The organism is Archangium violaceum (assembly GCF_016859125.1).
Lineage (GTDB): Bacteria > Myxococcota > Myxococcia > Myxococcales > Myxococcaceae > Archangium > Archangium violaceum_A.
Genome location: NZ_CP069338.1, coordinates 2,923,187 through 2,978,914, shown reverse-complemented (window position 1 = coordinate 2,978,914; position 55,728 = coordinate 2,923,187). Strand labels below are relative to the sequence as shown.

The 55,728-nt window shown below is 69.2% G+C and carries 50 protein-coding genes (2 of these 50 only partly in view); 33 read left to right on the top strand and 17 right to left on the bottom strand.

The genetic code is table 11. The annotated features are described in order from the left end of the window. Positions 1-1,265, top strand: the 3' portion of a protein-coding gene (locus JQX13_RS12730) for a glycoside hydrolase family 65 protein (protein WP_203409276.1). Its footprint begins 1,189 nt before the window's first position; 1,265 of the gene's 2,454 nt are visible here — the last part of the coding sequence; its start codon lies off the left edge, out of view; it ends in the stop codon at positions 1,263-1,265. 27 nt (positions 1,266-1,292) lie between these two features. Here JQX13_RS12730 and JQX13_RS12725 read toward each other — a convergent pair whose 3' ends face one another. Both JQX13_RS12725 and JQX13_RS12720 read right to left on the bottom strand, forming a co-directional pair. Continuing rightward, a complete protein-coding gene (locus JQX13_RS12725) occupies positions 1,293-2,528 on the bottom strand; it encodes a cytochrome P450 (protein WP_203409275.1) in 1,236 nt (411 codons plus the stop codon). A gap of 312 nt (positions 2,529-2,840) precedes the next feature. Continuing rightward, entirely contained in the window at positions 2,841-3,347 is a 507-nt protein-coding gene (locus JQX13_RS12720; RefSeq protein ID WP_203409274.1) for a YbaY family lipoprotein, read from the bottom strand. A 325-nt stretch (positions 3,348-3,672) separates the two neighbouring features. Between JQX13_RS12720 and JQX13_RS12715 the strand changes: the two genes are divergently transcribed. From JQX13_RS12715 to JQX13_RS12705, 3 genes are all read left to right on the top strand, one after another. Continuing rightward, complete coding sequence (locus tag JQX13_RS12715) at positions 3,673-4,836, top strand: trypsin-like serine protease (RefSeq protein WP_203409273.1); 1,164 nt, start codon at positions 3,673-3,675, stop codon at positions 4,834-4,836. Positions 4,837-5,052: 216 nt separating this feature from the next. Continuing rightward, complete coding sequence (locus JQX13_RS12710; RefSeq protein ID WP_203409272.1) at positions 5,053-5,778, top strand: DNA-methyltransferase; 726 nt, start codon at positions 5,053-5,055, stop codon at positions 5,776-5,778. Between the two features lie 23 nt (positions 5,779-5,801). Next, positions 5,802-6,257, top strand: coding sequence for a PD-(D/E)XK nuclease superfamily protein (locus JQX13_RS12705; protein ID WP_203409271.1), 456 nt, complete (start codon positions 5,802-5,804; stop codon positions 6,255-6,257). Between the two features lie 12 nt (positions 6,258-6,269). Here JQX13_RS12705 and JQX13_RS12700 read toward each other — a convergent pair whose 3' ends face one another. The 3 genes from JQX13_RS12700 to JQX13_RS12690 are packed head-to-tail and all read right to left on the bottom strand — an operon-like array spanning position 6,270 to position 8,523. Further along, the gene (locus tag JQX13_RS12700; RefSeq protein ID WP_203409270.1) at positions 6,270-6,605 is read right to left on the bottom strand and encodes a type II toxin-antitoxin system RelE/ParE family toxin; all 336 of its coding nucleotides are present in this window, start codon (positions 6,603-6,605) and stop codon (positions 6,270-6,272) included. Continuing rightward, positions 6,490-6,735, bottom strand: a complete 246-nt coding sequence (locus tag JQX13_RS12695; RefSeq protein WP_203409269.1) for a type II toxin-antitoxin system Phd/YefM family antitoxin — start codon at positions 6,733-6,735, stop codon at positions 6,490-6,492. Before JQX13_RS12695 ends, JQX13_RS12700 begins: the two co-directional genes overlap by 116 nt. Before the next feature lie 51 nt (positions 6,736-6,786). Continuing rightward, positions 6,787-8,523: an MDR family MFS transporter gene (locus JQX13_RS12690; RefSeq protein ID WP_203409268.1), complete on the bottom strand. Its 1,737-nt coding sequence runs from the start codon at positions 8,521-8,523 to the stop codon at positions 6,787-6,789. A gap of 211 nt (positions 8,524-8,734) precedes the next feature. On the opposite strand from JQX13_RS12690, the gene JQX13_RS12685 reads away from it, so the two are divergent. Both JQX13_RS12685 and JQX13_RS12680 read left to right on the top strand, forming a co-directional pair. Further along, entirely contained in the window at positions 8,735-9,709 is a 975-nt protein-coding gene (locus JQX13_RS12685) for an NADPH:quinone oxidoreductase family protein (RefSeq protein WP_203409267.1), read from the top strand. A 111-nt stretch (positions 9,710-9,820) separates the two neighbouring features. After that, a complete protein-coding gene (locus JQX13_RS12680; protein WP_203409266.1) occupies positions 9,821-11,458 on the top strand; it encodes a long-chain fatty acid--CoA ligase in 1,638 nt (545 codons plus the stop codon). 42 nt (positions 11,459-11,500) lie between these two features. Here JQX13_RS12680 and JQX13_RS12675 read toward each other — a convergent pair whose 3' ends face one another. Next, positions 11,501-12,442: a phosphotransferase gene (locus JQX13_RS12675; RefSeq protein ID WP_203409265.1), complete on the bottom strand. Its 942-nt coding sequence runs from the start codon at positions 12,440-12,442 to the stop codon at positions 11,501-11,503. Positions 12,443-12,562: 120 nt separating this feature from the next. Here JQX13_RS12675 and JQX13_RS12670 point away from each other — a divergent pair, with 120 nt between their 5' ends. Next, positions 12,563-13,729, top strand: a complete 1,167-nt coding sequence (locus JQX13_RS12670) for an alkaline phosphatase PhoX (protein WP_203409264.1) — start codon at positions 12,563-12,565, stop codon at positions 13,727-13,729. A 270-nt stretch (positions 13,730-13,999) separates the two neighbouring features. Here JQX13_RS12670 and JQX13_RS12665 read toward each other — a convergent pair whose 3' ends face one another. Then, the gene (locus JQX13_RS12665) at positions 14,000-14,956 is read right to left on the bottom strand and encodes a PLP-dependent cysteine synthase family protein (RefSeq protein WP_203409263.1); all 957 of its coding nucleotides are present in this window, start codon (positions 14,954-14,956) and stop codon (positions 14,000-14,002) included. Between the two features lie 267 nt (positions 14,957-15,223). Here JQX13_RS12665 and JQX13_RS12660 point away from each other — a divergent pair, with 267 nt between their 5' ends. Beyond that, positions 15,224-16,321 (top strand): two-component system sensor histidine kinase NtrB, encoded by a 1,098-nt coding sequence (locus JQX13_RS12660; protein ID WP_203409262.1) that lies wholly within the window; start codon positions 15,224-15,226, stop codon positions 16,319-16,321. A 24-nt stretch (positions 16,322-16,345) separates the two neighbouring features. Here JQX13_RS12660 and JQX13_RS12655 read toward each other — a convergent pair whose 3' ends face one another. After that, complete coding sequence (locus JQX13_RS12655) at positions 16,346-17,191, bottom strand: hypothetical protein (RefSeq protein ID WP_203409261.1); 846 nt, start codon at positions 17,189-17,191, stop codon at positions 16,346-16,348. A 185-nt stretch (positions 17,192-17,376) separates the two neighbouring features. Between JQX13_RS12655 and JQX13_RS12650 the strand changes: the two genes are divergently transcribed. Next, the gene (locus JQX13_RS12650) at positions 17,377-18,042 is read left to right on the top strand and encodes a hypothetical protein (protein ID WP_203409260.1); all 666 of its coding nucleotides are present in this window, start codon (positions 17,377-17,379) and stop codon (positions 18,040-18,042) included. Positions 18,043-18,051: 9 nt separating this feature from the next. On the opposite strand, the gene JQX13_RS12645 is transcribed toward JQX13_RS12650, so the two are convergent. Next, positions 18,052-18,513 (bottom strand): hypothetical protein, encoded by a 462-nt coding sequence (locus JQX13_RS12645; RefSeq protein WP_203409259.1) that lies wholly within the window; start codon positions 18,511-18,513, stop codon positions 18,052-18,054. 142 nt (positions 18,514-18,655) lie between these two features. On the opposite strand from JQX13_RS12645, the gene JQX13_RS12640 reads away from it, so the two are divergent. Both JQX13_RS12640 and JQX13_RS12635 read left to right on the top strand, forming a co-directional pair. After that, positions 18,656-20,350: a sensor histidine kinase gene (locus tag JQX13_RS12640; protein ID WP_203409258.1), complete on the top strand. Its 1,695-nt coding sequence runs from the start codon at positions 18,656-18,658 to the stop codon at positions 20,348-20,350. Positions 20,351-20,488: 138 nt separating this feature from the next. Then, positions 20,489-20,851, top strand: coding sequence for a hypothetical protein (locus tag JQX13_RS12635; RefSeq protein ID WP_203409257.1), 363 nt, complete (start codon positions 20,489-20,491; stop codon positions 20,849-20,851). A 14-nt stretch (positions 20,852-20,865) separates the two neighbouring features. Here JQX13_RS12635 and JQX13_RS12630 read toward each other — a convergent pair whose 3' ends face one another. Next, positions 20,866-21,867: a glycosyltransferase family 4 protein gene (locus tag JQX13_RS12630; protein ID WP_203409256.1), complete on the bottom strand. Its 1,002-nt coding sequence runs from the start codon at positions 21,865-21,867 to the stop codon at positions 20,866-20,868. Between the two features lie 151 nt (positions 21,868-22,018). Here JQX13_RS12630 and JQX13_RS12625 point away from each other — a divergent pair, with 151 nt between their 5' ends. The 3 genes from JQX13_RS12625 to JQX13_RS12615 all read left to right on the top strand — a co-directional run bounded on the left by JQX13_RS12625 (position 22,019) and on the right by JQX13_RS12615 (position 29,023). Further along, positions 22,019-23,338, top strand: a complete 1,320-nt coding sequence (locus JQX13_RS12625) for a DUF763 domain-containing protein (protein WP_203409255.1) — start codon at positions 22,019-22,021, stop codon at positions 23,336-23,338. Between the two features lie 255 nt (positions 23,339-23,593). Beyond that, a complete protein-coding gene (locus JQX13_RS12620; RefSeq protein ID WP_203409254.1) occupies positions 23,594-26,044 on the top strand; it encodes a PAS domain S-box protein in 2,451 nt (816 codons plus the stop codon). Positions 26,045-26,146: 102 nt separating this feature from the next. Then, on the top strand, positions 26,147-29,023 hold the full coding sequence (locus tag JQX13_RS12615; RefSeq protein WP_203409253.1) for a PAS domain S-box protein: 2,877 nt from the start codon (positions 26,147-26,149) through the stop codon (positions 29,021-29,023). A gap of 42 nt (positions 29,024-29,065) precedes the next feature. On the opposite strand, the gene JQX13_RS12610 is transcribed toward JQX13_RS12615, so the two are convergent. Then, entirely contained in the window at positions 29,066-30,781 is a 1,716-nt protein-coding gene (locus JQX13_RS12610) for an NAD-dependent malic enzyme (RefSeq protein WP_203409252.1), read from the bottom strand. 202 nt (positions 30,782-30,983) lie between these two features. Here JQX13_RS12610 and JQX13_RS12605 point away from each other — a divergent pair, with 202 nt between their 5' ends. Next, positions 30,984-31,541 carry a DUF2378 family protein gene (locus tag JQX13_RS12605; protein WP_203409251.1) on the top strand — a complete coding sequence of 186 codons (558 nt, stop codon included), beginning with the start codon at positions 30,984-30,986 and terminating at the stop codon, positions 31,539-31,541. Positions 31,542-31,544: 3 nt separating this feature from the next. On the opposite strand, the gene JQX13_RS12600 is transcribed toward JQX13_RS12605, so the two are convergent. Genes JQX13_RS12600 through JQX13_RS12590 form a run of 3 tightly spaced genes read right to left on the bottom strand, consistent with a single transcriptional unit; the run spans position 31,545 to position 33,558 of the window. Further along, positions 31,545-32,252 carry a 2OG-Fe(II) oxygenase family protein gene (locus JQX13_RS12600; RefSeq protein WP_203409250.1) on the bottom strand — a complete coding sequence of 236 codons (708 nt, stop codon included), beginning with the start codon at positions 32,250-32,252 and terminating at the stop codon, positions 31,545-31,547. Positions 32,253-32,266: 14 nt separating this feature from the next. Continuing rightward, a complete protein-coding gene (locus JQX13_RS12595) occupies positions 32,267-32,728 on the bottom strand; it encodes an FKBP-type peptidyl-prolyl cis-trans isomerase (RefSeq protein ID WP_203409249.1) in 462 nt (153 codons plus the stop codon). A gap of 38 nt (positions 32,729-32,766) precedes the next feature. Next, positions 32,767-33,558 (bottom strand): hypothetical protein, encoded by a 792-nt coding sequence (locus JQX13_RS12590; protein WP_203409248.1) that lies wholly within the window; start codon positions 33,556-33,558, stop codon positions 32,767-32,769. Between the two features lie 175 nt (positions 33,559-33,733). Here JQX13_RS12590 and JQX13_RS12585 point away from each other — a divergent pair, with 175 nt between their 5' ends. The 3 genes from JQX13_RS12585 to JQX13_RS12575 all read left to right on the top strand — a co-directional run bounded on the left by JQX13_RS12585 (position 33,734) and on the right by JQX13_RS12575 (position 36,902). Further along, positions 33,734-34,987, top strand: coding sequence for a phospholipase D-like domain-containing protein (locus JQX13_RS12585; RefSeq protein ID WP_203409247.1), 1,254 nt, complete (start codon positions 33,734-33,736; stop codon positions 34,985-34,987). Positions 34,988-35,058: 71 nt separating this feature from the next. After that, positions 35,059-35,931: an energy transducer TonB gene (locus tag JQX13_RS12580; RefSeq protein ID WP_203409246.1), complete on the top strand. Its 873-nt coding sequence runs from the start codon at positions 35,059-35,061 to the stop codon at positions 35,929-35,931. A 137-nt stretch (positions 35,932-36,068) separates the two neighbouring features. Then, on the top strand, positions 36,069-36,902 hold the full coding sequence (locus JQX13_RS12575) for a sterol desaturase family protein (protein WP_203409245.1): 834 nt from the start codon (positions 36,069-36,071) through the stop codon (positions 36,900-36,902). Here the strand turns inward: JQX13_RS12575 and JQX13_RS12570 are convergent. Continuing rightward, positions 36,821-37,078 carry a hypothetical protein gene (locus tag JQX13_RS12570; RefSeq protein ID WP_203409244.1) on the bottom strand — a complete coding sequence of 86 codons (258 nt, stop codon included), beginning with the start codon at positions 37,076-37,078 and terminating at the stop codon, positions 36,821-36,823. The two genes, JQX13_RS12575 and JQX13_RS12570, sit on opposite strands and share 82 nt — an antisense overlap. Positions 37,079-37,348: 270 nt before the next feature. Here JQX13_RS12570 and JQX13_RS12565 point away from each other — a divergent pair, with 270 nt between their 5' ends. From JQX13_RS12565 to JQX13_RS12520, 10 genes are all read left to right on the top strand, one after another. Further along, positions 37,349-39,301, top strand: coding sequence for an alkaline phosphatase PhoX (locus JQX13_RS12565; RefSeq protein WP_203409243.1), 1,953 nt, complete (start codon positions 37,349-37,351; stop codon positions 39,299-39,301). A 90-nt stretch (positions 39,302-39,391) separates the two neighbouring features. After that, the gene (locus tag JQX13_RS12560) at positions 39,392-41,158 is read left to right on the top strand and encodes a hypothetical protein (RefSeq protein WP_203409242.1); all 1,767 of its coding nucleotides are present in this window, start codon (positions 39,392-39,394) and stop codon (positions 41,156-41,158) included. A 143-nt stretch (positions 41,159-41,301) separates the two neighbouring features. Continuing rightward, the gene (locus tag JQX13_RS12555) at positions 41,302-42,039 is read left to right on the top strand and encodes a dienelactone hydrolase family protein (protein ID WP_203409241.1); all 738 of its coding nucleotides are present in this window, start codon (positions 41,302-41,304) and stop codon (positions 42,037-42,039) included. A gap of 245 nt (positions 42,040-42,284) precedes the next feature. Beyond that, positions 42,285-43,454, top strand: coding sequence for a polysaccharide deacetylase family protein (locus tag JQX13_RS12550; RefSeq protein WP_203409240.1), 1,170 nt, complete (start codon positions 42,285-42,287; stop codon positions 43,452-43,454). Next, positions 43,442-44,578 carry an aminotransferase class V-fold PLP-dependent enzyme gene (locus tag JQX13_RS12545; protein ID WP_203409239.1) on the top strand — a complete coding sequence of 379 codons (1,137 nt, stop codon included), beginning with the start codon at positions 43,442-43,444 and terminating at the stop codon, positions 44,576-44,578. Before JQX13_RS12550 ends, JQX13_RS12545 begins: the two co-directional genes overlap by 13 nt. Further along, positions 44,575-45,735 carry a GNAT family N-acetyltransferase gene (locus tag JQX13_RS12540; protein ID WP_203409238.1) on the top strand — a complete coding sequence of 387 codons (1,161 nt, stop codon included), beginning with the start codon at positions 44,575-44,577 and terminating at the stop codon, positions 45,733-45,735. Before JQX13_RS12545 ends, JQX13_RS12540 begins: the two co-directional genes overlap by 4 nt. 41 nt (positions 45,736-45,776) lie before the next feature. After that, positions 45,777-46,547 (top strand): hypothetical protein, encoded by a 771-nt coding sequence (locus tag JQX13_RS12535; protein WP_203409237.1) that lies wholly within the window; start codon positions 45,777-45,779, stop codon positions 46,545-46,547. A 403-nt stretch (positions 46,548-46,950) separates the two neighbouring features. Continuing rightward, positions 46,951-48,102, top strand: coding sequence for a DUF2380 domain-containing protein (locus tag JQX13_RS12530; RefSeq protein ID WP_343211081.1), 1,152 nt, complete (start codon positions 46,951-46,953; stop codon positions 48,100-48,102). A gap of 5 nt (positions 48,103-48,107) precedes the next feature. Continuing rightward, complete coding sequence (locus tag JQX13_RS12525) at positions 48,108-48,578, top strand: NUDIX hydrolase (RefSeq protein WP_203409235.1); 471 nt, start codon at positions 48,108-48,110, stop codon at positions 48,576-48,578. A 26-nt stretch (positions 48,579-48,604) separates the two neighbouring features. Then, positions 48,605-49,012 (top strand): GrpB family protein, encoded by a 408-nt coding sequence (locus tag JQX13_RS12520; protein ID WP_203409234.1) that lies wholly within the window; start codon positions 48,605-48,607, stop codon positions 49,010-49,012. Positions 49,013-49,030: 18 nt separating this feature from the next. Here the strand turns inward: JQX13_RS12520 and JQX13_RS12515 are convergent, their stop codons facing one another. Further along, entirely contained in the window at positions 49,031-49,447 is a 417-nt protein-coding gene (locus JQX13_RS12515; RefSeq protein ID WP_203409233.1) for a hypothetical protein, read from the bottom strand. 223 nt (positions 49,448-49,670) lie between these two features. Between JQX13_RS12515 and JQX13_RS12510 the strand changes: the two genes are divergently transcribed. From JQX13_RS12510 to JQX13_RS12490, 5 genes are all read left to right on the top strand, one after another. Then, positions 49,671-50,906: an esterase/lipase family protein gene (locus JQX13_RS12510; RefSeq protein WP_203409232.1), complete on the top strand. Its 1,236-nt coding sequence runs from the start codon at positions 49,671-49,673 to the stop codon at positions 50,904-50,906. 134 nt (positions 50,907-51,040) lie between these two features. Then, positions 51,041-51,637, top strand: coding sequence for a DUF2378 family protein (locus JQX13_RS12505; RefSeq protein WP_203409231.1), 597 nt, complete (start codon positions 51,041-51,043; stop codon positions 51,635-51,637). A 152-nt stretch (positions 51,638-51,789) separates the two neighbouring features. After that, a complete protein-coding gene (locus JQX13_RS12500; protein ID WP_239014718.1) occupies positions 51,790-53,697 on the top strand; it encodes a two-component system sensor histidine kinase NtrB in 1,908 nt (635 codons plus the stop codon). After that, entirely contained in the window at positions 53,694-55,040 is a 1,347-nt protein-coding gene (locus JQX13_RS12495; RefSeq protein WP_203409230.1) for a hybrid sensor histidine kinase/response regulator, read from the top strand. Before JQX13_RS12500 ends, JQX13_RS12495 begins: the two co-directional genes overlap by 4 nt. A gap of 1 nt (position 55,041) precedes the next feature. Next, positions 55,042-55,536 carry a GNAT family N-acetyltransferase gene (locus tag JQX13_RS12490; protein WP_203409229.1) on the top strand — a complete coding sequence of 165 codons (495 nt, stop codon included), beginning with the start codon at positions 55,042-55,044 and terminating at the stop codon, positions 55,534-55,536. Between the two features lie 12 nt (positions 55,537-55,548). On the opposite strand, the gene JQX13_RS12485 is transcribed toward JQX13_RS12490, so the two are convergent. Beyond that, a protein-coding gene (locus JQX13_RS12485) for a hypothetical protein (RefSeq protein WP_203409228.1) crosses the window boundary here: on the bottom strand, positions 55,549-55,728 show its end. The gene runs 570 nt beyond the window's last position; 180 of the gene's 750 nt are visible here — the last part of the coding sequence; its start codon lies off the right edge, out of view; its stop codon occupies positions 55,549-55,551.

Genomic DNA, 55,728 nt, shown 5'->3' with positions numbered 1-55,728 from the left:
AGGGCTTCCGCGGGGCGATGTTCCCCTGGCAGAGCGGCAGCGATGGGCGCGAGGAGAGCCAGCGGCTGCACCTCAACCCCCGCTCCGGACGGTGGGTCCCGGACGTGACGTGGCTGCAAAGACATATCAACGCGGCCGTCGCCTACAACGTCTGGCAGTACTACCAGGCCACGGCGGACTCGGAGTTCATGTATTTCTACGGGGCGGAGATGTTGCTGGAGCTGGCCCGCTTCTGGGCGAGCATGGCCCGGTGGAACCCGTCGCTGCGGCGCTACGAAATCAAGGGGGTGATGGGGCCGGACGAGTACCACACGGGGTACCCGGACCGCGCCGAGCCGGGGCTGGACAACAATTCCTACACGAACCTCATGGCGGTGTGGGTGTTGTGCAAGGGGTTGGAGGTGCTGAATCTGCTGCCCGGTGAGCGCCGCGACGAGCTGCTCGAGACGCTGGCGGTGAGCCCGGCGGAGCTGGCGCACTGGGACGATATCAGCCGGAAGACGCGGCTGGTGTTCCACCAGGACGGCGTGCTGAGCCAGTTCGAGGGCTACGAGCAGCTCCAGGAGTTCGACTGGGAGGTGTACCGCAAGCGCTACGCGGACATCCACCGGTTGGATCGGATCCTCGAGGCGGAAGGGGACACGCCCAACCGCTACAAGCTGTCGAAGCAGGCGGATGTGCTGATGCTCTTCTACCTGTTCTCGGCGGAGGAGCTGCGGGATCTCTTCGAGCGGCTGGGCTACCCGTTCGACGCGGGGATGATTCCGAGGACGGTGGAGTACTACCTGCAGCGCACCTCGCACGGCTCGACGCTGAGCGGGGTGGTGCACTCGTGGGTGCTGGCGCGCAGTGACCGGCCCCGCTCGTGGAAGCTGTTCACCGAGGCGTTGAGGAGCGACATCGCGGACGTGCAGGGCGGGACGACGCCGGAGGGCATCCACCTGGGCGCCATGTCGGGGACGGTGGACCTGATGCAGCGGGCGTACACGGGCATCGAGGTGCGCGGGGACGTGCTGCACTTCAACCCGAACCTGCCCGAGGGGATGAAGCGGCTGAAGTTCTCGCTGCGCTACCGCAAGAGCCTGGTGGAGGTGGAAATCACCCAGGACAAGCTGGTGCTCAACAGCCGGTGGCGCTCCACGACACCGCTGGAGTTCGAGCTGCGGGGTGAGCGTCACCTGCTCCAGCCCTGCGAGACGCGGGAGTTCCCCCTCGCGAGGCGGGAGGTGACGACGGAGGGAACATTGGACAGTTCGGGCCCGTGAGCTCGTGCTGGCGGGCCCGCGCCCGTGTCACCACCGGACGGTGAGTGAGTCGTAGCCGCGGAACATGAGGCTGTGACACTTGAGCTGCGGCAGCTGCTTCGGATCCAGGTGCAGCTCGGGCAGACGCTCCAGCAGCACCTCGAAGGTGATCTCCAGCATGCGGCGCGCCAGACCCGCCCCCAGGCAGTGATGCGGCCCGAAGGTGAAGCTCATGTGCTTCTGGTGGTTGCTGTCGCGGGTGATGTCGAAGCGGTCCGGGTCGGGGAAGGCCTCCGGGTCGCGGTTGGCGGCGGCCAGGCCCATGAACACCACATCCCCCTTGCGAATCGTCTTCCCGCGCAGCTGGAAGGTCTCCGCGGCGATGCGGTGCATGAAGGGCACCGCGGGGTTGTAGCGCAGCATCTCCTCCACGGCCGAGCGCACCAGCGTGCGGTCCTCCTGGAGCTTGTGGAACTGGTCGCGGTGCGACAGCAGATCATGCAGGCCGTTGCTGATCTGATCCGTGGTGGTGGTGTGTCCGGCGAAGAGGATGAGGCTTGCGTTGGACACCAGCTGATCCAACGTCATCTGCCCCGCCTGCTGGGATTGGAGCATCTGGCTGAGCAGGTCCTCGCCCGGGGAGTGGCTGCGCTCCTCGATGATGCGGCGCAGGTACGCGAAGAGCTCGCGGGTCGCCGTGTTGGTGCGGCGCGCCAGGTCCACCACGTCCGTGCCGGCCGCGGGCGCGTTGAAGTCGGCGATGGGCCTGGCCCACTCCAGGAACTGCTCCCGGTCCTGCACGGGGATGCCGAGCACCTCGGCGATGACGCGCGGAGGGAGCTGGCTCGCCAGGGACTCCACCGCGTTCATGTGGCCCTGGCCCCGCACCTGCTCCACCAACTGCTCCGCGGTGCGGCGGATGGCCGGACGCCACCTGTCGAGCGCCTGGGGCGAGAAGCCCGCAGCGGCCTGCCGACGCATCTGGATGTGCTCGCGGCCGTCCCGCTGGCTCATCTGGTCGTTGAGCCCCTTCAGGAAGTCCTTGATGAGGTCGGGGCCCAGCCCCCGGAGCTGGTCCTCGTAGAACCTCACCCGGTTGGCGCTCAGGCGGGGATCCCGAAAGCAATTCACCACGTCGTCATGTCGGGTGATGAGCCAGGATTGCACCGCTTCCGACCAGTGCACCGGGTCATTGCTCCTCAGCTCCCTGTAGAGCGGTACCGGATCGAGGAGATTCTCGGGAGCGACGGGATTGAGTTGGAGCGTGCGGGCTGCGCTCGCCATAGGGGTTCCTTCCTCGGATGGATCGCCTGGGTGCACGGTTCTGACAAGATAATCGACGTTATCCGTCTTGTCCTGAGCGGAATGGGTGTTGCCGCTCGCATTTCAATGCAAGCCATTGGCCGTAGCAGTGAGAGTGAAAAGCTACCGGCAGAGACTCACTTCTTGGGTAGGGACGAGTGGGCCCAACCGTCAAATCGGGCCACTTTCGGTCAATGGAGGTGGAGTGCACGCGGACCCAGCGGGTCATGTGTCACCCTCGGACGTGTTGGCGGGTGAGCACTCCGGGCCCCGGACTCCCGAGGGCGGGGCGCATCAACCGCCCACGCGCACGCGCACCGTCACGTCCTGGCTCGAATGGCCCTGGGTGAGCACGGGGACGGGTGTGGGCGTGGTGTAGACGCGGCCGGCATCCGTGATGCGCGCTCGGACGACATAGGTGGCGCCGGGGCGGATGCGCTCGGAGGGCACCGTCACCGAGAAGCGGATGGGCACCTGCCCGGGGCTCTGGAGGGTCTGCTCTCCGACCACGGTCTCGGAGCCCTCTCCCGGCGAGGACTCCACCACCTCGACCTGGACGACGGCGTCCGGGGTGAGGGCGATACGCTCGCGATAGGTCACGCTTCCCGTGACCTGGGTCTCGGCGGGGGCCTCGGCGGGCGTTTCGGCGGGGGGGGTCGCGGGAGCCCCGGTGGGTGCCTCGGCGGGTGCCTCGGCGGGGTCCGTGGGCGTGTCCTCCTGGGCGACCCGCTGGGTCGTGGCGCACGCGGCCAGGGTGAGCGCGGTCAGGCATCCGACCAACAGGGTGAGGGGACGGGTCATGTCGTGAGCTCCTGTAGTGTTTTGTTGCAACTGGACTGCATCAGCTTCGGGGATACTGAAGATATGGGAGCGTGGCTGGCGGAGACTTGCTTGACAACCTGAAAGGGAAACGTTTATCTGTTTCCCGTTCCTGTCCGAGAGAAAGAGTTGCATGGTGGGTTGCGACTCGAGGCGGGACCCCTGAAATGGTTCGAGCAGTCACCAACCGGCGAAGGTGCCGGCGGGGTCGGCATTTCTCTCGCGAATCCGTTCGTGCTCCGCGAGGAGCACGTTTCGACCGGGCGAACCCACCCGGATGCTCACCCCCGTGAGAGGAGAGTCCCCCATGTCGCAGCGTCACTTCGTTCGGAAGTTCTTCCTTCTCGGCACCGCCAGCACGGCCCTGCTCGCTGGCTGTGGTCCCGAGGAGGCCGCCGCCCCCGAGCAGCAGCTCGGCGCGGAGACCCAGGAGATCGTCGGCGGTACCAACGCCAACATCTCCACCTATCCCTGGCAGATCTCCTTCCAGGATACGACGGGCTTCCACTTCTGTGGTGGCTCCATCCTGAACGCGAACTGGATCCTCACCGCCCAGCACTGCGTGGCCGAGTCGGCCGCCTACGCCACCAGCTCCCCGGTCACCGTGCGCATCGCCGCGGGCAGCTCCAAGCTGAGCACCATGAGCAGCTCGGGGCAGATCCGCGCGGTCGATGACATCATCCCCTTCCCGGGTTACAGCGACGCGACCCTGGGCAAGGACGTGGCGCTGCTGCACCTGTCCACGCCGCTCACCCTCAACGGCAACGTGGCGGCCATCACGCTGGCGACCTCGGCCGATGAGGCGGCGGGCCTGACGAACGCGGGCATCACCTCCACCGTGACGGGCTGGGGCTCGCTCTCCTCCGGTGGTTCGTCGCCGGACACGCTGCAGACCGTGGACGTGCCCATCGTCTCCAACGCGGACGCCACCTCGGCGTACGGGCAGACCATCACCGCGGATCAGCTCGCCGCGGGCGTCATGGGCGTGGGTGGCAAGGACTCGTGCCAGGGTGACAGCGGCGGCCCGCTCGTGGTGAGCAAGGGCAGCGGCAAGATCCTCGCGGGCGTGGTGAGTTGGGGCCAGGGGTGCGCGGAGCCCAACTACCCCGGCCTGTACGCGCGCGTCTCTTCCTTCCAGCCGTGGATCTCCTCCTTCCTGAGCAAGTCGCCCACCACGCGCTTGAGCTCGACCAGCCAGTCGGCCAGCAAGGGCGCCTGGAAGCACTACACGGTGAGCGTGCCCTCCGGCACCACGGCGCTCAACGTGCACATCTCCGGCGGCACCGGTGACGCCGACCTCTACGTCCGCCAGGGCGCCGAGCCGACGACGAGCAGCTACACCTGCCGGCCGTACGCGGGTGGCAACAACGAGTCCTGCAGCCTCCCCAGCCCGGCGGCGGGGACCTGGTACGTCTCGGTCCGCGGCTACTCCGCCTTCTCCGGCCTGACGGTGCGCGCGACCACCTACTGAGCGCGTTTCCCCGTCGTTCCAGGAGTTGAACGCCTCGAGCGGCGCTCGTTCGCCGTCCGCTCGGGGCGTTTCCCTTTTCCGGGGCCCGTATGCTCCGGGTTCGCGCACGGGGCGGCCGGGCCGCCCATCTGCTCGTTCCTGGATATCTCGTCCGACCCGCTGGGGCGGGCGGGCGCGGCGGGCGTCAGAATGCCGGGGTAGGTTGGCCACACCCTCATGCCCCGCTACCGCCTTTCGCAGAGCGATGCCGTCGAGTGGCTCCGGAGCCTTCCGGACGCCTCGGTGGATCTCATCATCACCGACCCCGCCTATGAGTCGCTCGAGAAGCACCGCGCCATCGGCACCACCACGCGCCTCAAGCACAGCAAGGCATCCAGCAACCACTGGTTCCGCATCTTCCCCAACGCGCGCTTCCCCGAGCTGTTCGAGCAGGTCTGGCGGGTGCTCAAGCGCGACTCGCACTTCTACCTCTTCTGCGACCCGGAGACGATGTTCATCGCCAAGCCGCTCGCGGAGGCGGCGGGCTTCCGATTCTGGAAGCCCATCATCTGGGACAAGCTGCACATCGGGATGGGCTACCACTACCGCTCCCGCTACGAGCTCATCCTCTTCTTCGAGAAGGGCCGGCGGCGGTTGAGCGACCTGGGCGTGGCGGACGTGCTCCCGGTGCCACGCGTCTACCGGGGTTACCCGGCGGAGAAGCCCACCGGCGTGAGCGAGGTGCTCATCCGGCAGAGCAGCGCGCCCGGAGACGTGGTGGTGGATCCCTTCCTGGGCTCGGGCTCGGTGGGCGTGGCGGCGGTGCGGCTCGGGCGCGACTTCCGGGGCACCGACATCTGTGACGAGGCGCTGGCTGTCTCCGAGGCGCGACTGCGTGAAGAGGGCGCGGTGCCCGAGGAGACGGTGGAGACGCGAGAGGTGCTCCTGGCCCGGAGCGGGTGAGCGGCCTGCCGTGGGAGGCACGGATGACTGGACACGAATACGCGGACCTGGTGGCCAGATACATCGTGAGGAACTACGCCTCGCGCGGGGTGAAGGTGTACCGCGAGGTGCATGTCGGCAAGACACTCACGGGACGGGGGCGGCGCGTCGACATCTTCGTGCTCGAGCCCGCCACGCGCACCGCGCTCGCCATCGAGTGCAAGTACCAGGGCAGCGTCGGCTCCGTGGACGAGAAGATTCCCTTCGCCCTGCAGGACCTGGAGAGCATGCGGATTCCCGTCTGCATCTCCTATGCGGGGGACGGCTTCTCGCAGGGGATCCTGCACATCCTCTCCGCGTCTCCCATCGCGGCCTACTGCCTGCCCGGCGCGAAGACGCTCACGCCCTCGAACGAGACGCGCGAGCTGGACTGTCTCCTCGCCATGACCTTCAAGTGGTGGGACGTGCTCGTGCGCGGCAAGAAGCGCGTGGCGCTGTGAGCTCTTCAGCCATCAGCTCTCGTCATCCTCTGGTACGGCGCCACCCGGTGGGAGCCGATGCCCCTCGAAGATCGTCAGCACTTCGATGTCATCCCGGACCACCCGGTGCACGATGCGATACGAGCGAAGGAGAACCTCGCGGATGTGCTCCCTGTCGACCTCGGGCACCCGGCGTCCTGCCCTGGGTATAGAGGCTGCCTCCTGCGCTCGCTGCCTCAGGCGCTCGACCCACTTAGGTGAGCCGGTCGAACTCTTCCGGCGAGAGGAGCACGGCGGCGGGGTTGCCGCTCTGGGTGATGACCACCGGCCTCCGGTGTTCCCGCAGGCGGCGGACGACCTCGGATGCACGGGCCTTGAAATCGGCGATTGGCAGGAGGTCCTCTGGGATGTGGAGCGGCCTCATGGTCACCCTGATGGTCATCCGGATGGTCCGCGGATAGACCTGAAGATGTGCTTCTTCCAGGGCCGGGATGCGCACCTTTCCACTGCTTGCGTCTTCCCGATCGCCTGACTGCCTGTCCGAGGAGGGCTACTCCGAGGGCAGGGGCGCGTTGGTGCGGCGCAGGGGCCGCTCCGGCAGGAACAGTGTCAGGAGGAAGCCCAGCACCGAGATGAGGATGGCGATGCGGTAGATGGCCGAGATGGCCTCGGTGAAGCCCTCCTTCAGCGTCCGCTCCACCTCGCCCACCGCCGAGACCGCTCGCGCCTCTTCCTCCTGGAGCCGGGAGAGCGCCTCGGTCCTCGCGGAGCCCTCGAGCCTCGCTTCCACCTCGCGCTCTCGCGCCGCGAAGTCCTTCCGCAAATCCGCTTCGAGCTGCTTCGCCGGAAAGGCCTGTCCGGCTTCCATTCCCTCGCCTCCGCTCCCTCCGGTGCCGGCGGGCTGGAGGCGCTCGCGCACCTCGGGGGGAAGCCGGGCCGTGGTGTCCCCGAGCCCGGTCATCGACGAGGCCAGGGTCGCGGCGAACACCGTGCCCAGCAGCGCCACTCCGATGGTGGACCCCATCTGCCGGAAGAAGGTGACGGCCGAGGTGGCCACGCCCACCTGCGCCGGCGGCACCGCGTTCTGGATGGCCAGCGTGTAGAGCGGCAGCGAGGGCCCCATCCCCAGGCCCACCAGCACCATCTTCACCGTGACCTCGGCCTGTGTGGACTCGGGCGTGAGGGTGAAGCCCATGATGGCGTAGCCCGCGGTGAGCAGCACCAGTGAGCCGAGCATCAGCATCCGGTAGCGGCCGATGCGCGAGACGAGCTGGCCCGCCATCACGTTGCCCGCCACCACGCCCAGGGTGAGCGGGGTGAGCGTGAGCCCCGAGCGCGTGGCGGACAGGCCCACCACGTTCACCATGAAGAGCGGCAGGAAGACGATCGCCGAGAGGAAGCCCGCCCCGAGGATGCACACGGTGGCGTTGCCCACGGCGAAGATGCGGTTGCGGAACAGGCCGAGGTCGAGCAGCGGGCTCCTGACCCGGCGCTCGAGGAGGACGAAGAGCACGAAGCCCGTGGCCGACAGCGCGAACAGTCCGAGGATGCGCGCGGAGCCCCAGGGGTAGCCGCCCCCACTCGCGGGTGCGGAGCCGCCCCGTCCGAGGCTGAGCGCGACCAGCAGTGGCACCACGGCGAGCACCAGCACGAAGGCGCCGGGCAGATCCAGCCGGGCGCGGGTCCCTCCCGTGGCCTGCCGCAGCGAGGGCATCTTGAGGAGGATGAAGACGAGCGCCACCACGCCGACCGGGAGGTTGATGAAGAAGACCCAGTGCCAGCTGAACGCGTCGGTGAGGAAGCCCCCGAGGAGCGGCCCCACCACGCTGGAGAGGGCGAAGACACCGCCGATGAGGCCCTGGTACTTGCCTCGCACGGAGGGGGGGAACAGGTCCGCCACGACGGTGAAGGCCGAGGTGAAGAGCGAGGCACTGCCCAGGCCCTGCACCACGCGGGCGAGGATGACCTGGAGGCTGGTGCGCGACAGCCCGCACAGCACGCTGCCGAGGACGAAGATGAGGATGCCGACGATGAGGATGGGCTTGCGGCCGAAGATGTCGGACAGCTTGCCATAGATGGGGAGCATCACCGTGGAGGCCACCATGTACGAGGTGGCGAGCCACGGGTAATGGGCCGCGTCGATGTGGAGGTCCGCCTGCATGGCGGGGCCCGCGGTGGCGACGATGGTCTGGTCGAGCGCCGCGAGCAGCAGGGCGAGCAGCACGCCCGTCATCGTGACGGCCTTCTGGGCCCGGGTGAGCTCGTGGGCGTGGGTGGGCGGTGCCATCCGTGCGGGTCCCCCTGTGAGCCCCTCTCCCCCGGAGAGAGGGCAGGGCAGGCCTCTTCTCTATGCACGAGGAGGCCTCCGTGACGGGTGGGACGTTGGCTGGATGACAGTGGAAGGATGCTCTGCGCAGTTCTGCGCGAACGCAGTGCCGTGTAGCGTCTTCAGTCCACACCCAGGCGCCCCGTGAGTCGGTGGGCCGAGGAGAATCACCATGCGCGCTTTGCAGCTCGAGCGGTTGGAGGGTCCCGAGGGTCTCAAGCTGGTGGACATGCCAGAGCCCGAGGCCGGAGACGCGGTGCTCATCGACGTCATGGCGGCCGGAGTCAGCTTTCCGGACCTGCTGCTGACGAAGGGGCAGTACCAGATGAAGCCGCCGCTGCCCTTCGTGCCGGGCGTGGAGGTGGCCGGCGTGGTGCGCAGCGCTCCGGAGGGCGCGGCGGTGAAGGCGGGAGACCGGGTCATGGCCTTCACCATGTTCGGGGGCTGGGCGGACGTGGTGGCGGCGCCCCCGGGGATGACGTTCCGCGTGCCCGAGGGCTGGAGCTTCGAGGCCGCCGCGGGGACGGTGATGAACTACCACACCGCGCACTTCGCGCTGCACCGCCGGGGCCAGCTCGAGGAGGGCGAGACGGTGCTGGTGCACGGCGCCGCGGGAGGCGTGGGCACGGCGACCATCCAGGTGGCGCGCGGCGCGGGCGCGCGGGTGCTCGCGGTGGTGAGCAGCGAGGAGAAGGCGGAGGTGGCTCGCAGCGCGGGCGCGGACAAGGCGTTCCTGTCCACGGGGGACTGGGTGTCGCAGGTGAAGGACGCCACCGGAGGGCGGGGCGTGGACGTGGTGATGGACCCGGTGGGCGGGGACATCTTCGACCTGAGCCTCAAGTGTCTCGCTCCCGAGGGCCGGTTGCTGGTGGTGGGCTTCGCCGGCGGGCGCATCCCCGAGGTGAAGGTGAACCGGCTGCTGCTCAAGAACGTGGACGTGGTGGGCGTGGCGTGGGGCGCGTTCGTGATGCAGGAGCCCCAGCTCACCGCGGAGATCGCCAAGGACCTGGCGGCCCTGGCCGACAAGGGCTTCGTGGAGCCGCTCGTGGGCCAGGTGTTTCCCCTGGAACAGGCCGGGCAGGCGCTGCGTGCGCTGGACTCGCGCAAGGCCACCGGCAAGGTCGTGCTGCGCGTTCGGCAGGCGTAGGCGACGTGTTGACTCGGTGCGCCATGCTCACGCATGGCCACTTCCCCTCGTGCGCTCCGGTGAGCGGACTCGCTAGCATCCTCCCCCTACACGCACCAGGGGGACGTACCGATGCTCACCGGACGCATGATGGACTTCCCGCTCACGCTCACCCACTTCCTCGAGCGGGCCCGCACCTACTTCGGCCGCTCGGAGATCGTCAGCCGTCAGCCGGACAAGTCCTACCACCGCCAGACCTACGCCGACTTCTACCGGCGCTCCTGCAAGCTCGCCCACGCCCTCACCCGGCTCGGTGTGAAGCCCGGTGACCGCGTCGCCTCGCTCTGCTGGAACCACCAACGCCACCTGGAGCTCTACTTCGCCGTCCCCTCCATGGGCGCGGTCATCCATACCCTCAACCTGCGTCTCCACGCCAACGACCTCGCCTATATCGCCCGCCACGCCGAGGATCGCATCATCGTCGTGGATCGCTCGCTCCTGCCGCTCCTCGACAAGTTCATCGCCGCCGTGCCCTCCGTCGAGCACGTCATCGTCATCCCCGATGACGGTCCCGCTCCCGAGGGCCGTCTCGATTACGAGGCGCTGCTCGCGCCCGAGCAGGACTCCTTCGCCTGGCCCGCGCTCGACGAGCGCTCCGCCGCGATGCTCTGCTACACCTCCGGCACCACCGGCAACCCCAAGGGCGTCCTCTACAGCCACCGCTCCTGCGTGCTGCATGCGCTCACCCTGTGCATGAACGACACGTTCGGCATCAGCGAGTCCGATGCCGTCCTCCCCGTGGTGCCCATGTTCCACGCCGCCGCCTGGGGTCTTCCTCACGCAGGTGTCTTCACCGGTACGAAGCTCGTCTTCCCCGGACCCCACCTCGACCCCCTGTCCCTGCTGGATCTCATGGCCGGCGAGCGCGTCACCCTCGCCGCCGGTGTCCCCACCATCTGGCTCGGCATCCTCGCCCTGCTCGACCAGGAGCCGAATCGCTGGGATTTGCGCAGCGTGCGCACCATGGCCATCGGTGGCTCCGCCGCTCCTCCCGCGATGATCGAGGGCTTCCTCCACCGTCATGGTCTCGTCGTCACGCACGCCTGGGGCATGACCGAGATGAACCCCGTCGGCACGCTCGCGCGCCCGCGCCGCCAGCACGAGCACCTGCCACAGGCCGAGCGGCTCGCCCTCCGCGCCACGCAGGGTTATGCCCTCCCGCTCGTCGAGGTGCGCCACGTGAGCGACTCGGGCCAGGTGCTCCCCTGGGATGGCGAGACCATGGGCGAATTGGAGGTGCGTGGACCCTGGGTCGCCTCCTCGTACTACGGCGGCGAGGGCGCCGACCGCTTCACCCCGGATGGTTGGTTCAAGACGGGGGATGTCGTCACGCTCGACGCCGAGGGCTATGTGCGCATCACCGACCGCTCCAAGGACGTCATCAAGTCCGGCGGCGAGTGGATCAGCTCCGTCGCCCTGGAGAACGCCCTCATGGCCCACCCCGCCGTGCTCGAGGCCGCCGTGTTCGCCGCCAAGGACCCCAAGTGGGACGAGCGTCCGCTCGCCGCCGTGGTGCTCAAGCCCGGTCAGTCCGTCACGAAGCAGGAGCTCACCGCCCACCTGGAGGCGCGCTTCGTGAAGTGGTGGCTGCCGGATGATTATGTCTTCATTCCCCAGATTCCTCGCACCTCCACCGGCAAGTTCCTCAAGACGAAATTGCGCGAGGACTACGGCGACCACCTGGTGAAGATGCAGCGCCAGGACGGTTGAGGCACGGTGGGGCACGGTGGGGGCTCGGGTTCCTCGATACCCTCACCCCGGCCCTCTCCCGGAGGGAGAGGGGGTGGCTCCGTAACGGAGCGCGTCGTGGCCTACCCTCGTGATGGCTTCGTCTCCCTCGCTCCTCCCGTACAGCACCAGCGCTACCCCGTAGTGGAAGGCCCGGAAGCGCGCCCGGTCCCATGTGGCCTCGTCGATGTCTCCGTAGGCCTCGCGGAACGCTCCTCGCGCCTCCGGCGGCAGGAAGGTGAAGGCGATCGTCAGATCGATCGCCGGATCCCCCAGGTGCATGTCTCCCCAGTCGAGCACCCCCGTCACCCTGTGGTGCTCGTCCACGAGCAGGTGCCTCGCATAGAGGTCTCCGTGCACCCAGCAGGCACGCCGCTTCCACGGTGGCGTGTCCACCAGTCGCGACATCCAGGCGCGCACCGCCGCTCCTTCCACCTCCGCGCCGTCCGCCTCCAGCTTCGCGAGTCTCTCGAGAATCATCGGCGCGCGTTTGCGCAGGTTCGCGCGGTCGAGCTCGTCTCCCGGGCCTCGCGCCAGCGTCTCGTCATCCACCGGGATGCCGTGCAGCGCCGCCAGGAACCTCCCGAGCGTCGCGGCGTTGCGCAGGCGCTCCTCGGGCGTCCACGTCACCGCGCACGCGGTGACTCCAGGCAGCAGCGCGTACCCGGCGAAGGGGTAGGGGTAGTCCTCCTCGGGACGGCCGAGCCACACCGGCTCCGGGATGCGCAGGGGGAGGTGCGCCGCCAGCTGGGGCAGGAGCCGTGACTCGTTCTCCAGCAGCCCCACGGCGACCTTCCGGCGTGGGAAGCGGAACACCCAGCGTCCGTTCACCGTGTAGGCCGCGTTGTCCCAGCCCGTCCCCAGGGGCTTCAGCCGCGCTGGCGCCAGCTGCGGAAACTGCCGCTCCACGAGCCGGGCGGCGTCCTCTCGTGTCAGGGTGATGTCCGCTTCCCATACAGGTGGCATGGCTCTTCCTTTCGGCCGTGTGTCCTCGTGACGCTCCCGTCAGCCATTGCTTGCGGAGAGTTGACCCGAGCTTCCTCCCGGCTCGTGTGAGAGTGCGCGTCCTCTTCAACGGAGGCACGTATGTCGTTCAATCGCCGCAACTTCCTGCGTCTCTCCGCCGTCAGCGGAACGGCGCTCGCCCTGGGTCCCGCCTTCTGGCGCAACGCCTATTCCGCTCCCGCTCAGCCCGGCCCCAGCCCCTACGGCGCCATCTCCGGCTCCGCCGATGCCAATGGCGTGCGGCTGCCCGCCGGCTTCTCCTCGCGCATCATCGCCCGCTCCGGCTCCAAGGTGGCCAACACCGGCTACACCTGGCACGGCGCGCCGGATGGTGGGGCCTGCTTCCCCGTCTCGGGCGGCGGGTGGATCTACACCTCCAACTCCGAGAAGTCCCTGGGCACCGGCGGCGTCTCGGCCATCAAGTTCGACGCCGGCGGCACCATCGTCGGCGCGTACCGCATCCTCTCCAACACCACCTCCAACTGCGCCGGTGGCCCCACCCCCTGGGGCACCTGGCTCTCCTGCGAGGAGTACTCCGGTGGTCGCGTCTGGGAGTGCGACCCCACGAAGGCCTCGCAGGGCGTGGTGCGCTCCGCGCTCGGCACCTTCGCCCACGAGGCCGTCGCGGTGGACTCGGATGACTACCGTCTCTACCTCACCGAGGACAGCACCAGCGGCCGCTTCTACCGCTTCACCCCGTCCTCCTATCCCTCGCTCGCCTCGGGCACGCTCGAGGCCGCCCGCGTCTCCGGCAATCCGCTGACCGGCGCCACCGTGACGTGGGTGCCCGTGTCCGCCTCCAAGCCCGCTTCCCAGCAGTCCAATGCCTCGCAGACCACCGTCTTCAACGGCGGCGAGGGCTGCTGGTACGACCGCGGCACCGTCTACTTCACCACCAAGGGCGACAACCGCGTCTGGGCCTACACCCCGGCCTCCTCGCGCCTGGAGATCATCTACGACGACAACCTCTATCCGAGCTCGCCCCTCACGGGCGTGGACAACGTGACCGTCTCCTCCTCCGGCGACATCTTCGTGGCCGAGGACGGTGGTGATCTTCAAATCTGCATCATCACCCCGAGCCGCGTGGTGGCCCCGCTCCTCCAGCTCGTGGGCCACAACCGCTCGGAGATCACCGGCCCCGCGTTCAGCCCGGATGGGAAGCGGCTGTATTTCAGCTCGCAGCGCGGCACCTCCGGCTCCAGCAGCGGCGGCATCACCTTCGAGGTGACCGGGCCGTTCCGCACGTAGGGCAGGCAGGCCTGCTCCGGGGGACTGTGGCGTATCGCCACAGCTTCCCGGAACGCCACACCCGCCTGCGTGGCGGAATGCCTCGAAAGTCCCGCGGGGCCTCTTCCTCCCGAGGCGGGCCCGGGTGGCACGCGTATCGCAATGCACCTCACCGTGTTTTCGATGAGGTCAGCAATGACGAAGCGGGTGACGGTGATCCTCCTGCCCCTGCACCGCGTGCGCGCGAGACACCGTGCGCGCACCGGAGCGGCAGGGCCGCCAGCGCCGCGCTCAGGTGCTCTTGGGTTGGAGGAGCTCGGTGGAGAAGTAGCGCTCCATCCGGTCCGGGAAGAGCGTCACCACCTGCGCCTGCGGACCCAGCCGCTTCGCCGCCTCCACCGCCGCCGCGTAGTTGAGTCCCGACGAGGGGCCCACCGGGAAGCCCCGGCGGAGGAGCGCCCGCGCGGTGCGCATCGCCACCTCGTCCGAGATGTCCAGCTCCACCAGCCCCGGCAGGTCCGCCTCGCGGTACAGCTTCGACAGGCCGTCCACCACGCCCGGCACGCGCGAGCTGAAGCTGCAGCACTCCATGTCACTGCCCAGTCCCGAGATGGGCCGCGCCACGAAGGGGCTCACCGGGCAGCCCGCCTCCGCGAAGGCCTGGTACAGCCCCACCACCGTGCCGCCCGTGCCCACCCCACTCACCACCGCGTGCACCAGGCCGCCCGGTACCTGGGAGAGGATCTCCTGCCCCGTCCACACCCGGTGCGCCTCCGCGTTGTCCGGGTTCTCGAACTGGCGCGGCGCGAAGGCCTTGCGCTCGCGGGCGATCTCCTCCGCCCGCGCGATGGCTCCCCGGATGCCCGTTTCGCGCGGCACCAGCTCCACGCTCCCGCCATAGGCGCGGATGGTGAGCACGCGCTCGCCCGTGACGCCCTCGGGCATGACCGCGGTGAACTTCAGGCCCATCTGCGCCGAGGCCAGCGCCAGCGCGATGCTCGTCGAGCCGCTGGAGGCCTCCACCACCTCGCCACCCGGGCACAGCTCTCCCAACCGCCACGCCTTCTCCAGCATGTAGCGCGCGATACGGTCCTTCGTGGAGCCGCTCGGGTTGAGGAACTCCAGCTTGCACCAGATGGTCGGGCCTTCCGCCTCCAGGCGGACGGGGACCAGCGGCGTGGGGCCGATCGCCTGGATGAAGCGGCCATCGGCTGGGAGCGGGTGACAGGGGGGGCGGTGGGTCGTCATGGCGGACTCCAGAGGTCCGCCCCCCATATCGCGAAAGCCCCCGCTCCGGGAGAGCTCCGTCCGTGGACGGGTCGAGGGCGTCAGCAAGCGGCCGACGAACCATGAAGCCGTCGAGCTGGAGGAATCGCGCGAGCCTGCCTGTCCCGGGGGGATGCAAGGAGGCACGGGGGTCCGTTCCTGTCCCTGGCCAGCGCTGTCGCCTGCTCTGGAGACTTATCTTCCTGGCAGGACAAGAAAGCCCCATCAGAAACGGGGCCCGAGGGGGGTATGCCCGAGCGAGAGCGAGACGAACGGTTCCATCTGAACCTGGAGGACATCAAGGACTACGCCATCTTCCGGGTGGATACCGAGGGCCGTATCGCCAGTTGGAACGCGGGCGCTGAGCGCATCAAGGGCTACAAGGCCGAGGAGGTTATCGGACAGCCGTTCGCCATGCTCTTCACCCAGGAGGACAGGCAGGCGGGAAAGCCTGAGTTCGAGATGCGGCAGGCCATGGAGAAGGGGGTCTACCAGGGCGAGGGCATCCGGGTGCGCAAGGGGGGCGTGCCCTTCGACGCGGAGGTGACGCTGCGAGCCCTCTCCGACAAGGGGGGCGTCCACAGGGGGTTCGTGAAAATCACCCGGGACATCAGCGCGCGCAAGCGCGTCGAGGACGAGTTGAGCAAGCGGGCGGAGTTCGAGCAGCAGCTCATCGGCATCGTCAGCCATGACCTGCGGACTCCACTCTCCGCCATCAGCCTTGCTACCGCGTTGCTGCTGCGAAGCCAGGACCTCGGCATGCATCATGTCGCAACGCTCGGTCGGATCCTCTCCTCCGCCGAGCGTGCCCAACGACTCATCGCCAGCTTGCTCGACTTCACCCAGGCGCGTGTCGGCGGGGGATTCGTCCTCCAGTACGCTCCCGTGGACCTGCGCGATTTCGCGGGCCTGGTGGTGGAGGAGATGCGGGTGGCGTATCCAGAGCGCGAGATTCAATTCGAGTTTGTCGGAGACGTGCAGGGAGAGTGGGACCCGGATCGGCTCGCCCAGCTACTCACGAACCTGCTGAACAATGCCCTGCTCCATGGCTTGGAAGACGCGCCGGTGCGGCTGAGCGTCCACGACGGGCCTCACTCCGTGGTGATCGCGGTCCACAACCGGGGGACGCCCATTCCACCCGACATGATGCCCCGCCTGTTCGAGCCCATGAAGCGCGGCGCCGGGGCGGGTCGCTCCACGAAGACCCAGGGACTCGGGCTCGGTCTCTACATCGTGCAGCAGATTGTCCTCGCCCATGGGGGCACCGTCGGAGTCGACTCCTCCGAGGCGCAGGGCACGACCTTTACGGTACGCCTGCCGCATCACCCGCCGCCTCCCAGGAAGTGACCCCGGGCACCCTGGACGGCGTCGTCAGAAGCTCAGGCCGAGGCCCGCGAACGGTCCGCCCATCATGTCCCGGTGCACCACGCCGTCCACATGGCCCCGGTCATCCAGCAGCAGCCCGCGCCAACCGGCGCGCAGCGTCAGCACGCCCAGGTGCACCGCCAGGCCCGCCTGCCCGTCCAATTGCAGGTGCGGCAATGGCACCCACTGGAGCCGGCCTTCCAGGTCCAGGGGCCCCAGCAGGCAGCGCTCGAAGGACAAGGCCATGCTCGGTCCGATGAAGGTGACGTCCGGTGCGCGCGCCGCGGCCACGCCTCCCTCCATCCGCAGCCGGCCTCGTTCGCCCACGACCGGAGCGAACGTCACGTGCGCCTCCGCCAGGTGGATGGCGTCCTGTCCTACCGTGCCGTCATCCGCGTTCAGCGTCAGCCCGGTGAAGCGGGTGGACACGCCCCAGTGCCGCTCCTCGAAGCCCAGGTTGATGCCCACCGAGTTCCCGTCCCGCAGAACGTTTCCCTCCACGCCCATCCGCACCATGATGGGATGGCTCGGCTCGTCCGGTTCCTGGGTCGCCACCGGATGCGGGCGGTAACGGCGGTAGTAGGGGACGTAGGTTCCGTCGATGGAGATCCACGCGGGGGCCGGAGCGATGACGGGCCGCCGGGGGCCCTTGTCCGGACGTCCACCTCCAGGGTTCGGAGCGTCGCCATCGTGGGAGTCCTGGCCCACCGGCGTGGCGTCATGCACCCGAGGGCGCGAGGCGCCGGAACCGCCGGAGCCTCTCGACTTGCCGAAGCGGGCCTCGGCCGGTGTGGTGCCGAGGAGACACCCCGCCGCCAGAGCGGCATGAATCATCTGCTTGCGGGTCGGCACGGGAGTCCTCCTGGGAACGCGGTTCCGGGTGAGGCCATCCAAGCACCTCGCGGACCGCGCGATCGGGGCTCCAGGCGCGGGTGCCGCATGCCCGACAGGGGGAGTGTCCATGTCGGGCACTCCACCGCCTCGAGTGTCGTCCGTCGTACGGCGGCACCCCGGGGGTGGTGGTAGCCTCCGGACTCATGCTGTTCCTCGACCTGGAAGCCTATGCTCCCCCGGACGATCGGACCGCGAGCCTGAGCTCGCTCATCGTCAATCCCGCTCGGCCAGGGCACGTGCTGCTGGGAGGGTGTTTCTTCAGCAAGCGCTTCGAGGACCCGCTCCCGGAGGCGCCGGAGCTCGAGGGGCTGTGGCTCTGGAACTTCGGCTCCGAGGCCGCCCTGCTCTCGGCCATCAAGGCGCGCTTCGAGGAGGAGTGGCGGCGGCAGCGCGAGGAGAACGTCCGGATCCTCGGCAAGCCGGCGGTGGATCTCGTCGTCTGTGGCGCGGGGATCGCCAAGTTCGATCTCCCGGCGCTCTACTGCCGCTCCCTCTTCAACGAGATCGCCAGCCCGGCCGAGCTCTTCGAGGTCTTCTTCAAGGCGCGCCCCATCGATCTCGCCAACGAGGCCAGCTTCCTGTTCCCCGAGGAGCCCGTGCTCTATCCCAAGACGACCCGGGAGATGGCCGGACGTCTGGGATTGCGCGAGCGCAAGGGCTCCAGCAGGAGCGTCTGGGATGGCTACGAGGGCCGTGATTACGGCGCCATCGAGCAGCGGACCGCGGACGAGCTGCGGCTCGTGCTCGACATCTACAAGCGCCTGCAGGGGCGCATCTCACGCCGGGAGCCCAGGCCTCGAGAGCCCTGACCGGACGGCTCAGGCGGCTTCGCGCAGCTGCTCCACGAAGCGCTGGGCGGAGGCCAGCTCGACACCATGGTAGCGGGCGAGATCCTGGGCGACCGCCTCGGATGCCTCTCCGTCGCGCAGCCGCATGCGCACGTTGTGCTCGAACGGCTCGAGGATGCGCCGGGCCTCCTCTCCCGAGGCCACCGGCTTCGGCGCGGCGCGCCGGGGCGCCGCCTTCGCCAGCTCGCCACGCGCCTGGACGTACGTGACGAGGTTCGAGGCGAGGAAATACCACGTCATGAAGAAGGAGATGGTCCCCCACCAACCGAGCGTCAGGTTGCGCAGGGTGTGGTGCCAGAAGGCCCGGCTCAGACAGCCGCGGCACAGCTCGCCCTGCGTCGTGTACTCCCGGCGCAGGAAGAGCATCCCCACGTTGTGATGGAGCTCGACATAGGCCGTCGGCTCGGACTGGTAGCAAAGGTCGCACCGCATACGGGTGGGGAGGATACCCGGAGGGCTTCCGTCCTGGCAGGCCGAAGCGGCGTGGGGCCCGTCAAAGCCCCTGCCCCTCGCGCCGGGGCGGGCGGCCGTGAGAGCATGCGCGGGTGCTGTTGGGTCGACCCGGGGCCGGGCCATGACGATTCGCGCCAAGGTGTTTCTGTTCGCATTGATGGCGGTCGTCCTCGTCTGTCTCATGGGGCTCCATCTCTTCACCGGCGCCCACCAGAGCCAGTTGATGCGCGAGCAGGTGACGACCATCCAGGAGCAGCTCGACAGCTACAACCGGTTGCACGCGCTCGCCTGGCCCTACCTGAACCAGCTGGCCCAGGCGCGGCTGACGCGGGCGGACACCGCGCTCGTGCGCAGCGAGCTGGCGCGGCGGGTGGAGCTGGAGATTGTCCGGCTCGAGGACAGCCTGTCCCGGCAGTACCGGTGGGTGGATGATCGGACCGTCGAGACCGAGCGCCTGGAATACCAGGCGCTGCGCGATGCCCTGCTGGCCTGGGCGGCGTGGGCGGAGTCGCGCGTGCGCGCCCTCCCCGAGGGCACGTCGGTGGGCTCCACGGTGGAGTGGTTGCTGTACACTCGATTCGAGCAGAGCGTGGGCCCGCTCATCGAGGACCTGCTGCGGGCGGAGCAGGGCGAGCTCCAGGGGCTGCGGAGCCGGTGGGACGAGAGCGTGAGGTTCGGCCAGCTGCTGGCGATGTTCTTCCCCCTCCTGTGCCTCGTGCTCGTGCTGGCGCTCGCCTTCGCCATCGTCACCCCCATGCAGCGCTCGCTCAAGGAGCTCTCCTCCGTGGCGGAGCGCATCGGCCGGGGCGACTTCGACATCCGCACCTCCGCCACGGGGCTCGACGAGCTGAGCATGCTGGCGCACGCCTTCGACCGCATGGCGCGTGAGCTGCGCGACCTGCTGGAGGAGAAGCAGCGGCTCATCAAGGCCGAGGCCGAGGCCTCCGAGCGTGAGGCCCTCCGCTATCAGTCCCTGCTGGAGAAGACGGTGCTCGCGCGCACCGTCGAGCTCGCGGAGACCAATGACCGCTTGAAGGACAGCCTCTATCAGCTCCAGGCCGCCCAGGAGCAGCTGCTCTTCGCGGATCGGCTCGCGTCCGTGGGAAGGCTCGCCGCGGGCGTGGGACACGAAATCAACAACCCGCTCGCCTACATCCTCAGCAACCTGCGCTACGTCCAGCAGGAGTTGGGAGACGCGAGCGGTCCCCCGTCGGAGGAGGCCCGGCAGGAGATGCTGGCGGCGCTCTCCGAGGCCAGCGAGGGCGCCGATCGCGTGCGCCTCATCGTGCAGGACCTCAAGGCGCTGTCTCGGCCGGATGACGTGGCGCTCGGCCCCGTGGACCTGGCGGCGGTGGTGCGGGGCTCGGCCAAGATGGCCCGGCACGAGCTTCGCGACCGTGCGAACCTGGTGGAGGACTGCGGCGGAGTGCCTCCGGTGAAGGCCAACGCGGCGCGCCTGGGTCAGGTGTTCCTCAACCTGTTCATCAACGCGGCGCACGCCATCGCGCCGGGCCGGGTGGACGAGAACGAGATTCGCGTGCTGGCCCGGGTCTCCGCCCCCGGCAAGGTCACCGTGGAGGTGCGCGACACCGGTTCCGGAATCCCTCCCGAGCACCTGCGGCGCATCTTCGACCCGTTCTTCACCACCAAGCCCATCGGCGTGGGGACGGGGCTGGGCCTGTCGGTGTGCCATCAGATCATCACCTCGCTCGGTGGGGACATCCGCGTGGAGAGCGAGAAGGGCCGGGGCACGAGCTTCTTCATCACCCTGCTCGTCGCCGAGGGCTCCAGCTCCTCCGAGCAGTCGGCCGCCTGACACTGGCGCGAGGCAAGGGCTTCTCGAGCGCACGATGTTCAACGCTCGGCCTGGTGAAATTTCGCACGCCCCCAGCGTCGGGAAGCGGGCATCCCCATGATGTTGGCGCAAGCCAGCCGACACATGGAGGAGGAACGAATGCCACCCCGTGGAGTGAAGAACCCGAAGCGCCAGCGCCAGTACGCGAAAATCAAACAGTCCGCGCGCAAGCGTGGGGCGAGCGAGGGGCGCGCCGAGGAGCTCGCGGCTCGTGTCGTGAACAAGCAGCGCCGGAAGGCCGGTGAGACCAGGAGCGCGTCGAAGAGCGCGTCGAAGAGCACGTCGCGCCGGGCGAAGCCGGCCCGTAGCTCGAGCGGCAGTGCGGGCAGCAAGTCCCGAGGCCGTACCTCGGCGAGTGGCCGGACGGGGCGCAAGTCGAGCAGCCCGTCGCGCTCGAAGAAGTCGGGCAGCTCGTCGCGCTCGCGCGGCAAGTCGGGCAGCTCGTCGCGCTCGAAGAAGTAGGCGCGAGGCCCGGCTCAATCCCCGAGCGCCGCCTGGTACACCCCGGCCAGCGCTCGCGCCTCGTGCGCCACGCCGAAGCGCGCGCGGGCCTCCTCGGCCGCGTTGAGCCCCACCTGCCGCACGCGCTCGGGCTCGCGGAAGAGCATCCGCAGCAGCTCTCGCAGCGTGGCCACGTCCCCGGGCTCGTACATGAAGCCCGTGCGTCCGTGCTCGATGACCGCCGGCACGTGCGGCAGCCGCGTCACCACCGGACAGCATCCGCACGCCATCGCCTCCACCAACACCATGGAGAAGGCCTCGCCGTACGAGGGGTGCACCAGGAGGCTCATCCCCTGGTACCAGGGCACCACGTTCTTGTGCTCGCCCGCCAGCACCAGCTCCCCGCCCGTGGACTCGCGCAGCTTCCCGGCCCACGCCGCGTCCTTGCCCTTCGCCAGCCCCACCAGCACCGGCTTCCACTCGGGGAACTCGGAGAGCAGCGGGCGGATGGCCTCCACGAAGTCGCCCTGGCCCTTGTTGGGGCGCACCCGGCCCACCACTCCCACGCCGTAGCGCCCGCCCAGCCCCAACGCGCTCCACGCCGCCGCCCGGTCCGCCGGAGGCACGAAGCGCTCCAGGTCCACCCCGTGCGTCACGATTCGCGAGGGAATTCCCATCCACTCGGCGCCCTGCGGGTTGAGCGTGACGAGCTGCTCGGCATGGCGCGCGATGAAGCGGGTGAACCAGCTCGGCCGGTAGGGGCCGTGGCGCGTGTACACCAGCCGCACCTGCCTCCCCAGCATCCGCAACAGGAAACCGAAGAGCAGCTCGTTGTTGCGGTGCGCGTGCCACACCACCGGCTCCTCGCGCAGGCGCCTCCACAGCTCGCCCCACGGAATCCTCGGCACGTCCGCCGCCAGGTGCTTGCCCAGTGCCCTCGTCTCCATCAGGCGCGCCAGCTCGGGGACGATGAGCTCGGTATGCGCCGTGACTCCGGTGCGGCGACGGTGGAAGTGCGGATGGACGACGAGCGGCATGGCGCCGGTGTCTCTACTCCAGATGAACCCTCCCGTCATCCGAGCCGTGTGCCCGCTCGCCCCTCGGCCAGCCCCGCGCCGACGTGGGCCCGCACGTGAAGAAGCACCCGAGTCCGGAGGTTGACTCCTGGAGGTTACCTCCGGAGTCACCATGGACCGTACGGGCAGTGCAGACCTTCCCCTCCATTCCGGCCGCGTGCCGGACTGGCTCGCCGAGCGCATGGCGCGCATGAGCCGCGTGCTGGTGGAGGCGCTCGTCCTCCACTACGGCCGTCACGAGGTGCTGCGCCGGCTCGCGCACCCCTTCTGGTTCCAGTCGCTCGGCGCCGTCATGGGCATGGACTGGCACTCCTCGGGCGTCACCACCACCGTGCTCGGCGCACTCAAGCGCGGGCTCACCCCGGGTGGCCGTCAGCTCGGACTGTACGTGGTGGGGGGCAAGGGCGTGCAGGCGCGCCGCACCCCCGACGAGCTGCGCATCATCGGCGACCGGGTGGGCATCGACGCCGACGCGCTCATCCGCGCCAGCCGTCTGGCGGCCAGGGTGGACAGCGCCGCCGTGCAGGACGGCTTCGAGCTGTATGCCCACAGCCTCATCCTCTCGGACGACAACGCGTGGGCCGTGGTGCAGCAGGGGATGAACCCGGAGGCCCGGCAGGCCCGGCGCTACCACTGGCTGTCCGAGGGGCTCGGCAGCTTCGTGGACTCGCCCCACGCCGCCATCCACGGGCCCAACCAGGGCGTCATCCTCAACCTCACGGACAAGCGCGCCGCCATGGCCCGCGCCGCGCAGGTGGAGCTCGTGTCCCAGGGGCCGGACGTGGTGCTGGGCGCGTTGCGCAAGCTGCGTCCCCAGCCCGAGCCCGTACCCTACACCCCGCCGCTGCCCCACCTGCAGATGCCCGAGCACGAGGAGGTGGCGCCCGGCGATGTGCTGCTGCGCCGGCTCCACGGCACGCTCGCCGCCGCGGCCGAGCAGGGCCCCAAGGACTTCTCCGAGCTGCTCCTCACCCCCGGCGTGGGCGCGCGCACGGTGGCGGCGCTGGCCACCGTCGCCGAGGTGCTCCATGGCTCGCCCGCGCGCTTCACGGACCCGGCGCGCTTCGCCTTCGCCCAGGGCGGCAAGGACCGGCAGCCCTTCCCGGTGCGGCTCGACGTCTACGACGAGACCCTGCGCGTGTTGCGCGCGGCGGTGGACGCGGCGAGGCTCGGCAATGACGAGAAGCTCCAGGCCCTGCGCGAGCTGGACCGGCAGGCGCGCCGGCTCGAGTCCGTGGCCACCGGCCCTTCCTTCGAGGAGCTCGTTCAGGCCGGTTGGAGGGATGCAACCGAGTTGCTGCCCACCGATGCTCCGCCTCGCAGGCCCTCGGGGCGTCCCGGCTGGCGGCGCGCGCCTCGCTCCCGGACACAGATGGAGCTGCCCGGCCTGGGAGAGGACACACCCGGAGGCTCCTCGCGGCACTCGGGGTGAGGTGTTCCTCCTCGTGCTCGCCTCCCTGGAGGGCGGGAGGGCGGCCTTGGGACGCGTAAGGTGGTCGACACCTGTTTTCCTCCAGGCCGGTGTGTTCGGGACTGGGCCGGGCGGGTCATGGCAGAAATCCATCCGCCGATGCCTGCCTCCCCCAGTTGATGAGGAGCCCCCGTTTTGTCGAGCAGCAACCACGCCTCCTCCTCGAGATGGGGGTCGCCCGCGAAGCTGGTCTCCGCCCCCCGATTGGAAGGGCGGGTGCTGGTCGTCGATGACACGGAGGCCAAGCGCTACCTCATCGCGCAGACGCTGCGCCTGGCGGGCATGGAGGTGCTGGAGGCGTCCAGCGGAGGCGAGGCGCTCGCGGCGGTGGCCACGCAGCCGGACGTGGTGGTGTTGGATGTGCGCCTGTCGGACATGAACGGCTTCGATGTCTGCCGCCGGCTCAAGCAGAATCCCGTCACCGCCGCCATTCCCGTGCTCTACATCTCCGCCCTGCTTCGGGACGAGGAGTTGGAGGAGCGGCTCTTCGTGGACGGGGCGGACGGCTACATTCCCCAGCCCATCGAGTCCAAGCACCTGGTGGCGCAGACGTGGGCCCTGGTGCGCATGCGGCGGGCGGAGCTGGCCCGTCAGCGCGAGCGCGAGGAGGCCGAGGCCGAGCGGCAGCGGCTGCAGCGCGAGCTGGAGAGGTCCCAGGCGCGGGCGCGGCGGCTCACCGAGTCCGGCATGGTGGGCATCGTCTATTGGGACCTGGATGGCACCATCCTCGATGCCAACGACACCTTCCTGTCGCTGGTGGGCTACACGCGCGAGGACCTGGCGCGGGGTCTGCTCGACTGGCGGAAGATGACGCCCCCCGAATGGGAGGCGGCGGATGCCCGGGCGTTCGGGGAGCTCCAGGCCCAGGGCGTCAGCGTGCTGTACGAGAAGCAGTACCTGCGCAAGGACGGCACGCGGGTGGATGTGATGCTGGGGGTCGCCTCGCTCGAGGGCGAGGCCGACCGGGGCGTGACGATGGTGGTGGACCTCACGGAGCGCCGCGAGGCCGAGCGCCGGCTGAAGCAGCTCATGTTGGAGCTGGAGTCCAGCCGGTCGCGGTTGCGGATGGCGCTCGATGCCGCCGAGCTCGGCACGTGGAGCTACGACATCCCCACCGGGGAGGTGCGCTGGGACGCGCGCGCCAAGGAGATGTTCGGTCTGCCGCCGCAGGCCTCCGTGCGGCCCGAGGTGTGGCGGACGGGGGTGCACCCGGAGGATTTGGAGCAGGTGACGGCGGCGGTCGAGCGCGCGCTGTCGGGCGGAAACGGGGGCTTCTTCGGGACCGAGTTCCGCGTGGTGGGGCTGCAAGACGGAATGCTGCGGTGGGTGTCCGCGCGGGGCCGGGTGCTCTTCGACGAGGCGGGGCGGGCGCTCAGCTTCTCGGGCATCTGGCTGGACATCACCGAGCGCAAGTTGAACGAGCAGCGCTCCGCGGCGCTCCAGGCCACCACGGCCGCCTTCGCCAATGCGCTCACCCCGCGGCAGGTGGCCGAGGCCCTGGTGGAGCATGGGTTGAAGTCGCTGGATGCCTACGCGGGCTCCGTCAGCCAGGTGGAGGACGGGCAGCTGCGGATGATCAGCCACTTCGGCTACCCCAGCCACATTCTCCAGAAACATGGCGACTTCCCGCTCGACATCCGCGCCCCTTCCTGCCTGGCGGCGCTCGAGGGGCGGACCGTCTGGCTCCAGGCCACCGAGTCCCTGGAGCGGGAGTGGCCCGAGTTCTTCAAGATCCTCCAGGGGAGCCGCAGCCGCACCTGGCTGAGCATTCCGCTGAAGGATGGCGAGCGGGTGGTGGGCGTGCTGGGGTTGAGCTTCTCCTCGCTGCGCCGCTTCAGTCCTCAGGACATGGCGCACCTGGAGTCGCTCTGCGCGCTGTGTGCCCAGGCCCTGGCGCGCGCCTGGCTCTACGAGGAGGAGCGTCGGGCGAAGGAGGAGGCGCGGCAGCGCGCCGAGCTGGAGCAGCAGTTCCTCGGGGTGGTGAGCCATGATCTGCGCAACCCGCTGATGGCCATCTCGCTGGGCGCTCGCACGCTGCAGCGCATGGAGAAGCCCGCGCCGGAGGCCCTGTTGCGCACGGCGGGGCGCATCGCGAACAGCGCGGACACGATGGGGCGGATGATTTCGGACCTGCTCGACTTCACGCGGGGGCGGCTGGGTGGAGGCATCCCCCTGGAGCGCGAGAGGAACGAGATGGTGCGGCTGTGCCGGGAGGTCATCGACGAGTTCTCCGTGACGCACCCGGACCGGGACATCCGCCTGGAGGGCGATGCGTTGTGCGAGGGGCAGTGGGACGGCCCGCGCATGAGGCAGGTGCTCTCCAACCTGCTGTCCAACGCGCTCAGGCACGCGAGGGAGGGGTCGGCGGTGTGCGTGAGGGTGCTCGCGCGGGAGGGGGAGGTGGAGCTATCGGTGTTCAACGAGGGCGCGCCCATTCCGGAGGAATTATTGCCAGTGCTCTTCGAGCCGTTCCGCCGGGGCATGTCGAAGTTCCGGCCGTCGGGGAGCCTGGGGCTGGGGCTGTACATCGTGCGCCAGGTGGTGGAGGGGCACGGCGGGCGGGTGGAGGTGAGCACCGGCGAGGCGGGCACCACCTTCACCGTACGGGTATCCCAGACGGCGGAGCCACCTCCCAGGCGAGGGGAAGACTCCAGGCCTGGCCCGTAAGGTGGTGGACAGCCTCGAGCGGACTCTCGGGACTCGTCGAGGTGTTCCGTGGCAGAACTTTTTCGTACACGCCTGCCCCCCAGGCGAACAGGAGTCCACATCTTGTCGAGCAGCAGTAACCCCGAGCCTTCTCCGCGGTGGGCGTCGCGAGGGGAGCAGGCCTCCACCCCCCGGATGGAAGGGCGGGTGCTGGTGGTGGATGACACGGAGGCCAAGCGGTACGTCATCGTCAAGGCGCTGCGCCGGGCGGGCATGGAAGTGCTGGAGGCGGCCAATGGCCAGGAGGCCCTGACGGCGGCGGCGCTCCGGCCGGACGTGGTGGTGCTGGACGTGCGTCTGCCGGACATGAGCGGCTTCGACGTCTGTCGCCGGCTCAAGGAGGACCCCACCACCGCCGCCATCCCCGTGCTCTATGTCTCCTCGTTGCTGCGGGACGAGGAGCTGGAGGCGCGGCTCTTCGAGGATGGGGCGGACGGCTACATCCCCCAACCCATCGAGCCCAAGCACCTGGTGGCGCAGACGTGGGCCCTGGTGCGCATGCGTCGGGGAGAGCTGGCCCGCAAGCGCGAGCACGAGGAGGCCCTGGCCGAACAGCAGCGGCTGCAGCGCGAGCTGGAGAGGTCCGAGGCGCGCGCGCGGCGGCTCACCGAGTCCGGCGTGGTGGGCACCTACTATTGGGATCTGGATGGCACCATCCTCGATGCCAACGACACCTTCCTGGAGATGGTGGGCGCCACGCGCGAGGAGCTGGAGCAGGGCCTGCTCAACTGGCGGAAGATGTCGCCCCCCGAGTGGCGGGAGCAGGACCACCGCAGCGTCCAGGCACTGCTCGAGACGGGCGTGTCCGAGCTGATGGAGAAGCAGTACCTGCGCAAGGACGGCACGCGGGTGGACGTGATTCGCGGCTCCGCGCTGTTCGAGGGCGAGTCGCGCCGGGGCGTGACGGTGGTGGTGGACATCACCGCGCGCCGGCAGGCCGAGCGCCAGCTGAATCAGCTCATGGCCGAATTGGAGTCCAAGGAGCGGCTGCTCAACGCCGTGTTGCAGCAGATGCCCACGGGCGTCCTCATCGCCGAGGCCCCCTCGGGCCGGACGCTGCTGACCAATGAGCGGCTGGTCTCCTTCGTGGGGTCGCCCGTGCGGCAGATGTCGGCGGAGTACCGCGCGCAGCGCCTCCTGCACCTGGATGGGCGGCCCTACCGGATGGAGGAGTTGCCGCTGGTGCGCTCGCTGCGCGAGGGGGAGACGGTGGCGGAGGAGCTCGCCATCCGCCACGAGGATGGCTCGACCCGGCTCACCCGGACGTGCGCCGCGCCCGTGCGCGACGCGGAGGGCACCATCGTCGCCAGCGTGCTGACGGTGGAGGACATCACCGAGCAGAAGGCCACCCAGGGGTCGCTGCGGAGGAGCGAGGAGCGGTTGCGCCTGGCGATGGAGTCCGCCGCGCTCGGAGTCTGGAGCTACACGCCGGGCACGCGGGAGCTGGAGTGGGACGCGCGTACCCGGGAGTTGTTCGGGCTGCCGCCCGATGCGCGCGTGACGTACGACAGGTGGATGGAGGGCGTGCACCCGGATGACCGCGCGCGGGTGGAGGAGCGCTTCGAGCGCGCGTTGTCCGGCCAGGACGGAGGCATCCATGAGGCCGAGTACCGGACGCTGGGGCTCCAGGACGGAGTGCTCCGGTGGGTGGCCTCGCGGGGCCGGGTGCACTCCGACGCGAATGGACGGGTCCACATGCTGGGCACCGTGCTGGACATCACCGAGCGCAAGCTGGCCGAGCAGCATGCCGCGGCCCTCCAGGCCACCACGGCCGCCTTCGCGCACGCGCTCACCCCGAAGCAGGTGGCCGATGCGCTGGTGGAGCACGGGCTGAAATCGTTGGAGGCCTGTGCGGGCTCCGTCTGCGTGAGGGTGGGCGGGGCGTTGGTCGTGCTCGGGGCGGTTGGCTACCCGGAGGAATTGCTTCGCGCGTACCAGTCCATGTCGATCACCGATCCCACCCCCCTCGCGGAGGCGGTGCGCACGGGACGCGCGGTGTGGATCGAATCCCGTGATGCCTTCGAGCGGGGCTGGCCCGACGTCGCCCGGCGGTTGAGTGGGAGCTCGCGCCGCTCCTGGGGGGTCATGCCGCTGAAGGACGGCGAGCGGGTGGTGGGCGTGCTGGGGTTGAGCTTCCTCTCGCAGCGCCGCATCAGTCCCCAGGAGGAGGCGAACCTGGAGTCGCTCTGTCAGCTGGGGGCCCAGGCCCTGGAACGGGCGCGGCTCTACGAAGAGGCGCGGCAGCGGTCGGAGCTGGAGCAGCAGTTCCTCGGGGTGGTGAGCCATGATCTGCGCAATCCCTTGCAGGCCATTTCCCTGGGGGCGCGCACGCTGCAGCGGATGGAGCGGCCCACGCCGGAAGCGCTGATGCGCACGTCGGGGCGCATCGCGAACAGCGCGGACAACATGGGGCGGATGATTTCGGACCTGCTCGACTTCACGCGGGGGCGGCTGGGCGGAGGCATTCCCCTGGAGCGCACGGCGAACGACCTGGTGCGGCTGTGCCACGAGGTCATCGACGAGTTCTCCGTGACGCACCCGAGCAGCGACATCCGCCTGGAGGGAGACCCCCATTGCGAGGGGCAGTGGGACGGCCCGCGCATGAGGCAGGTGCTCTCCAACCTGCTGTCCAACGCGCTCAGGCACGCGAGGGAGGGGACGGCGGTGCGCGTGAAGGTGCACTCGCGGAGGGGAGAGGTGGAGTTGTCGGTCTCCAACGAGGGAGCGCCCATTCCTCAGGAGCTGTTGCCGGTGCTCTTCGAGCCGTTCCGCCGGGGCATGTCGAAGTTCCGGCCGGCGGGGAGCCTGGGGTTGGGGCTGTACATCGTGCGCCAGGTGGTGGAGGGGCACGGCGGGCGGGTGGAGGTGAGCACCGGCGAGGCGGGCACCACCTTCACCGTGCGCGTGCCCCGAGGGACCGGGCCCGGCTCCAGCCGCTGACGCGGGGCTGGAGCGCGGAGCCACTCGGGCCGACCCGGTGCCTCACTGCCCCGGCGCGCGCCGCAGGGGGAGGAACTCGGGCCGCCACATCTCGGCCTCGAGCAGGCCCTCGAGGTCCTCGGGCAGCTCGCGCGTGGCCACCTCCTCCTTCACCGCCTGGCGCATCACGGCGATGGCCACCTGCCGGCTCGCCGCGCGCAGCCTGTCCATGCGCGGGTAGAGCGCGCCCTGCGCCAGCCGGGCGCCGTCCGTGTAGTCCGCCAGCGCCAGCGACGCCGCCGTCAGCATGCCGTCCGTCACCCGCTTCGAGCGCGTCAGCAGCACGCCCAGCCCCAGGCCCGGGAAGATGAAGGCGTTGTTGCCCTGGCCCACCGGGTGCGGCGCCCCGTCCCACTCCACGTCCTCGAAGGGGCTGCCCGTGGCCACCAGCGCCTTGCCCTGCGTCCACCGGTAGATGTCCTCCGGCACCGCCTCGCTGTTCGCCGTGGGGTTGCTCAGCGCGAACACCACCGGGTAGGGCGTGTTGGCCGCCACCGCCTTCACCACGTCCTCGCCGAACGCCGCGCGCTGGCCACTCAGGCCCAGCAGCACCGTCACCTTCGCCTCCCGCGCCGTCTCCAGCAGGCTGGGAATCGCGCCCTTCAGCTTCCAGCCCGCCACGCGCGACGGCTCGTGCGCGAACTCCAGCTTGTAGGGCTCCAGCCCCTTGCGGTCCTTCAGGATGAGGCCCTTGGAGTCGATGAGGAAGATGCGCTCGCGCGCCTCCTTCGTGCTCAGGCCCTCGCGCTCCATGCCGCGGACGATCTGCCGCGCCACGCCCACGCCGCCCGCGCCCGCGCCGTGCACCACGTACACCTGCTGCCCGAGCGTCGTCTGGCTGCGCCGCGTGGCCGACAGCAGGCCCGCCAGCACCACCGCGCCCGTGCCCTGCACGTCGTCGTTGAGCGAGGGCAGCACGTCCCGGTACCGGTCCAGCACGTCGAAGGCCTTCTGCTTGCTGAAGTCCTCCCACTGCACCAGCACGTTGGGGAAGCGCTTCTTGAGCGCCATCACGAAGGTGTGGATGAAGTCGTCGTACTCCTTGCCCTCCATGCGCGGGCGCTTCACGCCCAGGTAGAGCGGATCATCGAGCAGCTCCTTGCGGTGGGTGCCCACGTCCAGCTCCACCGGCAGCGTCACCGCCGGGTCGATGCCCGCCGCGGCCGTGTACAGGGACAGCTTGCCGATGCAGATGGCCAGGCCGCCGAAGCCCTGGTCGCCGATGCCCAGAATCCCCTCGTTGTCCGTGGCCACGATCAGCTGCACGTCCGGGAAGGGCGTGTTCTCCAGCATCGCGTCGATGTCGCCGATGTTCTCCGGGCTCACCACCAGCCCGCGGGGGTAGCGGTAGATGCGGCTGAACTGCTCCACCGCCTGCGCCACCGTGGGGGTGTAGATGATGGGCATCATCTCCTCGATGTGCCGGTTGAGCAGCGCGTAGAAGAGCACCTCGCTGCGGTCCTGCAGGGCGCGCAGGAAGACGTGCTTCTCCAGGTCCGAGCGGAAGGAGCGGAAGTTGGCGTAGGAGCGCTCGATCTGCTCGTCCAGGGACGACACCTTCGGGGGGAGCAGGCCCATCAGCCCGAACTCGCGCCGCTCCTCCAGCGTGAAGGAGGGACCCTTGTTGAGCAGGGGCAGGCGGGTGAGCACGAGCCCCGTGAGGTTCGTCTCCAGGTAGGGGCGGCCGTTCGCGTCGAGCTTCTTCTCGTACTGTTTCATGGGAGAAACTTCGTCTTCGTTTGGGGGGGCGCTCCCTTAACGGCTTGCCCGTCCCCTCAACAAGGCCTCCCACCAGGCGGGCATAAGAGGGGGCTCGGGTCTCCCATGCATTCGGCCCACGACGCCGCGTGCCAGCGCATCGCGTCAAGAACCCCTACGATTCCCTCCCACTCCCCAGGTCATCGCGCTAGGGTGACGGCGCATGTCGGACACACCGCTCATCTTCAACCACTCACTCCAGGGGATGCTGTCGCGCGCCTTCCCGGAGGGGGTCCCCGCCGAACTGAAGGCGAAGCTGCTCACGGTGGGAGTGGACCTGGGCAAGCCGCTGCTGCCCGCCTACCCGGTGCAGACGTGGGCGCGCTGCATCGAGCTCAGCGCCCCATTCGTCTTCCCCCATGAGCGCCGCGAAGTGGCCTGGCGCAAGCTGGGCGAGCGGATGATCGACGGCTACCAGGACTCGATGATCGGCGGCGCCATGTTCTCCATGCTGCGCATCCTCGGACCGCGGCGGATGCTGCAACGCGCCCAGAAGAACTTCCGGACCGGCAACAACTACTCGGAGGTGCGTGTCACGGAAGTCTCGCCCACGGCGATGGACCTGTGGTTCAACGAGACGGATGACGTGCTGCGCCACTTCACCGTGGGCCTGGTGATCGCCGGCATGCGCGCCGGCGGCGCGGCGGAGCCCCAGGCGGAGATCCTCCAGAAGGACGCGAAGGGGATGACCCTGCGCGCCTCCTGGAAGAACAAGGACTGAGCCTCACGGAGCGGGGCGTCCGCCGTACATCGTCTCGGCGCGGTGGAACATCACCCACGAGGTGATGATGTACTTGTCGTTGGACTCCGGCCGGTTGCCGCGATGGGTGTGGGTGAAGCCGGCGGGGAAGATGAGCATGCGGCCGGCCTTCGATTGGACCTTCTTCTCCTGGTAGAAGAACTCGGTCTCGCCGCCCTGGCTCACGTCGTTCAGGTAGAACTGGAACGCGAGCACCCGGTGCAGCGGCTCGCAGCTGGCGTCCTTCGGGAACACCTCCGAGTGCCAGTGCGGATAGCCGCCCGTGCCCTTCAGGTACTTCTGCACCTGGAGGTTGCCGTAGCGGTAGAGCATGCCGATGAGCTGGTCGAGGTTCGGGTCGCCGATCTCCGCGAAGTTCTCCCGCGTGAGCGTCACCACCTGGCCCGTCGTCGGGTGCTTCATCGCGAGCGAGACGGCGCCGATCATCGCGTACAGGTACTTGCGCAGGTAGCTCCGGAGCGGCGGGAAGGCGTGGTCCAGCAGGCGGCGCAGCAGGTCCTGGTACTCGGGGTGGGCGTTGAGCAGCAGGTCATGGCTGTCCTTCTTGGACAGGTCGACGCCGCCCCCGGTCTGGCCCCGGTGCTTGTGGGGGCTCTTCTCGAAGAGCTGGATGATTTCCTGGCACAGCGCGGGCGACAGGACGCCGTCGTGGACCTCGATGAAGTCGGTCATGGCGGTGTCGTGCCTCAGCGGACGCTGATCAGCTCCACGTCGAAGACGAGCACCGAGTTCCCGGGAATGACGCCGGGGTAGCCCGCCTCGCCGTACCCGAGCTCGGAGGGGATGACGAGCCGGCGCTGGCCTCCCACCTTCATGCCGGCGACGCCCTCGTCCCAGCCATCGATGACCTCGCCCTTGCCAAGCGTGAACGAGATGGGCTTCTCGGGGGTGTCACGGCTGGTGTCGAACATGGACCCATCCGGGAGCCAGCCGGTGTAGTGCACATTGACGATGCGGCCCTGGGTGGCCTCGGTGCCGGTGCCCACCACGAGGTCCTGCGTGTAGAGCCCGGAGGCGCTGCGGTTCATGGCGTCGAGGTCCACGCCCAGCGAGGCCGCGTACTTCACCTTCGTGGGGTCTCCCGTGTCGCCGCACGCGGACGTGAGGAGGAGCAGGCTGGCGGAGAAGATCAGGAGCAGACGGTTCATGGCGCGAGCCTACCAGTGGAGGCGCGCGTCCTGGCGTTTCAACGAGAGCGACCGCGCGGGCCGCCGCCCGCCCACTGGTAGCCCACGGTGGCACCCGAGCCGATGAAGCCCAGGGCGATCGTCTTCCGGAACCACGCGAGCGTGCCCCGGTTGCCCACGACTTCTTCCAGCACCCCGTGCGCGACGACGCCGAGCAGCGTGCCCACGGCCGCCCCGCCCAGTGCGCCCAGGAAGGCCTGTCCCCGGTCCCGGCTGCCATTGAAGGCCAGCTCGCCGAGCCCCCAGGTGCCCAGCGCCGCGAGGGGAGGGGTCAGCGCCATGCCCGCGCCGAAGGCCGCCACGTCCAGCTCCGACCAGCGCCCGCCCGCCTCCGCTGGCTGCAGGAACAGCAGCCCTCCCACCAACGAGCCCGTGAGGCCCCCGGCCGCCGTCTCCGCCGCCGTCACCCACAAACGTTCTCCCTCCAGGCGGCTCGCGCCATACACCCCCCCGAGCGGCACCAGCGCGAACGTGCCATAGGCCACCCAGGCTCCGGCCGTGACGGGTGCATCCTCCACCAGCCGCGGAGGCAGCGCGCTCGTGTTCCGCGGGGGCGGCTCGTGCCGGGGGGCGTCGGCAGATGAATCGGACTCCACGACGGGGATGGGGGTGGACTCGACCCCCTGGTCCGGAAGCAGGGAGAGCGCCACGGGGATTCCCCGGGCCCGCGCCGCCAGGAGCCCCTCATGGACGTCCGTGAGGGGCCGGCCGGACGCTGGCGGCGACACGAGCAGGGCTCCCAGGAGCACGAGGGAGAGCAGATGGAAGGACAGGCGGACAGGCAGGCGCATGGTTCTCGAGAACGGACCCGTGTGTCGCGCAGGGATGGGGTCGCCCTCCCGTTTCGTCCACCCGCGCACCCCGATGGCCCTGTTCCAGCGGACAGAGAACGGTTCGCCGTGTCGACAGGTGGACGGCGTGTGCGTGCTGGAAGGCAGTCTCCGGGGACGTGACTAGCTTGCGTGCGTGAAGACCTGTTGGCCGCTGCTGGTGCTCGCCCTTCTGCTGGCGGGCTGTCCCCTGCCGAACCATCGGCTCGCCCTGCGCATCCACGACGATGTGCCCGACACGCACGAGGGCCTGTCGCTCGCCTGGTACCAGACGGTGGGCGTGGAGCTGGAGCCGGGCAACCAGGTGCAGCTCGTCCACAACGGCCACGTCTTCGACATCCTCGAGCAGGAGATTCGCGCCGCCCGCTCCAGCATCCACATCCTCGTCTACATCTGGCGCGCGGGAGACCCGTCGGACCGGCTCATCAAGGCGCTGCGCGAGCGTCACCCCGGAGTGGCCTGCCGCATCCTGGTGGACCCGCTGGGCAGCATGCGCTTCCAGGCGGATGTGGGGCCCCAGCTCGTGGCGGCTGGCTGCGAGGTGCGCGTGTTCCGCCCGATACGGGGCACCATCGCCACCTTCAACCTCAAGCGCCTCCAGTCGCGGCTGCACCGCAAGCTCGCCGTGCGGGATGGCGTGTCCGGGCTCACCGGCGGCTGGGGCATCTGGAAGAGCTGGGAGGGCAACGGGAAGAAGCCGGGCGAGTGGCGCGACGCCAACATCTGGGTGCAGGGGCCGGCGGTGCGCGGCATCCAGCTCGCGTTCGCGCAGAACTGGCAGGAGGCCGGAGGTGGCATGCTCCCGGACGACGCCTTCCCGGACCCCATCCCCGCCTCGGGCGAGGCCCGCGCCGGCTTCGTCACCCACACGGCCGCGCCCGTGCTCACCAACGCCGAGCGCATGACGCTGCTCGCCATCGCCTCGGCGAAGGAGCGGCTGTGGATCGCCAACTCGTACTTCATCCCCACCGGCGCCATCCAGGACATGCTCATCGCCAAGGCGAAGGCCGGGGTGGACGTGCGGGTGCTCACGCCCGGGCGCCACCACGACATCCCTCCGGTGCACGAGGGGCAGCGGGCCACCTACGCGCGGCTGCTGGAGAACGGGGTGCGCATCTGGGAGTACGAGGTGTCGATGATGCACTCCAAGACGCTGCTGGTGGATGACCGGCTGTCGATGGTGGGCTCGACGAACCTGGACCCGCTGGCGTTCAGCGCCGAGGAGGGCTCGCTGGTGGTGGACGATGCGACGCTGGCGTCGCAGCTCGCCAAGGACTTCGAGGAGGACATGCGCCACTCGGTGGAGATTCGCTGGGACTCGTGGCGCCGGCGCGGCCTCTTCAAGCGGCTGTCGGAGCGGGTGACGGTGCTCTTCGGCAAGTACCTCTGACGCCCGCCCGCCCCCCTTCCTTCCAGGGGCGGTTGCTGGCCGGAGCGCCATGACATACAGGCTGCGGGGAGATGACGCCGGGAGCCACGGACAGAGCCACGCAGCGGGTCGCCTCGCGAGGGGCCGGACCTGGAGGCACCCTGTCTCGCGTCTCCCTGGCCCTCGGGGCCTCGGTGGTGTTGCACGTGTTGGGCATGGCGGCCCTGTGGCGCGATGCGTCGGAGCCGGAGCGCTCCCGGGCGGGCGGGCCGCTCGAGGTGGAGCTCGTCTGGCGCGAGGCGGCGCGGAGTGCCGGAGCCGAGGGGACCGGGCGGCGCTCCCCGGAGGACCTCGAGCCAGTGCGTCCGCCCGAGCGTGTGTCGCGCCGGGTGGAGAAGGCGCCCGGGAGGAGCACGGTCGCGACGCCCTCCCGCGCGGAGCGGGCTCGGCCCCCACCGTCGACCGAGGCCCGGGTGGAGGAGCCGGGAGCCGCGTCCGCCGGAGAACCTCCAGAGGCCACGGCCCTGGCGGCTCCGGGAGGGTCCGAGGCGGGCACGCCCGAGAGAGGTTCGCCGGAGACCTCCGAGGGCGCTCCAGGCGGGAGTACCTCCGGGGTGGGCCTCTCCTCGGGAGGCGGCGTGCCGGGGGCGGGGGTGGACTCGGAGTTGCTGGCATACCGTGAGTGGCTCTCTCGCCACGTCACCCGGCAACGGCGCTACCCGGCGCAGGCGGTGCGACTCGGGATGGAGGGCACCGCGCGGGTCCGCGTCCGTATCAACCGGGATGGCTCGCTGGCGGCGCCCCCTCGACTGGAGGGCTCCTCTCGCTTCCGGGTGCTGGATGCCGAGGCCCTGCGCATGGTGAAGGCCGCCGCTCCCTTCTCCCCACTGCCTCCTGAACTTGCCCGGGAGTCCGCCGAGTTCGTCATCCCGGTGAGCTTCTCCCTGCGCTCCGCGGCCGGTTGAGTCTTTTTTTCGAGGGGAGGTGGAGTCACCGTCTCGCCGACCGTCCGTTCACCCGCTAAGCTGGGGCCTTCGACAGGGAGGCTTCACGGCATGTCTGGTTTGCCCGCTTCCCGTGTGCGTCACCGCGGGAGGGCGGAATGGACGGCTCGAACACCACGCTCCACACAATCCTGGCGATGTACCAGGAGGAGCGCTTCTTCTTCATCGCCGTCTGCTCCACGCTGTTGAGCATCACCGCGTTCCTGGCGTTCGCCCTGCCTTGGACGTGGGTTGCCTACAAGAATCCCGAGTCGTTGAAGAAGTACCGGGTACAAGGCAGGGACTTCCCGGTGCGGCGCTGGTTCGTGCCCTCGCTGCAACGGTTCGCCTTCAACAACCTGGTGTCCTTCATGAGCGTGCTGGTTTCCTGGCCGCTGCTGCGCCTGTCGGGCATCCACTCGGGCGAGCTGCCGCCCTGGTACGTCATCGTCGGGCAGATTGCCTTCTTCATCGTCCTGGACGATTTCCTCTATTACTGGATGCACCGGGCGCTGCACACGCGCTGGCTCTACAAACACATCCACTCGGTGCACCACCGCATCACCACGCCCTTCGCGCTCACCGGCAATTACATGCACGCGGTCGAGTTCATGCTGACCTCGACGCTGGTGATGATGGGGCCCGCGCTGGTGGGGGCGCACGTGGTGACGCTGTGGGCGTGGATTGTGTTCCGGCAGCTCGAGGCGGCCGATGGGCACTCGGGCTACGACGTGCCGTGGAACCCGGCGCTGCTCGTTCCCTTCTACAAGGGGCCCGTCTACCACGACTTCCACCACCGGCGTTTCTTCGGCAACTACGCCGGTTTCTTCTCCTACCTGGACAAGCTCTTCGGCGGCACCTACTCCAAGGGCTACGAGGAGTACCGCCGGGCGCAGCCGCAACCGCAGCCGCCGCCCCAGGCGGAGCCGCAGCCCCAGCCACCGCAGCCGTAGCCGCTACGGCCGGTGACCTGGAGGTTCTCCAGCTCGAGCAGCACGGGGGCGCCCGCGAGCTTCGGGAGGGTGGCGTTGGGCTCGAGCGGGGTGTGGCGGATGACCGGCGAGATGCCGCGGCGAGCGGTGATGACGTGCGAGGGGCGGAGCTCCAACTCGGGGGCGGGCGTGCTCATGGCGCCTGTCTGATCCCTCCGGTGCGCGTGTCACTCACCGGCTGGGGAAGGAACTGGGAGCTACAATGGATTGCGCCCCGCGTCATGGGACAGCCGCACGGATGGGGCGACTGAACTCCAAGTGCGAGCAGCCGGGCGAGCGGATGCATTTGTAACGGGAAGGTCACGCCTCCTCTTGCGGAGAGGTCACCCGCCGCCGGAGCATCCGCGGGCCTTCGGAGCCGGCCTGGCGACAGCGGCTCCGAGGGCATCTCAAGACGAGGGGACAGGATGCGATTGGTTCATTCGAGGTGGAAGCGCCGCACGGGGCGCTTGATGTGGGCGTCGCTGACGGCGCTCGCGCTTTCCGCGTGCAGTGGTGAAGACGGAGCGCCTGGGGCCCAGGGTCCACAAGGCCCACAGGGTCCGCAGGGCCCGGCGGTTGGCGGTGGCAAGTCACTCAGCTTCACGCCGGTGAATGCCGCGCGCACGCTGGACGAGAAGCGGGCCGTCTACGCCAGCCCGAAGGCGAACGTGAACGGCCAGGAGGTCGCCATCCAGTACGAGACCGTGCTGCGCTCCGGCCAGCCCATCGGCGAGCACATCTTCGGACGGATGATCCAGAAGGACGGCCAGCCGGTGAAGAACGCGGACGGCTCGGAATTCATCTCCCCGTCCAACGACTTCTCGGCGCTCCTTCCAGTGGGCGGCAAGCTCTTCGAGCTCACCCAGTTCGAGACCACGCCCGCGGCGATGTACCTCTCCGAGCTCCGCCAGGAGCCCAATGGCAAGCTCACGGTCCTCAACACCCGGCCCATCGACTTCTCGGGAGTGGAGGGCTACTGGACGCCCTGCGCTGGCAGCGTGTCCCCCTGGAACACGAACCTGAGCAGCGAGGAGTACCCGACGGATGCGCGCGTGTATGAGAACGCGGCCTCGGTGAGTGCCCTCACCTCGGCGGAGCGCTCCATGCTGCGCTACTGGGGGCTGGATCCGGCCACGGCCTCCATCGACGAGGCGAAGGCGGTCTTCTCCCCGTACCGCTATGGCTACGTGGTCGAGGTCGCGGTCGACGGCTCGGGCACCACCACCGTCACGAAGCACTACGCGGCGGGCCGGCGCGCGCTCGAGCTCGCGTATGTGATGCCGGATGAAAAGACCGTCTACCTGAGCGACGACGGCAGCAACGACAGCTTCTACATGTTCGTGGCGAAGCGGCCGGGGGACCTGTCCGAGGGCCAGCTCTACGCGGCGCGGTGGTTCCAGACCACCGCTTCGGGTCTGCCCTCGGGCCGGGCGGACATCTACTGGCTGCCCCTGGGTCCCAGCGCGACGGACGCGGAGGTGAAGGCGCTGATCGACGGCGGCATCCAGTTCTCGCACATCTTCGAGACCGAGCCCCAGTCCGCCGATGGCACCTGCCCGAGCGCGGACTCCGGGTTCCGTGCCATCAACACCGAGACCGGTCGCGAGTGCCTGAGGCTGAAGCCCGGTCAGGAGCTGGCGGCCTCGCGCCTGGAGAGCCGCCGGTACGCGGCCTATGTCGGGGCCACCACCGAGTTCCGGAAGACGGAGGGCATCACGTTCAACCCCACCGCCCACCGGCTCTACGTGTCCTTCAGCGAGTTGAACCACGGGATGATCAACGACCCGGCGAACAAGGATCTCGGCGGGCCCAATCACATCCAGGTCGCGCGCAACGACTGTGGCGCGGTCTACGAGATGGCCGTTTCGCCCAACGCTACCATCGGGAGTGACTACGTCGTCGAGTCCGCCGCGCCGCTCGTCGAGGGCATCTGGCTGAAGGCGCCTGGCGCGAGCCTCTACCCGAGCAACAGCCCCTACTACGATCCCACCTTCACGCTCCCGGACGGCAACGGCGTCCCCCAACCGGCGATCGTGAACGTGTGCAGCGTGAATGGCATCGCCAATCCCGACAACCTGTCCTTCATCAACGGGTACGACACGCTGCTCATCGGCGAGGACACCGTCGACGGCCACCAGAATGACATGGTGTGGGCCTACAACATCGTCACGCGTGAGCTGACCCGCATCTTCTCCGCGCCCTACGGCTCGGAGACGACGGGCGTCTACTTCTATCCGAACATCAATGGCTATGCGTACATCAAGGCGCAGGTGCAGCACCCCTATGCCGAGTCCGATACGGACAAGGTGGTGGGGTCGGATCGGAACGTGACGCAGTCGTATACCGGTTACATCGGCCCGTTCCCGGCGATGGACTGAGCAGGCGCATCCGTATCACAGACAACCGTGGGGCATTCCCGGGAGGAGACTTCCGGGGATGCTCCGCGGCATTCCTCGTGGGAGCAGGACATGGGCCGCCAAAGGGCGACAGGAATCGTGCTGGTAACCGGGTTGCTCGTGGTGGGAGCGGCCGTCGTGTGGCGTTCGGGCGGCTCGCGTGGCCCCACGCCGACGCCGACACCGGTCGCCCAGGTGCGGGAGGCGCTCGCGGCCACCCTGCCAGCGAACGCACGCGTGCCGCCCCGGCTCTCGAATCCAGCGGCCTACCTGCCGGCGCAGTGCTACGCGGTCACCCAGGACACACCCGGCGGCCGCACGCACAACGGCTGCTTCGCGTGTCACCAGACGCCCCGCGCGCCCAACTTCGTCGAGGACGCCGAGGTCCAGACGGTCCTCTCGGTGGCGCGCTCCGCCGAGGAGAATCGCTGGACGAACGTGCTCCAGCCGCCGCCGCCCGTCGAGCTGCCCGACGCCGAGCTGCTGGCCTGGGTGCGCTCGAGCAATTACGTGGATGAGCGTGGTGGGCTCCGGCTCGCCGCGGCGCTGGCACATCCGCCCGCCGCCTGGGACGTGAACGGGAATGGCCGGTGGGAGGGCTACACCCCGGACTGCTGGTTCCAGCCAGACACCGAGGGCTTTGATCATTCACCCGACGGGCGCATGACGGGCTGGCGCGCGTTCGCCTATGCCCCGTTTCCAGGCATGTTCTGGCCCACCAACGGGAGCGCGGGAGACGTGTTCATCCGGCTTCCCGACGCGTTCCGGAGGGACCGGGACGGACGCGAGAGCAGGGCCGTGTATCGCATCAACCTCGCCATCCTGGAGGCCTTCATCCGCCGGGTGGACGTGCCGCTGCCACCCACGGATGAGCGCGAGCTCGGCTCGGATCTCGACGGAGATGGCGTGCTCGGGATGGCGACGCGCGTGGCCTTCGTGTGGCCGCCGAAGCCCGAGCGTCCTTTCGGATACGTGGGGCAGGCGGCGGGGCTGGACCGGACACGGGAGGGCTGGCCCGCGGCCGGCCTCTACCCACGAGGCACCGAGTTCCTCCACAGCTTGCGCTACCTCGATGTGGACGGAGACCAGGTGCGCATGGCGGCTCGGATGAAGGAGCTGCGCTACATGCGGAAGACCCGCTGGCTGACGTACAGCGACCTCCAATTGGCGGCCGAGGCGGAGGTCCGGGAGAAGATGAAGCACCCCGACAAGTTGAAGACGGTGCTCGCGGACGCGGAGCGCGGCGTGGGCACGGGCTCCGGTTGGTTGATGCAAGGCTTCATCGAGGACGCGGGCGGGGAGCTGCGTCCCCAGAACGTCGAGGAGACCACCGCCTGTATCGGGTGCCATGGCGGCGTGGGCGCGACCACGGACAGCACCTTCAGCTTCGCGCGCAAGCTGGACGCGGGCTCGGCCTTCCAGGCGGGCTGGTACCACTGGGGGCAGCGGGGCCTGAAGGGCATCCCGGAGCCGAAGCGAGCCGATGGACGGGGCGAATACGCCCACTGGCTCGAGCAGGTGGGGGGAGGTGACGACTACAGGAGCAACGACGAGGTCCAGGCGCGCTTCTTCCGGAGCGACGGGACGCTCGAGCCCGACGCGGTGAAGGCGCTGACGAAGGACATCTCCCTCCTGCTCGTACCGTCCCCGCGTCGCGCGCTCCTGTTGGACCGGGCCACCCTGGCGCTGGTGAAGGCACAGCGGTTCGAGCGCGGGCGGGACGTGCTCGTCGGGGCTCCTCCGAAGGTGAAGGCCCGGTTGGAGCAGGATGGGGCGACGGGAATCGACGAGGCCGTTCTCCCCGGTTGGGTGGGCCCGGCGAAGTCCGCCTCACGCTGAGCGGGTGCTCGGGTCGTCCACTCCGTCATGGATGACGACATGCCTGGGGACCGGCGAGGAGATAGGCGGCGCGTCGTTCCTGTGGCACGGGCTCGTTCCATGAATTAGAGCCGGTTGACGAAACCGTGGGAGGACAGAGGCTCATGCAAGACGTGGACATCAAGACGCCTGAAGGCACGATGGACGCGAAGTTGTTCCATCCAGACGGACAGGGACAGGCGCCGGCGGTCATCCTGCTGACGGATGCGATGGGAATCCGGCCGGCGTTCGAGGCCATGGCGCGGCGGTTGGCGAAGGCGGGATATGTCGTCCTGCTGCCGAACGTCTACTACCGGGAAGGCCGCGCGCCGCTGCCCAACCTCGAGGGCTCCTTCGCGGACGAGACGCTCCGCAAGCGCATCTTCGGGCTCATCGCGACGCTGACGCCCGAGCGTGTCAGGACGGACGCCGCCGCCGAGCTCGACTTCCTCGCCAGTCAGCCGAGGGTGAAGGGCTCGCGGGTGGGCGTGGTGGGTTACTGCATGAGTGGCTCCATGGCGGTGCGCATGGCGGCGGACTTCCCGGAGCGGATCGCCGCGGCGGCCTCCTTCCATGGGGGACGCCTGGCCACGGATGAGCCCGACAGTCCTCACCGGGTGGTGGGGAAGGTGAAGGGCGAGCTCTACTTCGGCCATGCGGACCAGGACGGCTCCATGCCGGCCGAGGCAATCGCCCGGCTGGAGGCGGCCTTGAAGGAGGCGGGCGTCAAGGCTCGCTCCGAGCTCTACGCTGGCGCGCGCCACGGCTATGCGGTGGAGGGGTCGTCCGTCTACGACAAGGACGCCTCCGAACGGCACTGGAGCAGGCTGCTCGAGCTGTTCGACCGGACGCTCACGGCCTGAGCGTCTTCGTCGTCTCCGCGTCGAGCTGCCGCCCGAGCCGCTCCGACCCCGCTCCTGGCGCTCTGCCCTGGAGTCCCTGCTCTTCATCCAATGGCTGTCTGATGCGAGTGACGTGTTCACGCCTCTCCGGGTAGTGCCAGGGGAACGCTCGGGAATGCTTTGCCCAGCGTGGCCGCGCTTTCGCTGGTCTTTCAAGGAGTTACCGCTCCGGCGTGGTGGTTGCAATGCACCGGGTGGGGGGACTCATGAAGCAGACCCATACGTTCGTTGCTTCAGCCAGGCGCAATCAGGTCGACCTGGCGAGGTCAAGGAACCAGGTCGATCTGGCGAGGTCGAGGAACCAGGTCGATCTGGAGCGGGTGGTGTTGCGCGCGCGCATGGGCATCGAGCCGCGCTGGACGTCCTGGGTGACCAGGGGCGTGAAGGCCCTCTCGTACAACCTGGGCCTCCACCTGGCTTCCAGGTCCGTGAGAGCGCGTCACGCGGCCATCCTCTTCTATCACAAGGTCCAGCGGCGGCCGGTGGGCGTCTGGGGCGAGCCGGTGCTCGATGTCCGGGAGTTCGAGCGACATGTCGCCTTCCTGGCGCGAGAGTACCGGCCCGTGCTCCTGTCCGAGCTCGTCGCGGGGCTCTCCGGGCGGGTGGGGTTGCCCCCGAAGGTCGTGGCGCTGACCTTCGATGATGGCTATCGCAACAACCTGTACCTCGTCGCGCCCATCCTCTCGCGCTACGGCATCCCGGCGACGTTCTTCGTCACCACGGGATTGGTCGGCACCGACGGCTGGATGTGGGCGTATGAGTTGGAGGAGCTCTTCTCCCGCTACCCGCCCGAGCAGCTGTGCCGTGCATGTGGAGACCCGGCCATCACACGGCTTGGCTCGCTCGGCTTGAGTCCGCGCGTCCTGATGATGGCATGCGTCGAGTACCTCAAGGAGCTGCCGCACGAGAGCATGCTCGACATCGTGGGGCGGCTGCGCGCGGTGTTTCCGATTCCGGTGAATGACGAGAACCGTTTCCTCTCCTGGGAGGAGGTGCGGGAGCTGTCACGCCAGGGATTCGAGATTGGTGCCCACACGGAGCGCCACCCCATCCTCACGCGGGTTTCGCTCGCGGAGGTGGAGCGGGAGCTTCGAGCCTGTCGTGACACGCTCGAGGAGAAGCTGGGTGTGCGGCCGACGCTCTTCTCCTACCCCAATGGGGCCACGAACCCCGCGGTGACGGCGCTCGCGAGCCGTTACTTCGAAGCGGCTGTCACCACCCGGTCGGGGCTCTGCTCGCCAGAGAGCGGGCTGCTCGAGCTTCCACGCATCGGGGCTCCCGTACCGGTCTCGGAGTTGGCCTTCGAGCTGACGTGGAACCACCAGGAACCCGCGGTGAAACATTGGCTCGAGGAGGTGAGTGGATGGATGCGCTGATGGCCATTCCGTCGGTGCCGGATCTCGGTCCGGCGCACTGGGTGCCGCGTTCTGACCGTAGGGTCCTCTTCCCCTTCAACAGGACCGGGCTCGAGCTGACCTATCTGGGCCGCAATGCGGTGTGGTGGGCCGCCAGGTTGCTGGGGCTCGAGGGGTGGGAGGTCATCGTCCCGGCGTACCACCATGGCGTGGAGATCGCCGCCCTGCTCCACGCGGGAGCACGGCTCCGGTTCGCGCGCGTGGATGCGTCGGGGCGGATGGATCCGGACGACGTCCGCTCGCGCGTGGGGCCTCGCACGCGTGCCATCTATGTCATTCATTACGCGGGTTTCCCCCAGCCCCTGGAGGAGCTGGCGGAGGTCGCTCGCGGATGCGGCGTCTTCCTGATCGAGGACTGTGCGTTGTCGCTCTTCTCCCGCGAGGCCGACCGGCCGCTGGGGAGCAGGGGAGACGCCGCCATCTTCTGCTTCTACAAGACGCTCCCCGTGCCTCATGGGGGGGGCCTGCTCATGCGGGAATGCCGCGAGGCCGGGCCCATGGCACTCACACCGCCTCCGCTCCTGCCGACGCTCTCGCACCTGACCGGCTCGATGCTGATGGCGGCCGAGCGCCGCTCCCAGGGGACGGGCAGGTTGCTGCGCGGGGTGACGAAGTCCTTCACCTGTCATGTCCGGGCCATGGCGCGACTCGAGGACGTTCCGGTGGGAACCCAGGACTTCGACCCCTCGGTGGTCCATTTCGGGATGAGCGCCGTCGCCGAGAGGGTGCTCAGGAACGTGGACGCGGACGAAGTGGTGCGTCGCCGGCGCGCCAACTGGCTCCACCTCCACGAGCGTATTGGCAGACCCGAGCGAGCGACCTGGTCCTCGCTGCCGCCTGGGGTGTGCCCGCTCTTCTATGCGCTGGAGGTGGATGACAAGGATCGCGCGCTGCGCCTGTTGTGGTCACGCGGCATCCAGGCGGTCGACTTCTGGAGATCCGGCCATCCCGCGGCGACGTGCGAGCACTTCCCGGAGGTGACGGCACTCCGCCAGCGGGTGGTGGAGCTCCCCTGCCATCAGGGGCTCGGCCCCGAGGACATCGAGCACGTCGCGCGGGTGGCGCGAGAGGCGCTGGAGACATGAAGGTGGATGTCATTCGGGAGACGCGGGACTTCCTGGCGCTGCGCGGCGAGTGGCGGCGTTTGTGTGAGTCCAGTCGGGCTCGCGTCTTCAACACCTGGGAGTGGCTCTTCGGCTGGCATCAGCACCTCGGAGGACACCGGCGGCTCTTCCTCCTCACGGTGAGGGACGGGGAGGGCGTGCTCGCCGGAGTGCTGCCGCTCTCCATCGAGGAGCGGCGATGGGGAGGTGCCCGTCTGAGGTGGCTCCGGTTCCTGGGAGATGAGGGCGTGGGGAGCGATTACCTCGATGCCGTGCTCCGGCCCGGGGACGAGGCGTCCCTCACCGAGGCCCTGGCCGAGGCGCTCGCGAGCACCTGGCGCGAGTGGGACGTCCTGGAGTTGTCGGACATGGAGGAGACGTCCCCCACGGTGGCGCTCCTGGGCGCGCGCTGCCGAACGCGTGGGTGGAACCTCGAGAGCACCGCGCGCAACCGTTGTCCGTACGAGACGTTCGAGGCCGGCGAGGGCTTCGATACCTTCTTGGCGCGGGTGGCCCGGGCCGACAACTTCCTGCGTCGCCGCAAGTGGCTCGAGCGCCAGCGGGGCTTCGCCATCACGAGGGCGGAGGGACGTGAGGAACTCGCGCGCGCGCTGCCAGAGTTCCTCCGGTTGCATGCCTTGCGCTGGGGAGGGCGCAGCGCGCTCGATGCTCCGTGCATCCAGGCCTTCCACCAGACGGTGGTGCCGCTCCTGGCGGAAGCGGGAAGGGCTCGCATCTACTTGATGTCGGTGGAGGGCAGGGCGGTGGCGTCCGTCTACGCGCTGCTGCACGGACGCACCTTCAGTTATTACAACGCGGGATACGACCCCGAGTGGAAGGCGCGGAGCGTGGGGCTCGTCCTGGTGGGCGAGACGTTCCGGGATGCGCTGGCCGAGGGCTTCTCCGAGTATGACTTCCTGCGAGGCGTCGAGGCCTACAAGTCGGACTGGACGCGAGGGCTCCGGACGACGGTGCGGCTGCGCATCACCCGGCCGGCGAGTTGTGGCTCCTGGGTCGTGCGAGCCCAGGCCCTGGAGCGGACGGGGCGGGAGGTGCTTCGGGACGCGCTTCCCGAGGAAATGCTCGCGCGCGTCCGGCGGTGGAGGGCCATGGGCCGTCCAGAACAGGGACGGTGTTGACGCCTCACCCGACATGCTACAGACGGCCCATGCGAAGCGCGATGCGTCTTATCGGCCTGTGGGTGTTGCTCCTCGTTCTGTTCGTCGCCTTCTATGGCTTCTTCCGGCAACCCGGCACACCGCTACCGGACCTGTCGGGCTGGATTCCCGTGTTCCTCGTGGTGGTGCTCGCCGTGGTCGTCGGCGCCATCGTTGGCAAGCGAAACCAGAAGGGATGGCAATTGAACGCGGAGGGCAACACCCTCCTGTCGAGAGGGCGCATCGCCGCCGCTCTCGAGAAGTTCGAAACCGCGCGCCCCCTGCTCAAGAAAGAGGGGCAGGGCGTCATCCCCTTCAACGTTGGCGTGTGCCATCTGCATTTGTGGCACCTGGATGCGGCCGAGCGTGACTTCACCACGGCCCAGGACACCCAGGAGTTGCCCGCCCAGGTTCGCACGCACATCCCCGTGCGTCTTGCCCTGATCTCCGCGCTCAAGGGAGCCCTGGGCGTCGCGGAAGAGCGGCTCGCGGGGGCTCGGGCCCAGGACGCCGAGGATCCCCTCATCGTGCTCGTCAACGGCGTCATCGCCTGCCGACGCGAGGACTGGGCCCAGGCTCGAGCGCTGTTGGAAGGGCCCGCGACCCATGTTCTCGGCGGCCCCATGCGCGGCCTGAGGGATGCCCTGCTCTCCTGGAGCGTGGAGCGGCTCACGGGCGAGCGCCGTTACGTGGACCCCGTCACCGTGTTTGGTGAGGCCTCGACGGACAAGCTCCGCGAGTCCTGGCCCGCCCTGGTCCACTTCCTCCTGGAGCGCGCGAGGCAGGCTGCTTGAGCCGTACGCGAAGGCACGCCGCCTTCGCTTCCGTGGGCCAGGAGAGGATATGCGCACCGCCGCGTTGTGGACTCGGAGGGCGGGGCTGGTGCTCGCCCTGGCTCTGTTGACCACCGGTTGTGCGTCGCTGCCGCCACCGTCCAGCCACGGGACGCGCCTGCGTTACACACCGCGCGTGGCCGAGCCGCCGCGAGCCCTGGTGTCCCCACCACCCGCCATGCCGGAGCCGGGGGCATCGGAACGGCTGTACCGCCCCCGAGGCTCGCGTGGGGTGGGCCCTTGCTGCGTGGCGGGAGCCATTGGGGGAGCGGTCCCCCATGACGTCGCATGGACCCGTCGAGCGGTGCGCGGTGCCATTGACGATGTGTCTGTCTCCTCCGAGCGCATGGGGAGAATGCTCTCCATGCTCGCGACCAGCAAGGAGGGCATCGGCGGTCAGGTCGGCGGCGTGTTCAGGCCCTACGTCGCCCATGGCGTCAATCAACTGAAATGGATGAACGCCGCGCTCGGTGGTGCCACCCGTCTGACGAAAGCGGCCTCGGAGGTAGATGACCCGGATATGGAGCTCGCGCTCCTTCGGCTCACGGGCCCACGGCTCCAGGCCGCGATGTTCGGCTCCATCCTGCTGGCCACATGGCTCGACTTCCTGAACCTCGCCGACGTCGTGCTCGAGAAGTGCCCGTATTACAGCGAGGAGAAGCTGCTCGTGGACATGGCGCGCTGGCAGGAGATGCTCGAGCCGGCCATGACGGAGCTGGCGTCCCTGGAGCCAGGGCGGGTGGAGGCGGCGGCGAGCGAGCTTCCCGCGCTGATGGGCCAGCTCACCGCCGAGTTCGAGGCGACGCGTAGGGCGGTGCGCGTGGCGGAGGAGCGCGTGGGGAAGTTGATGGCGGCGGCGCAGAGCATGGAGATGCTCACCATGCTCTCGGCGATGAGAGTGTCGCTGCCCCGGCTGCCGCCGAGCGCACCCGCCACGCTTGGAGTGGGTATGGTGGTGGGCTCGAACGGCGTGATGATGGGGACGCGGATTGTGGTGTCCGCCGAGTGGGTGGAGATGATGCGCCGGCTCGTGCGGGCGGGCGTCATCTCCATTTCAGCTGTCAGCGCGGCCGTGCGGATCCACGCCGGCCAGGTGGTGATGGCGGAGGCTCACGACGAGCTGCCGCGGGGCGTGCGAGACGCGCTCGGTGATGGGCCAGAGGTACGTGGCATGCGCCAGACCGACAGGGCGGGGGCTGGCATGGCCGAGCCACCGCGGCACCACGTGCTGCCGAGAGAGTTCCGCGAGTGGTTCGAGAAGCGCGGCTTCACTGGCGAAATGAGCATCGACCAGTTCTGCGTCAGAATGGAGAAGGCAAACCACGAGGCGATCCATGGCGGGGGCGATTGGCGCCTGGGCCGCACGTGGCCCGGCGAATGGAACCAGATGATCATGAAGTCGCTAATCGACGCCGAGACTGCGGCTGGCCGGACGTTGACGCGAAGCGAGATCCTGAAAATCGTCGCGCATCGCATGAAGAGCTATAGCATTCCGATGGATTTCATTCCCTGGTGAGGGCAATGAGCGAAAAAAGTACTTGGCGAGACAATTGGAAGGTCCGCCTTTATGAACGAGTCCGCGAGCGTGGTTATGACTCGCTCACCGCCTTCGCGAGTGCCCGCCCCACTGCCTCGCTGATTGCATTAGCTGAGGAACTCGGCGAGGACGATGTCAACGCGGTGCAGGTGTTCAGCGGATTGGTCGCGGAGGCTGAGCGGAGCCATCAGGTCACACGTTTGGTGCGTGGGCAGCTTGTGCGCGAACTGGCCGAAAACCTCCCCGAAGGTTGGCCGGCCGTGCTGGACGATGCAAACCGCTTCGCCGTTGCCATGGCACTCTCCTCGTGGATTAGCTTCACCCCAGAGACCCACGAGGAGCGTGCGAGACAGATCATGACGGCTCTCCTCGCCACGCCGCCGCCGCCCGGTTGGCGCCCGCTCAGCCCCGACGACGAGCTGCTTCGCACGCTCCTGCCTGACGACGAAGTCTGAACTCCATCCCCTGGAGATGAAATCAGATGTTCGAGACCGTTCCCCGCATCATCGGGCCGTATGTCCGCGAGACAGTCGCCTGTCGTCCCTATGACGCTCGCGTGGTGGAGGTGGCCCGGCGCGTGGGTGAGGCTGTTCGCGAGCACCTGCCTGAAGTCATGGTGGAGCACGTGGGGAGCACCTCCGTGCCGGGCTGCGAGGGCAAGGGGGTCGTGGACCTGATGATTCCGGTCGAGCCCGGGCAACTGGAGCCGGTGAAGGCGCTGCTGGATGCGCTCGGATTCCAGAACTCCCGCGAGGCGGTCGACGCCATGGCCGAGCGCTTCCGTCGCCAGGGCCTCCCCGAGGTGGATGGTCCCCGGCAGACGGGTGACGGGTACTACGAGTGCGTCGTGCTCGACCCCGATGGTAATCGCATCGAAATCACCGTCTGAGCCGTGCCCGCTCGTTTCCTACGGCTGCATCAGGGACTTCACGAGCGCCAGGTACTTGGGGTCGTGGCCCTCGAAGAGCGCGTCGCCCCCTCCCTGGTAGGCCCGGAGGAGCTCCTCCCCGGCCCGCTCCCGGTTGCCGAGCTCCAGCTCACACTGCCCCAGCCTCAGATGGAGGATGGGCGGGCCCAGTCCCCCGAGGCTGCGCACCGCGCCCTGCAGCGCGTGCTTCCCCTCGCTGAACCGCCCCATCAGGAAGCACGTGTCCCCGATGGCGCACAGGATTCGAAGCGCCGCGTCGTGCTCCTCTACGGGCCTCGGAATGAGCGCGAGGGCCTCGCGGAACTTCAACAGCGCGGACTCGAGATCCTTCCGCTCCGCCAGCTCCTCCCCCATGGCGCACAGCTCGGCGATCCTCTCGTGGCGAGCGTCATCCATAGGGGGTGGGTTCTAGACCACTCGAGCGGTGGGCGGGTAGGCGCCTCGGGCAGGCGCGGGTTCACCAACGGATGTTCGAAGTTCCACATCTCGCGGGCCGCGGTGTGGGGGAGTGCACGCCGCGTTGGACCCGGGTGCGATGGCCGTGACTCCTCCCTTCGTCTTCACTGGCTCGCTGGCCCGGCGTCCCCGCGGCGGGGAGCGGCTCCCTGAGGTGGTCTCGATGAACCGTCATCTCGTGCTCGTCCCGGGCTTCGGTGGGTTCGATGCCCTCGGAACCCTGCGCTACTACGAAGGTGTCACCCGCGTGCTGGAGCGGACGCCGCTCGTCCTGCACTACTTCCCCAACCTGCCCACCGCCAGTGTGCGCACCCGCGCCGAGCAGCTCCGCGCCTTCCTCGACGAGCGCTGGCAGCGCAAGGTGTTCCGTCCCGGAGACGAGCTCCACCTCGTGGGACACTCCACGGGGGGGCTCGACCTGCGCCAGCTCCTGCACCTCTACCGCGAGCTGGAGCGCTCCCCGAATCCACGCGGGGAGGCTCCGGCGCTGAAGGTGCTCGGCCACATCCGCTCGGTGCAGTTCCTCTCCACGCCCCATCGCGGCACCAACCTCGTCCGCCGGATGAACCAGCCGCTGGTGCGTGCCCTCCTCATCCGCCCCCTGCTGCGCGCCTGCTTCGAGAGCGCGCGCGGGTTGCGCGAGCGCGGTACCGCCGCGAGCGGCTGGCTGCTTCGCCACGTCCTCTTCCGGGGCAAGCGCCAGGCGTCGGCCAACTGGATCGACGCCCTCCTCGACACGCTGGAGGGCAGCTACTGTGACGAGGGCGCGTACCCGAGCGCGCTTGCCCGCGCCGCGTACTTCGAGCTGCTGCGCTGGTTGCTCCACATGGCCAGCGACTCCTCGGCGCTGAGCGACCTCAACCCCGAGCGCCTCGGTGACGCGCCTCCCAGCCCCGCGCACGAGGACGACCCCGAGGGCGAGCGGCGCTTCCTCGTCGAGCACGGCATCCGCTACGCCTCCATCGTCACCGTGGCGCGGCCCCGCACGGGGCGGTGGTTCGATCTCTTCAACCGGCTGCATGCCTTCACGGCCGAGTCACCGGTGGCGCGGCTGGGCCCGGCGCAGGCCGTGCAGAAGCTGCTGGAGCCCCGGTCCGCCCGGATGCTCACCCCGGCGGACAACGACGGGCTCGTCAACACCGTCTCCCAGGTCTGGCCCGACGCGGCCTCGAGCTTCCTCGTGGATGCCGACCACGCGGACGTCATCGGCCACTTCCAGGCCGACACCTCCGAGGACCCACATGGCACCTTCAAGCGCTATGACCTGCTCAACTCCTCCTCGGGCTTCGACGCGCTGGCCTTCGCCGAGCTGTGGACGCGCATCGCCGCCTTCGCGGAGGGCCGGGCCTACCTCGAGCCCGGCCCCACGCCGCACCCCTTGAGCGGCGTCTCGCGGTGAACAGCCCGGTGCCCGATGGGGAGCACCAAACGTCATCCATCCACCATCACCTTGCCCGGGTGATCGCTCCTGGACTGGGGACCCTGGGGCCGCGTTCCTAATTTTTCGGTGTGACTGTCATGGGAGCGTGGAGCATGCAGGGGCTCGGGGAGACTCGGGAGCCGGGCGCCGGGCGTTCGTCCGCGGCGCAGCGGCGGTTGGTGTTCGAGCACACGGTCGAAGGGCTCTTCCGCTTCTCGCTGAGCAGCCGGCTGTCGGCGCAGGCCTGGCAGGCGCTGAGAGGGGTGGGCATCGACCTGGCCAGACCCCTGCTGCCCGCCTACTCGGACGAGGCGTGGAAGAGGGGCCTGGAGATCGCCGTGGCGGACCTCTATCCGCTGCTGCCGCGCGAGGAGGCGTGGCGCCAGCTGGGGCGCGAGGTGGTGAACGGCATGACGCACACGTTGATGGGGCGCGCCATGGTGGGCGTGGCCCGGCTGCTGGGGCCGCTGCGCATGCTGCGTCGGCTGAACAACACCCTGCGCAGCGCGGACAATTACGTGGAAGCGCACATCACCGAGCTGTCTCCCACCGCGTGCGAGGTGGGGCTCAACGAGGTGATGGAGCAGCCCTCGTATTACCAGGGCTTTCTCGAGGCGTGCGTGGCCCTGGCCGGCGGCCGGCGGGTGCGCACGCGGGTGGTGTCGCGTGAGGGACGCGGCGCCCTGTTTCACGTGGAGTGGGAGGAATAGCTCCCGGGATGTGAGGTGAAGTCTACCCACGTGGGTAGCAGGAGACTCGGCGAGCGGATACTTCCAGTCTCGCGGTCACTTGTTCCACTCCTGCGGGGCTCGCCGGGTTTCAGGCATACTCGGGCGGTAGTGGTAGGGAGAGCGCCCGTTTCATGTCGAGCATGTCCACCAGGGTCGCGGGAGCGCAGGGAGCCGGAGGGCTGGAGCCGTCGGGGCAGGGGGCCGCGCGCGTGGGCGTGGCGGCCCGGCTGTTGGCGCGTCTGGACTCATGCCTCTCCAGGCGGTTGCGTCGCGCGTCGGCCGAGGAGCTCGGCCGCTGCCGGATGTTGGTGGCCGCCCACGGCGTGCTGCTGCTGTGCGACGTGCTGTTCTTCCTCTGGGTGCCGAGGATGCCGCTTCCCCTGCTGATGGGAGCGGTGGCCCTGGTGGGCGGGGCGGGCAGCGTGACGTCGCTGCTGCTGCTGCGCCGGAGCAGCTCCTCGCGGATTCCGGCGCTGCTGCTGTGCACGGTGCTGACGGCGGGCTTCGTGGTGGCGGCGCTGCTCCTGGGGGACGTGGGCGTGGGGACGCATGCGGGCGGCATGCTGCTTCCCATGCTGTGCGTCTACCTGCTGGGGCCCCGCCGGGCCCTCTTCTTCGTGGCCTTTGGCGCCCTGGGCGTGGGGCTGGTGTTGCCGCTGGCCTCCGCGGCGGCTCCCGGCCCGTGGGGGCGTTGCCTGCTGGCCGCGCTCTTCCTCCTGGCCGGCTGGGGGATGAGCTGGCTGCTCACCGCGGTGAGGGAGCAGGCGAACTCGGCGCTCGAGCGGGCGCTGCGGGCGCTGCGAGACCACGAGCGCAAGCTGACGAGCCTGCTGGAGAACACGGAGGACGTCGTGTGCTCCGTGGATATGGATGGGCGGGTCATCGCGGCGAACCCCGCGCTCGGGGAGATGTACCGGGAGTTGATCGGCGTGGAGCTGGAGCCCGGGGCGCACCTCCTCCCGGACTTCGCGCCGGAGTCCCTGCGCCGACGCTGGCAGGAGTGCACCGCGCAGGTGCTCGCTGGCAAGCGCGTGCGCTTCGAGGCCTCGCCCTCGCGGCTCAAGCGGCCGAGGGTGCTGGACATCTCCGTCAACCCGGTGCTCGACGTGGCGGGCCGGGTGGTGGGGATGACGGTGTTCGGCCGGGACATCACGGACCGCAAGGAGGCCGAGGCCCGGCTGGGGGAGATGCACCGCAGCCTTCTGGACGTGTCGCGCCAGGCGGGCATGGCGGAGATCGCCACCGGCGTGTTGCACAACGTGGGCAACGCACTCAACAGCGTGAACGTGTCCGTCAACCTCCTGTCCGAGCGGCTGCACCAGTCGCGGCTGTCCGGCCTGTCGAAGGCCACGGAGCTGATGACCGAGCACTCGGCGGACCTGGGGCACTTCTTCACGGAGGATGGGCGGGGCAGGCAATTGCCCGCCTACCTGAAGGCGCTCACGTCGCAGCTCACGGTGGAGCGGGCGGAGTTGCTGGACGAGGTGCGCACGTTGCAAAAGAGCGTGGAGCACATCAAGAGCGTGGTGAGCATGCAGCAGGAGCACGCGCGCTTCTCGGGAGTGGTGGAGCGGCTGGAGGTGACGGCGCTGTTGGACGACGCGCTGCGCCTGCACTCCGTGTCCTTCGAGCGCCTGGGCATCCAGGTGAAGCGCGAGTATACCGAGGTACCCCTGGTGCGGGTGGACCGGCACAAGCTGCTTCAAATCCTGCTCAACCTGATGAGCAACGCGCGCCATGCGCTGCTGGAGTGCGGGCGGGCGGACAAGCTCCTCACCATCCGGGTGGAACGCATCGCCGCCGAGCGACTGCGTATCGCCGTGGCGGATAATGGGGTAGGCATCTCCCCGGAGGACGCCCCCCGCCTGTTCACCCAGGGATTCACCACCAAGAAGGACGGACACGGGTTCGGCCTTCACATCAGCGCACTTGCCGCGGCGGAGATGGATGCGTTCCTCTCCTGCTCCAGCGAAGGCCGTGGCCAGGGTGCTACGTTTACGATTGATCTGCCCATCTCGGGCGAGGAGAACAGGGCATGAACGCCCCGACCGCAGTCAACCGCCGCATACTCGTGGTGGATGACAACCAGGCCATCCACCAGGACTTCCGCAAGATTCTGTGTGCGCAGCCGGCCAGCACCGCGCTGGACGCCATGGAAGCCGCGCTCTTCGGAGGGGCGGCGGCGGCGCCCGTGGACACGGGCTTCGAGCTGGACTCGGCCTTCCAGGGCGAGGAGGGAATCGCCCGGGTGAAGGAGGCGGTGGCGCAGGGCCGGCCGTACGCGCTGGCCTTCGTGGACATCCGCATGCCGCCGGGCATCGACGGCGTGGAGACGGCGCAGCGGCTGTGGAAGGAGGACGAGGACCTGCAGGTGGTGCTCTGCTCGGCCTACTCCGACTACTCGTGGGAGGAGATGACGCAGCGGCTGGGCATCAGCCAGCGCCTGCTGATTCTGCGCAAGCCCTTCGACAACATCGAGGTGCGGCAGCTGGCGCACGCGCTCACGGAGAAGTGGGAGCTGCTGCGGCAGAGCCACAAGCGCATGGAGGACCTGTCGCGCGAGGTGGAGGAGTGGACGCGCGAGCTGTCGGTCGCCAACGAGCGGTTGCGCAAGGAGATGGAGGACCGGGCGAAGCTGGAGGTGCGCCTGGTGCAGGCCCAGCGGCTGGAGGCGCTCGGGCGGCTGTCCGCGGGCCTGGCGCACGAAATCAACAACCCGCTGAGCGTCATCATGGCGAGCGTGGGCTTCATCCGCTCGGAGCTGGACGACCATGCCAAGGGGGGCCGGCCGGTGGACCCGGGTGAGCTGAGCGAGGTGTGCTCGGACGCGCTGATTGGCGCCGAGCGGATTCTTCGCATCGTCAACGACTTCCGGCTCTTCTCGAGGTTGGACGGGCAGCCGCAGACGCGGGTGGACCTGCGCGAGGTGTTGGACCATGCGCTGTCCGGGGCCAGCTACAACCTGGGGCCCAAGGCGCAGGTGGTGCGCGACTACCAGGACGTGCCGCCGGTGCACGGCAGCGAGCAGGGACTGGAGCAGGTGTTCCTGGGCCTGCTGAACAACGCCGGGTACGCGGTGCAGGGAATCGCCGAGCCGCGTGTGAGCATCACCGCGCGCCAGCGCGATGACGGCTGGGTGGTGGTGGAGGTGAAGGACAACGGGGTGGGCATCGCCAAGGAGCACCTGGGCCGCATCTTCGACCCCTTCTTCACCACCAAGCCCCCGGGCACGGGCACGGGCCTGGGCCTGTCCATCTGTTACGGCATCATCTCGGGGCTCGGTGGCTCCATCGAGGTGGACAGCGCGCCGGGCGAGGGCTCCACCTTCCGGGTGAAGCTGCCGAAGGGGCCCGAGGTCGCGACCTCGGCGTCGGGTCCGTAGGATGCCCCTCTCCGTCCGACCCGCCCGGCCCGAGGACGGGCCCGCGCTGGGACGCATGGGCGCGGCGCTCGTGCGCCTGCACCATGCGTACGACCCCAGGCGCTTCATGACGCCCGAGGAGGACCTGGAGTCCGGCTACCGCTGGTGGCTGACGCGGGAGCTGAAGCGCCAGGGGGCGGTGGTGTTGGTGGCCGAGCGGGATGGCACGGTGGTGGGCTACCTCTACGCCACCCTGGAGGGGCGGGACTGGAACGCGCTGCGCGACGAGCACGCCGAGCTCCACGACCTCTGGGTGGATGAGTCGGTGCGAGGAAGGGGCGTGGGCGCGCTGCTCGCCGAGGAGCTGCTGCGGCGGCTGCGGGCCCAGGGGGTGCCGCGCGTCATGTTGATGACCGCGACGAAGAACGAGGCGGCCCAGCGGCTCTTCGCCCGGCTCGGCTGGCGCGTCACCATGTTGGAGATGACGCGCGAGCTGGAGGATTCCGACGAGGCGTAGTCCTCGCCGTGCTCAGGCCACCACCGCCAGGGTGGGCTGCTCCCGCCTCGCCTCGGGCTCCGGCTCTCGAGTCGTCGCCTTCACCACCTTCGTCACCACGTAGATGTAGAGGCAGTCGAACAGGAAGATGGAGAGGCACAGGAAGGTGAGGAAGTTCAGCCCGCCCAGCCAGTCCTGCGTCAGGCCAATCAC

Excerpts from the sequence above, each read along its gene's own strand:
- JQX13_RS12725 (WP_203409275.1), bottom strand. The coding sequence starts at position 2,528 with ATGGCGAGCGCAGCCCGCACGCTCCAACTCAATCCCGTCGCTCCCGAG.
- JQX13_RS12720 (WP_203409274.1), bottom strand. The coding sequence starts at position 3,347 with ATGACCCGTCCCCTCACCCTGTTGGTCGGATGCCTGACCGCGCTCACC.
- JQX13_RS12715 (WP_203409273.1), top strand. The coding sequence starts at position 3,673 with ATGTCGCAGCGTCACTTCGTTCGGAAGTTCTTCCTTCTCGGCACCGCC.
- JQX13_RS12710 (WP_203409272.1), top strand. The coding sequence starts at position 5,053 with ATGCCCCGCTACCGCCTTTCGCAGAGCGATGCCGTCGAGTGGCTCCGG.
- JQX13_RS12705 (WP_203409271.1), top strand. The coding sequence starts at position 5,802 with ATGACTGGACACGAATACGCGGACCTGGTGGCCAGATACATCGTGAGG.
- JQX13_RS12690 (WP_203409268.1), bottom strand. The coding sequence starts at position 8,523 with ATGGCACCGCCCACCCACGCCCACGAGCTCACCCGGGCCCAGAAGGCC.
- JQX13_RS12685 (WP_203409267.1), top strand. The coding sequence starts at position 8,735 with ATGCGCGCTTTGCAGCTCGAGCGGTTGGAGGGTCCCGAGGGTCTCAAG.
- JQX13_RS12680 (WP_203409266.1), top strand. The coding sequence starts at position 9,821 with ATGCTCACCGGACGCATGATGGACTTCCCGCTCACGCTCACCCACTTC.
- JQX13_RS12675 (WP_203409265.1), bottom strand. The coding sequence starts at position 12,442 with ATGCCACCTGTATGGGAAGCGGACATCACCCTGACACGAGAGGACGCC.
- JQX13_RS12670 (WP_203409264.1), top strand. The coding sequence starts at position 12,563 with ATGTCGTTCAATCGCCGCAACTTCCTGCGTCTCTCCGCCGTCAGCGGA.
- JQX13_RS12665 (WP_203409263.1), bottom strand. The coding sequence starts at position 14,956 with ATGACGACCCACCGCCCCCCCTGTCACCCGCTCCCAGCCGATGGCCGC.
- JQX13_RS12660 (WP_203409262.1), top strand. The coding sequence starts at position 15,224 with ATGCCCGAGCGAGAGCGAGACGAACGGTTCCATCTGAACCTGGAGGAC.
- JQX13_RS12650 (WP_203409260.1), top strand. The coding sequence starts at position 17,377 with ATGCTGTTCCTCGACCTGGAAGCCTATGCTCCCCCGGACGATCGGACC.
- JQX13_RS12645 (WP_203409259.1), bottom strand. The coding sequence starts at position 18,513 with ATGCGGTGCGACCTTTGCTACCAGTCCGAGCCGACGGCCTATGTCGAG.
- JQX13_RS12640 (WP_203409258.1), top strand. The coding sequence starts at position 18,656 with ATGACGATTCGCGCCAAGGTGTTTCTGTTCGCATTGATGGCGGTCGTC.
- JQX13_RS12635 (WP_203409257.1), top strand. The coding sequence starts at position 20,489 with ATGCCACCCCGTGGAGTGAAGAACCCGAAGCGCCAGCGCCAGTACGCG.
- JQX13_RS12630 (WP_203409256.1), bottom strand. The coding sequence starts at position 21,867 with ATGCCGCTCGTCGTCCATCCGCACTTCCACCGTCGCCGCACCGGAGTC.
- JQX13_RS12625 (WP_203409255.1), top strand. The coding sequence starts at position 22,019 with ATGGACCGTACGGGCAGTGCAGACCTTCCCCTCCATTCCGGCCGCGTG.
- JQX13_RS12610 (WP_203409252.1), bottom strand. The coding sequence starts at position 30,781 with ATGAAACAGTACGAGAAGAAGCTCGACGCGAACGGCCGCCCCTACCTG.
- JQX13_RS12605 (WP_203409251.1), top strand. The coding sequence starts at position 30,984 with ATGTCGGACACACCGCTCATCTTCAACCACTCACTCCAGGGGATGCTG.
- JQX13_RS12600 (WP_203409250.1), bottom strand. The coding sequence starts at position 32,252 with ATGACCGACTTCATCGAGGTCCACGACGGCGTCCTGTCGCCCGCGCTG.
- JQX13_RS12595 (WP_203409249.1), bottom strand. The coding sequence starts at position 32,728 with ATGAACCGTCTGCTCCTGATCTTCTCCGCCAGCCTGCTCCTCCTCACG.
- JQX13_RS12590 (WP_203409248.1), bottom strand. The coding sequence starts at position 33,558 with ATGCGCCTGCCTGTCCGCCTGTCCTTCCATCTGCTCTCCCTCGTGCTC.
- JQX13_RS12580 (WP_203409246.1), top strand. The coding sequence starts at position 35,059 with ATGACGCCGGGAGCCACGGACAGAGCCACGCAGCGGGTCGCCTCGCGA.
- JQX13_RS12575 (WP_203409245.1), top strand. The coding sequence starts at position 36,069 with ATGGACGGCTCGAACACCACGCTCCACACAATCCTGGCGATGTACCAG.
- JQX13_RS12570 (WP_203409244.1), bottom strand. The coding sequence starts at position 37,078 with ATGAGCACGCCCGCCCCCGAGTTGGAGCTCCGCCCCTCGCACGTCATC.
- JQX13_RS12565 (WP_203409243.1), top strand. The coding sequence starts at position 37,349 with ATGCGATTGGTTCATTCGAGGTGGAAGCGCCGCACGGGGCGCTTGATG.
- JQX13_RS12560 (WP_203409242.1), top strand. The coding sequence starts at position 39,392 with ATGGGCCGCCAAAGGGCGACAGGAATCGTGCTGGTAACCGGGTTGCTC.
- JQX13_RS12555 (WP_203409241.1), top strand. The coding sequence starts at position 41,302 with ATGCAAGACGTGGACATCAAGACGCCTGAAGGCACGATGGACGCGAAG.
- JQX13_RS12550 (WP_203409240.1), top strand. The coding sequence starts at position 42,285 with ATGAAGCAGACCCATACGTTCGTTGCTTCAGCCAGGCGCAATCAGGTC.
- JQX13_RS12545 (WP_203409239.1), top strand. The coding sequence starts at position 43,442 with ATGGATGCGCTGATGGCCATTCCGTCGGTGCCGGATCTCGGTCCGGCG.
- JQX13_RS12540 (WP_203409238.1), top strand. The coding sequence starts at position 44,575 with ATGAAGGTGGATGTCATTCGGGAGACGCGGGACTTCCTGGCGCTGCGC.
- JQX13_RS12535 (WP_203409237.1), top strand. The coding sequence starts at position 45,777 with ATGCGTCTTATCGGCCTGTGGGTGTTGCTCCTCGTTCTGTTCGTCGCC.
- JQX13_RS12530 (WP_343211081.1), top strand. The coding sequence starts at position 46,951 with ATGCTCGCGACCAGCAAGGAGGGCATCGGCGGTCAGGTCGGCGGCGTG.
- JQX13_RS12525 (WP_203409235.1), top strand. The coding sequence starts at position 48,108 with ATGAGCGAAAAAAGTACTTGGCGAGACAATTGGAAGGTCCGCCTTTAT.
- JQX13_RS12520 (WP_203409234.1), top strand. The coding sequence starts at position 48,605 with ATGTTCGAGACCGTTCCCCGCATCATCGGGCCGTATGTCCGCGAGACA.
- JQX13_RS12515 (WP_203409233.1), bottom strand. The coding sequence starts at position 49,447 with ATGGATGACGCTCGCCACGAGAGGATCGCCGAGCTGTGCGCCATGGGG.
- JQX13_RS12510 (WP_203409232.1), top strand. The coding sequence starts at position 49,671 with ATGAACCGTCATCTCGTGCTCGTCCCGGGCTTCGGTGGGTTCGATGCC.
- JQX13_RS12505 (WP_203409231.1), top strand. The coding sequence starts at position 51,041 with ATGCAGGGGCTCGGGGAGACTCGGGAGCCGGGCGCCGGGCGTTCGTCC.
- JQX13_RS12500 (WP_239014718.1), top strand. The coding sequence starts at position 51,790 with ATGTCGAGCATGTCCACCAGGGTCGCGGGAGCGCAGGGAGCCGGAGGG.
- JQX13_RS12495 (WP_203409230.1), top strand. The coding sequence starts at position 53,694 with ATGAACGCCCCGACCGCAGTCAACCGCCGCATACTCGTGGTGGATGAC.
- JQX13_RS12490 (WP_203409229.1), top strand. The coding sequence starts at position 55,042 with ATGCCCCTCTCCGTCCGACCCGCCCGGCCCGAGGACGGGCCCGCGCTG.